Annotated in this window: 47 protein-coding genes (2 of these 47 only partly in view); 19 read left to right on the forward strand and 28 right to left on the reverse strand. The window is 65.6% G+C overall.

Features of this window, described 5'->3' with window-relative positions:
• Nucleotides 1-397, forward strand: the final stretch of a protein-coding gene (locus U1737_RS06145; RefSeq protein WP_332795986.1) for a 2-hydroxyacid dehydrogenase. 512 nt of this gene lie to the left of the window's left edge; only the last 397 of its 909 coding nucleotides appear in the window; its start codon lies off the left edge, out of view; its stop codon occupies nt 395-397.
• A 180-nt stretch (nt 398-577) separates the two neighbouring features.
• Here the strand turns inward: U1737_RS06145 and ruvA are convergent, their stop codons facing one another.
• A complete protein-coding gene (ruvA, locus tag U1737_RS06150; protein ID WP_332795987.1) occupies nt 578-1177 on the reverse strand; it encodes a Holliday junction branch migration protein RuvA in 600 nt (199 codons plus the stop codon).
• A gap of 82 nt (nt 1178-1259) precedes the next feature.
• Here ruvA and U1737_RS06155 point away from each other — a divergent pair, with 82 nt between their 5' ends.
• A complete protein-coding gene (locus U1737_RS06155; RefSeq protein ID WP_332795988.1) occupies nt 1260-1640 on the forward strand; it encodes a hypothetical protein in 381 nt (126 codons plus the stop codon).
• Nucleotides 1641-1698: 58 nt separating this feature from the next.
• Here U1737_RS06155 and U1737_RS06160 read toward each other — a convergent pair whose 3' ends face one another.
• From U1737_RS06160 to U1737_RS06195, 8 genes are all read right to left on the reverse strand, one after another.
• The gene (locus tag U1737_RS06160) at nt 1699-2862 is read right to left on the reverse strand and encodes a polysaccharide pyruvyl transferase family protein (protein WP_332795989.1); all 1164 of its coding nucleotides are present in this window, start codon (nt 2860-2862) and stop codon (nt 1699-1701) included.
• A gap of 102 nt (nt 2863-2964) precedes the next feature.
• Entirely contained in the window at nt 2965-4458 is a 1494-nt protein-coding gene (locus U1737_RS06165) for a BNR repeat-containing protein (protein ID WP_332795990.1), read from the reverse strand.
• 37 nt (nt 4459-4495) lie between these two features.
• Entirely contained in the window at nt 4496-5848 is a 1353-nt protein-coding gene (locus U1737_RS06170) for a hypothetical protein (protein ID WP_332795991.1), read from the reverse strand.
• A gap of 35 nt (nt 5849-5883) precedes the next feature.
• A complete protein-coding gene (locus U1737_RS06175; protein WP_332795992.1) occupies nt 5884-6534 on the reverse strand; it encodes a class I SAM-dependent methyltransferase in 651 nt (216 codons plus the stop codon).
• Nucleotides 6535-6547: 13 nt separating this feature from the next.
• On the reverse strand, nt 6548-10366 hold the full coding sequence (locus tag U1737_RS06180) for a glycosyltransferase (protein ID WP_332795993.1): 3819 nt from the start codon (nt 10364-10366) through the stop codon (nt 6548-6550).
• 392 nt (nt 10367-10758) lie between these two features.
• A complete protein-coding gene (ruvC, locus tag U1737_RS06185; RefSeq protein ID WP_248524442.1) occupies nt 10759-11265 on the reverse strand; it encodes a crossover junction endodeoxyribonuclease RuvC in 507 nt (168 codons plus the stop codon).
• Nucleotides 11266-11481: 216 nt separating this feature from the next.
• Nucleotides 11482-12225 carry a YebC/PmpR family DNA-binding transcriptional regulator gene (locus U1737_RS06190; protein WP_107951882.1) on the reverse strand — a complete coding sequence of 248 codons (744 nt, stop codon included), beginning with the start codon at nt 12223-12225 and terminating at the stop codon, nt 11482-11484.
• Between the two features lie 30 nt (nt 12226-12255).
• On the reverse strand, nt 12256-12798 hold the full coding sequence (locus tag U1737_RS06195; RefSeq protein WP_248524441.1) for a DUF1003 domain-containing protein: 543 nt from the start codon (nt 12796-12798) through the stop codon (nt 12256-12258).
• Between the two features lie 263 nt (nt 12799-13061).
• On the opposite strand from U1737_RS06195, the gene U1737_RS06200 reads away from it, so the two are divergent.
• Together U1737_RS06200 and U1737_RS06205 are read left to right on the forward strand one after the other, a co-directional pair.
• Nucleotides 13062-14525: a helicase HerA domain-containing protein gene (locus tag U1737_RS06200; protein ID WP_056061281.1), complete on the forward strand. Its 1464-nt coding sequence runs from the start codon at nt 13062-13064 to the stop codon at nt 14523-14525.
• Nucleotides 14526-14694: 169 nt separating this feature from the next.
• Nucleotides 14695-14985, forward strand: coding sequence for a GIY-YIG nuclease family protein (locus U1737_RS06205; protein ID WP_332795994.1), 291 nt, complete (start codon nt 14695-14697; stop codon nt 14983-14985).
• A gap of 172 nt (nt 14986-15157) precedes the next feature.
• Here U1737_RS06205 and U1737_RS06210 read toward each other — a convergent pair whose 3' ends face one another.
• On the reverse strand, nt 15158-15400 hold the full coding sequence (locus U1737_RS06210) for a DUF2312 domain-containing protein (RefSeq protein WP_197942503.1): 243 nt from the start codon (nt 15398-15400) through the stop codon (nt 15158-15160).
• A gap of 168 nt (nt 15401-15568) precedes the next feature.
• Complete coding sequence (locus U1737_RS06215; RefSeq protein ID WP_248524438.1) at nt 15569-15883, reverse strand: DUF1244 domain-containing protein; 315 nt, start codon at nt 15881-15883, stop codon at nt 15569-15571.
• Nucleotides 15884-15962: 79 nt separating this feature from the next.
• Here U1737_RS06215 and pyk point away from each other — a divergent pair, with 79 nt between their 5' ends.
• The 4 genes from pyk (at nt 15963) to U1737_RS06235 (ending at nt 20664) form a co-directional block, all read left to right on the forward strand.
• Nucleotides 15963-17426 (forward strand): pyruvate kinase, encoded by a 1464-nt coding sequence (gene pyk, locus U1737_RS06220; RefSeq protein WP_332795995.1) that lies wholly within the window; start codon nt 15963-15965, stop codon nt 17424-17426.
• A 480-nt stretch (nt 17427-17906) separates the two neighbouring features.
• A complete protein-coding gene (locus U1737_RS06225) occupies nt 17907-19961 on the forward strand; it encodes a carbon starvation CstA family protein (protein ID WP_332795996.1) in 2055 nt (684 codons plus the stop codon).
• Nucleotides 19958-20146, forward strand: coding sequence for a YbdD/YjiX family protein (locus tag U1737_RS06230; protein WP_056061299.1), 189 nt, complete (start codon nt 19958-19960; stop codon nt 20144-20146). Before U1737_RS06225 ends, U1737_RS06230 begins: the two co-directional genes overlap by 4 nt.
• Nucleotides 20143-20664 (forward strand): biliverdin-producing heme oxygenase, encoded by a 522-nt coding sequence (locus U1737_RS06235; RefSeq protein WP_332795997.1) that lies wholly within the window; start codon nt 20143-20145, stop codon nt 20662-20664. The genes U1737_RS06230 and U1737_RS06235 overlap by 4 nt, the downstream gene beginning before the upstream one ends.
• Nucleotides 20665-20719: 55 nt before the next feature.
• On the opposite strand, the gene U1737_RS06240 is transcribed toward U1737_RS06235, so the two are convergent.
• Nucleotides 20720-21022 (reverse strand): polyhydroxyalkanoic acid system family protein, encoded by a 303-nt coding sequence (locus U1737_RS06240; protein ID WP_056411856.1) that lies wholly within the window; start codon nt 21020-21022, stop codon nt 20720-20722.
• 9 nt (nt 21023-21031) lie between these two features.
• The gene (locus tag U1737_RS06245) at nt 21032-21451 is read right to left on the reverse strand and encodes a VOC family protein (RefSeq protein ID WP_332795998.1); all 420 of its coding nucleotides are present in this window, start codon (nt 21449-21451) and stop codon (nt 21032-21034) included.
• Nucleotides 21452-21821: 370 nt separating this feature from the next.
• Here U1737_RS06245 and lnt point away from each other — a divergent pair, with 370 nt between their 5' ends.
• Nucleotides 21822-23354: an apolipoprotein N-acyltransferase gene (gene lnt, locus U1737_RS06250; protein ID WP_332795999.1), complete on the forward strand. Its 1533-nt coding sequence runs from the start codon at nt 21822-21824 to the stop codon at nt 23352-23354.
• 71 nt (nt 23355-23425) lie between these two features.
• Nucleotides 23426-24643 carry a methionine adenosyltransferase gene (metK, locus tag U1737_RS06255; RefSeq protein ID WP_332796000.1) on the forward strand — a complete coding sequence of 406 codons (1218 nt, stop codon included), beginning with the start codon at nt 23426-23428 and terminating at the stop codon, nt 24641-24643.
• A 94-nt stretch (nt 24644-24737) separates the two neighbouring features.
• Here metK and U1737_RS06260 read toward each other — a convergent pair whose 3' ends face one another.
• Genes U1737_RS06260 through U1737_RS06275 form a run of 4 tightly spaced genes read right to left on the reverse strand, consistent with a single transcriptional unit; the run spans nt 24738 to nt 32611 of the window.
• On the reverse strand, nt 24738-25355 hold the full coding sequence (locus U1737_RS06260) for a phosphatase PAP2 family protein (RefSeq protein ID WP_332796001.1): 618 nt from the start codon (nt 25353-25355) through the stop codon (nt 24738-24740).
• Nucleotides 25355-26176 carry a formate/nitrite transporter family protein gene (locus U1737_RS06265; RefSeq protein ID WP_332796002.1) on the reverse strand — a complete coding sequence of 274 codons (822 nt, stop codon included), beginning with the start codon at nt 26174-26176 and terminating at the stop codon, nt 25355-25357. Before U1737_RS06265 ends, U1737_RS06260 begins: the two co-directional genes overlap by 1 nt.
• A gap of 46 nt (nt 26177-26222) precedes the next feature.
• Nucleotides 26223-28352, reverse strand: a complete 2130-nt coding sequence (locus U1737_RS06270; RefSeq protein WP_332796003.1) for a glycosyltransferase — start codon at nt 28350-28352, stop codon at nt 26223-26225.
• Nucleotides 28353-28384: 32 nt separating this feature from the next.
• Entirely contained in the window at nt 28385-32611 is a 4227-nt protein-coding gene (locus tag U1737_RS06275; RefSeq protein WP_332796004.1) for a glycosyltransferase, read from the reverse strand.
• Nucleotides 32612-32759: 148 nt separating this feature from the next.
• On the opposite strand from U1737_RS06275, the gene U1737_RS06280 reads away from it, so the two are divergent.
• A complete protein-coding gene (locus U1737_RS06280; RefSeq protein ID WP_332796005.1) occupies nt 32760-34100 on the forward strand; it encodes a class I SAM-dependent methyltransferase in 1341 nt (446 codons plus the stop codon).
• Between the two features lie 29 nt (nt 34101-34129).
• Here U1737_RS06280 and U1737_RS06285 read toward each other — a convergent pair whose 3' ends face one another.
• The 7 genes from U1737_RS06285 to U1737_RS06315 are packed head-to-tail and all read right to left on the reverse strand — an operon-like array spanning nt 34130 to nt 43111.
• The gene (locus U1737_RS06285; protein WP_332796050.1) at nt 34130-35404 is read right to left on the reverse strand and encodes a glycosyltransferase family 4 protein; all 1275 of its coding nucleotides are present in this window, start codon (nt 35402-35404) and stop codon (nt 34130-34132) included.
• A gap of 23 nt (nt 35405-35427) precedes the next feature.
• Nucleotides 35428-36753, reverse strand: a complete 1326-nt coding sequence (locus tag U1737_RS06290; RefSeq protein WP_332796006.1) for a capsule polysaccharide biogenesis protein — start codon at nt 36751-36753, stop codon at nt 35428-35430.
• Complete coding sequence (locus tag U1737_RS06295) at nt 36750-38372, reverse strand: capsular polysaccharide export protein, LipB/KpsS family (RefSeq protein WP_332796007.1); 1623 nt, start codon at nt 38370-38372, stop codon at nt 36750-36752. Before U1737_RS06295 ends, U1737_RS06290 begins: the two co-directional genes overlap by 4 nt.
• Nucleotides 38362-39528, reverse strand: a complete 1167-nt coding sequence (locus tag U1737_RS06300; RefSeq protein ID WP_332796008.1) for a KpsE/RkpR family capsule polysaccharide export protein — start codon at nt 39526-39528, stop codon at nt 38362-38364. Before U1737_RS06300 ends, U1737_RS06295 begins: the two co-directional genes overlap by 11 nt.
• A gap of 57 nt (nt 39529-39585) precedes the next feature.
• Nucleotides 39586-40329: an ABC transporter permease gene (locus U1737_RS06305; RefSeq protein ID WP_332796009.1), complete on the reverse strand. Its 744-nt coding sequence runs from the start codon at nt 40327-40329 to the stop codon at nt 39586-39588.
• Nucleotides 40330-40389: 60 nt separating this feature from the next.
• Entirely contained in the window at nt 40390-41736 is a 1347-nt protein-coding gene (locus U1737_RS06310) for a glycosyltransferase family 4 protein (RefSeq protein ID WP_332796010.1), read from the reverse strand.
• Nucleotides 41726-43111, reverse strand: a complete 1386-nt coding sequence (locus U1737_RS06315; RefSeq protein WP_332796011.1) for a glycosyltransferase family 4 protein — start codon at nt 43109-43111, stop codon at nt 41726-41728. The genes U1737_RS06310 and U1737_RS06315 overlap by 11 nt, the downstream gene beginning before the upstream one ends.
• 68 nt (nt 43112-43179) lie before the next feature.
• On the opposite strand from U1737_RS06315, the gene U1737_RS06320 reads away from it, so the two are divergent.
• The 4 genes from U1737_RS06320 (at nt 43180) to U1737_RS06335 (ending at nt 49471) form a co-directional block, all read left to right on the forward strand.
• Nucleotides 43180-43851: an ABC transporter ATP-binding protein gene (locus tag U1737_RS06320; protein WP_248524419.1), complete on the forward strand. Its 672-nt coding sequence runs from the start codon at nt 43180-43182 to the stop codon at nt 43849-43851.
• Between the two features lie 180 nt (nt 43852-44031).
• Entirely contained in the window at nt 44032-45105 is a 1074-nt protein-coding gene (locus tag U1737_RS06325) for a polysaccharide biosynthesis/export family protein (RefSeq protein ID WP_332796012.1), read from the forward strand.
• 106 nt (nt 45106-45211) lie between these two features.
• On the forward strand, nt 45212-48244 hold the full coding sequence (locus tag U1737_RS06330) for a glycosyltransferase (RefSeq protein WP_332796013.1): 3033 nt from the start codon (nt 45212-45214) through the stop codon (nt 48242-48244).
• 510 nt (nt 48245-48754) lie between these two features.
• The gene (locus U1737_RS06335) at nt 48755-49471 is read left to right on the forward strand and encodes a glycosyltransferase family 61 protein (protein WP_332796014.1); all 717 of its coding nucleotides are present in this window, start codon (nt 48755-48757) and stop codon (nt 49469-49471) included.
• A gap of 24 nt (nt 49472-49495) precedes the next feature.
• On the opposite strand, the gene U1737_RS06340 is transcribed toward U1737_RS06335, so the two are convergent.
• Nucleotides 49496-50812: a glycoside hydrolase family 130 protein gene (locus U1737_RS06340; protein WP_332796051.1), complete on the reverse strand. Its 1317-nt coding sequence runs from the start codon at nt 50810-50812 to the stop codon at nt 49496-49498.
• Between the two features lie 236 nt (nt 50813-51048).
• Between U1737_RS06340 and U1737_RS06345 the strand changes: the two genes are divergently transcribed.
• The 4 genes from U1737_RS06345 to U1737_RS06360 all read left to right on the forward strand — a co-directional run bounded on the left by U1737_RS06345 (nt 51049) and on the right by U1737_RS06360 (nt 54357).
• Nucleotides 51049-51321, forward strand: coding sequence for a hypothetical protein (locus U1737_RS06345; protein ID WP_248524415.1), 273 nt, complete (start codon nt 51049-51051; stop codon nt 51319-51321).
• A gap of 252 nt (nt 51322-51573) precedes the next feature.
• Nucleotides 51574-52800 (forward strand): multidrug effflux MFS transporter, encoded by a 1227-nt coding sequence (locus U1737_RS06350; RefSeq protein WP_332796015.1) that lies wholly within the window; start codon nt 51574-51576, stop codon nt 52798-52800.
• A gap of 107 nt (nt 52801-52907) precedes the next feature.
• Nucleotides 52908-53192 (forward strand): hypothetical protein, encoded by a 285-nt coding sequence (locus U1737_RS06355; protein ID WP_248524413.1) that lies wholly within the window; start codon nt 52908-52910, stop codon nt 53190-53192.
• A 112-nt stretch (nt 53193-53304) separates the two neighbouring features.
• Entirely contained in the window at nt 53305-54357 is a 1053-nt protein-coding gene (locus tag U1737_RS06360) for an AI-2E family transporter (protein ID WP_332796016.1), read from the forward strand.
• Between the two features lie 467 nt (nt 54358-54824).
• Here U1737_RS06360 and U1737_RS06365 read toward each other — a convergent pair whose 3' ends face one another.
• The 3 genes from U1737_RS06365 to U1737_RS06375 all read right to left on the reverse strand — a co-directional run.
• The gene (locus U1737_RS06365) at nt 54825-55388 is read right to left on the reverse strand and encodes a cytochrome b (RefSeq protein ID WP_248524411.1); all 564 of its coding nucleotides are present in this window, start codon (nt 55386-55388) and stop codon (nt 54825-54827) included.
• A 34-nt stretch (nt 55389-55422) separates the two neighbouring features.
• The gene (locus tag U1737_RS06370) at nt 55423-56208 is read right to left on the reverse strand and encodes a SapC family protein (RefSeq protein WP_248524410.1); all 786 of its coding nucleotides are present in this window, start codon (nt 56206-56208) and stop codon (nt 55423-55425) included.
• Nucleotides 56209-56273: 65 nt separating this feature from the next.
• Nucleotides 56274-57671: the 3' portion of an FAD-binding oxidoreductase gene (locus tag U1737_RS06375; RefSeq protein WP_332796052.1), read on the reverse strand. The gene runs 30 nt beyond the window's last position; only the last 1398 of its 1428 coding nucleotides appear in the window; its start codon lies off the right edge, out of view — the gene reads right to left on this strand; the stop codon is at nt 56274-56276.

Genomic DNA, 57671 nt, shown 5'->3' on the forward strand with positions numbered 1-57671 from the left:
CGCAGGCGTGTTCCACGCCGACATCGCCTCGCTCGCGGCGGCGTGCGACGTGCTGATCATCGCCGCACCGGGTGGCGATGCGACGTCGCATATCGTGGACGCCGGTGTCCTCGCGGCGCTGGGGGAAGACGGGATTTTCGTGAACATCGCGCGCGGCAGTCTGGTCGACCAACCTGCATTGGTAGCGGCGCTCGAAAACGGAACGATCGCCGGCGCGGGGCTCGACGTGTTCGCCCACGAACCTGCTGTTCCCGATGCGCTCAAGACGATGAGTCAGGTCGTCCTGTCACCTCACCAAGGAAGCGCGACCGTCGACGGGCGGGCTGCAATGGCCGCGTTGGTAGTTGCCAACCTCGACGCGCATTTTGCGGGGAAAGCGCTGCTCACGCCGCTTTAATCCGACCGGGTTATCCAACTTCCAATCCTCCCCCGCCAGGGGGAGGTGGCGCCGAAGGCGACGGAGGGGGAGGACACGGGACAGAGGTTGCCCTTTCCTCCCCCTCCGTCTGGCATCCGCCAGCCACCTCCCCCTTGCGGGGGAGGATCGTCAGCTTAGCCAACTGCAATCAGGGTGAAGCTACGCCTTCGACGCTTTCCGCAATGCCAGCCGCACCAGCGCATCGAGCGAAGCCCCCGGCCCCAGCTCCTCGTCCGCGGCCGCCACCGCGACGCTCGCTTCGTTCGGCCGAAAGCCGAGGTTGAGCAGCGCCGATACCGCATCCGCAGACGTCCCCGGCGCAGCATTGACCACCACCGGTCCAAGCCCGAGCGCGATGCCGCCGACCTTGTCCTTCAATTCCATGACGATCCGCTGCGCGAGCTTCGGTCCGACGCCGTTCGCCCGCGCGACCATCGCCTTGTCACCACTGGCGATCGCGCGTGAGAGATCGACCGGCTCCAGCGCCGACAGGATCGCGAGCGCGACGCGTGCACCGACCCCCTGCACGCCGGTCAGCAACCGGAACCAGTCGCGCTCGTCCGCGCTCGAGAATCCGACCAGCCGCTGGAAATCCTCGCCGACCAACAATTCGGTGAACACCGTGCACGCCTCGCCGATCGGGCCGAGCGCCGACAAGGTGCGCGCCGACGCGCCGACCAGATAGCCGACGCCGCCGACGTCGATCACGGCGTGGTCGATGCCGGTCGAGTCCAGCCGTCCTTTGAGATGCACGATCATTGCCGCGATCGGTAGAACATGGCGTGCGTCCCGTCATCCTCTCAAAATTCGCGGTCGCCTACGGGAGCCGATCGAACCCCGCATGCGCCTTCAGGTCCGCGGCACTCGCGCCGGCCATGCTCATGCTGCTGAGCAAGTTCGCCAGGTTCGGCATCGCGCCGAGATCCTACCCGCCATTGCCTTCCAGTCCGAGATCGACGTTGAAGTGTTTCTCGATCCGGATCAACAGCGTTGCGTGCGCCAGCGAATGCCAGCCAGCGACATCGTCGGCGGTGGTCGCCACGTCGACAACCGCCGCATCGAAGATCGCGGCGCCGATCGTATCGGTGGCCAGAATCCCCCGCCGATGTGCCGGAACAACCGGGTATGGCTATCCCAGAACCGCATCGGATCCTGCTTGGTCGCGGGCAAGGGCATCATCGCCGGAACGCAGCCCGCCAGGATCGCACCGACGAACGCATAGAGCAGGTCGGGCGACGATCGGCGCGCGATCAGCCCGATGGGTTGGGTGGGCCGCCGCGTCATCCGCAAAGAGTCGACAGCCGCGCGCTGACGGCGATGTCATGCGCCTGCAACGCGGTGCGGAACGTCTTCGCGAGCGCGGCGCGGCGCGTGTCGAACGCTGCCCCGGCTTCGGCGGTCCAGGCGGTCGCGACGACCTCGCGCAGGTCGGATACCGGATCGGCATCAAAGGGCCGCGAAGGTATCGCCATCGTCTCGGCCATTTCGCGCGTGCGACTGTCGACATGCAGGACGACTCCCGGTCGCTCGGCCTGGATGGCAAGTGCCACACCGTGAAACCGCGGTCCGATCGCATAATCATAGCGCCGCAGAAAGCTCATCCAGGTCTGGCTGTCGGTAAAGACGAAGGCCCGCCGACGCCCCCACTCCAGGACCTGCGCGCCGTCGAGGCCGGGCAGCAACCGCTGTGCGAGCAGCGCAAAATCGGCGCTTTGGGTATCGGCAAGATCCGATCGGGCCAGCGCGATCATCGTCTCGGGATGCTGGACGATATAGCAACCGTCGTGACGATCGGCCGCGGCGATCAGGCGGTGTTCGGGCGCCATGTCGGCATGGTGATGATGCCCGGCCGCGATCGCCGGTCGCGTCCCGAGCCCGGCGGCGACCCGCGCCGCGATCCGCCCGCCCAGGTCTCTCGTCGGCGACAGGAACAGCGACGGACAGCCGATAATGGTCGAGGCATAGCCGTTGCGCGCCAGGATCTCGGCCGTATACGCGCCGCGGACGAGCATGGCGGGCGCCGCGCCAGCGGCGGCCGCGACGACGTCCAACGCAGCGCGGGTGCCGTCCTTCAACGCGAGAGCCGCGCCAATACCCGGCGCCTGCGCACCAAGACCAACCAGCAGGACGGGCAAGCCGAACGCCGCGAGACGTGCTGCCCAGCCCGACAGGTCGACATGATCGCCAAGCTGGTTGGCACACGCGACGACGAGAATATCGGCATTAGCGCGGACGATTTCGGGGGGCGTACTCCACGTAATCATGTGCGAGGCGGCCAACGACGCGACCAGCCCGTCGACATAGGCGACATTACCCGAATTGCCGCCAAGCGCCTCGGTTAGCGTCGCGGCGTCGGCGATCGGGATACGGCCCGCGTCGCCCAGTTGCCGGATCGACAGGTTCGGCAAAATCGCGACACGGCGACGAATCTTCGAGACGGTCATGGTAATCTTTCACAGCGAAGTCGAAGCGTGCGGTCACGCGTACATGCGCACGCGCCAGCGCCGGATACGCGACATTGGCGCCAGCGGTCTGCCGCCTGAACTTTACGGGGTCTTCCCGGCGCTCCACAGCAAGGGGGCGGCGGGTGGGTCGAAGGCGAGGGGTGCGGTGCTCGAACAGGATCGAGGCTTGTCGCCATGCGCGACCTGGGCAAACCATCTGAGCGTGCCGACCTTCCGGCCATCGACGCCGTTTTCGAGGACGATGGCCTGGCGCGTCGATACATCCTCCATCCCTTTGGGAAACGCGGGAGAGACCACTGCGTTCGGCCTCGCACTGCCGGCGTCTCTTGCATCGGGTACCGTCGCGAGCGTCTGCAGGTCGAGCTGAGCACGTCGTCGATCCCGACCGGGAAACGCAATGCGGACCCGCGCGGAATTCGGCTGCTGGTCGAGAATCCATACCGCCGGCAGATTGGGCAACGCGCCCTTCCCCGCGACGATCGACGGGGATCGCGACATCGCGATCTCGCGGATGCGCCACCCGCCCCGGCCCGGACGTGCCGCCACGATCGCGAGGCCGTTCGCGGCGCCATAGCGGACCTTGCCCGTCGTCGCGGCATAGCGCGGATACAGGATCACCGGCGCGCCATCGGCTGCAAGCGCGAGGTCGAGCCGGTTGACGAGCCCGGAATCCTCACCGACGTTCTCGACCAAATCCATCGTATCGGGGCTCAGCGGTGCGGCAATCGGGCGGCCGTTCGCCGTGAACCATGTTTGGAAATTTTTGGTTCGTGCATAGGATACCGCAAAATTCGACGCGACGTCGGGCGTTCGCCGCCACACGACCGCGACATGGACATAGCCGTCCGCGCCTGTCCTGAAAGTGCTCGGATACGCACTGACCGGGCCCTTTCGGTCGCGGTCCGCAAAGATCGACCCGATCCGCTGCCATCGCCCGTTCTGCCACCTGTTGAGCAACCAGCTGCCGTTTCCCGAGCCGCCCGTGCGGTACATGAAGACGAGGTTGCCGTTGCCGTCATGCAGGAACCGCGGATAGGTCGCGCGCAGTTCGTCGCGGCCGATCATCGATACCGGGCGGATGCTGCCGACATCGCGAACGGTGCCGCGCGCATAGAACAACGGCGACGCATGCATGTTGCCCACGACGTGCACCGTATCGTCGGGGGCGATCGCGACCGCGAGGCTGTTGTGCGCGTCCCACCCGGAGAACCGGGACGGCAGGCGTATCGAACAGGATACGCGCCGCAAGGGATCGAAGCGCGTGACGGTGACCCAGCGGTCGGCGTCGAAATAGGCCGCGAAAATCTGCCCACGCGCGGTGGCTGCCGCACCGATCGCGGTCCCCACCCCGGTCCATACCCGGTCGAGTTCGATCGCCCCGCCACCGCGCAGCGCGGCGGCACCGACCTGCGAACAGCGCGGTATGCCCGCTGCTGCGGGTTGCGCAGCGACGTCGGGTGCCTGGCACCCCGCCAGCACGGCGATCGTGGACCATCGGCCAAGGCCTATACGGCCACGCCCGATCGCGGATGATCGTGCCGGACATCTGAGCCACGCCGCTGCGAAGCGGTTCATCCGACGGCGGCATCGCGCGCGCGGACCGGCGCCGGCCTCAGGCAAAGACATAGTCCGCCATCATCTCCCCGTTGAAACTCACATTGGGGAAATCCTTCTGCATGCTGTGCGTGTAGATGCTCGACACCTTGCCGTAGCTGTTGTCGTGCAGTTGCGTCGTGGTTCCCGACAGCGCGGAGGCCACGCCGACATGCAGCCTGTTGGTGGTGATCTCGGACGCGAGACGGGTGAATTCGAGCAGCATCCACGCCCCCCGATTGGCTTCGCGCGGTTTCACCCCGATCTGGAACACGATCGAGATATCGAAATTGGGCGCGCGCGGGATAAACGTCTTCTCGACGCCGTGCCGCATGCACGACATCTTCTTGCCCTCGATCGCCTCGGGCGTCAGCTTCGCGCGTTCGAGCAGCATCTCGCGGAACAGGTCATGGATCTCCGCGTCGCTCTCCATGTCGTCGTAAAGCTTGTCGGTATCGAGGAACAGCGCCAGATCGTGCGACAATTCCGCCTCGATCGCGATGCCGCCTCGTCGCTTGATCATCGTGCAATACGCCTTCGACAAAATGCCGGCCGCGACGATGTACACGGCACCTTCGAACGGTGGCCTGAGTTGATCCAGGATTTTCGGATACGCATCCGGATAGTGCCGGATATCCTTATGGACCTTGGCGATCGACGCCTGCATCGGTACCAGAATCGTCTCGGTCCGCGTTACTTCGGCTTTTTCCCGAAACACGCGTTCAAGCTCCGGGTAACAGGTGACGAAACCCAGATAGGGCTGCTTATGCAGCAGGCCGAAATAATGCGGCAGCAACGACCGGCTGAACCAGGTGCTTGCCCATATCTTGCCGGACAGCTTGGTCAGATCGGTGGCCTCCGCGAGATAATTATACACGCCGCGCATGCCGCACATGCCGCGAACGTCGAGATCTGCGAGATCCGTAGAAAAGCTTTTGTCGATCGTACCACGCTCGGGTCCACCGATGAGATCGGCGTCCTTGATCCCCTCCATCACCGTGTCGATGAAGAACTGCTTATGCTCGACCATCAAGGTGTTCGAGCCAAAGTAAATTCGCGATATCTTCGTGAGATTATACTCGGTCAGATGCGGGTAGATATCCAGCCCTGCGAACAGCACGTTCCCATCTGCGTCGCCGAGCCGAATCAACGACGCCGGTGTCTTCGCCGCGATCACCTTGCGTAGGAAGGCCGCAATCGGACCGCCCGCGTCGTTACCGACATAATTCGCGGCTGCGCTGCCGACGACCTCGTCATAGTGGCGAAGACAGCGATCGCGGTCGAACGCGGACGCATAGCGCATATACTCGTCGGCCGCGTCCTGGCCTGGTGGCCACCAAGTATTGCCGGCTAGATTGTAGGAATTCATCAAGGGTGCTGTCCTTATGCACGGTGCCGAGGCGTCGTTCAGTCGAGGATTCTCGCATCGACCTCCGCATCGAATGCCCTACGCATCCAGAACGGGCTCTTGGTCAGCAGGTACAGCCAATCGGGATCGCCGGTGACCGGGTCCGCTTCCTCGATCCGCAGGACGATCGCCCCCGGAACGAGCGACGCGAACGCCGCTTCGAAATCGCGTCCCAATATTCGGTGCCCGCCGCCCCGTGTCGGGTCGGCCCGTCCCCAGTCTTCGGTCGTCTCGCGCGTCGTCGGGTTCGGATAGGATAGCAGCATCAGGCCGTCGGCGGTCATCACGCGGACCAGTTGGGCCAATGTCGCGCGGTGATCGGGGACACGGTGCAGCACATTGGCCGCCACGACGAACCCCACGCTATCGTCCGGGCGGGCGCCAAGCCCCGCATCGCCATGCTCGATCCCGAACACCTCGACCGATTTGAACCAGGGCTTGGGGATGCCGCTCTGCTCACCCCACACCAGCAACGGGTAATGCGCGAACGTCTCGCGGAGGTGAAGCTTGTCGATGACCGCACGCGCGATCCGATGCCGTTCGAGCGACCGGCACGTGCCGCATTGCGGCGGCTTGCGGGACCGGCTCAGCCGATTGTTCTGCGCCGGGACGAACGTCGTCCCGTTGCAGATATTGCAGGTCGCGGTCATGATCGCCCCCCCATCACGTCGGCCGCTGAACGAGACCCAGCACGTCGAGAACGTCGTCGACCCGCGATGTCCAGGAAACCGAACTCAGCACCTTCTTGCGCTGCACCGTCGTCGGCGCCTTCTGTTTGCCCGCCACCACGCGCGTGATCGCGGCGAGGAACGAGTCGTGATCCGCGGCAATCGTCGCATAGGGGCCGATGTCGCCGATATTGGCGACGTCGGTCGTCACGATCGGGACGTTCAGCGCGAAATAGACGTAGAGCTTGAGCGGGTTCATGCTCTCGCTGAGTTCGTTGCGCAGGTGCGGCACCATCGCGACGTCGAACGCGCGGATATACCGCGTCGCATCCTCATAGGGTTTCACCCCGAGGATATGGATGTTCGGACGCGCGCCGAGCGCCAGCACGTCGGGCCGATCATGCGCCGATCCGATCAGGACCACGCTGCCGTCCGGAAACGCATCGGCAACCTTGCCGATCAGATCCAGATCGACCCGGTCGCGCAGATTGCCGACATAGCCCAGGATCGGCCGGGGCAGATGCGCGATATCTTCCGGCACCGCCCAGCTGTGCGAGAGATCGAACATTTCCGCGCCGTTGGGGATGACGCGGATGTCGTCGCGAAGCGCCGCAAATCCCTCGCGCACCGGTTCGCAATTGGCGAGCACGAGGTCGGCATCACGCAGGATCTCGTCATACGCGGCGTGAACGCGCGTTCGATGCAGGTCGCTATTGGGAAACCGGCGCTGGTCGTCGATCACGTCGGCCACGATGCAGCCTGGATTGACGGCCGATTTGACCATCGCATAGTCGAACACCACCGGGCAGACCCACAGCACGGGCGAAGCGCCGATATTCGCCGCCCGCAATTCCGACCGGATGAAATCCTCATAACCGTCACGCGGCGGCAGGTCGGTGCCGAGATAGCGCTGGGACGACGTGCCAGCGCGGAACAGGAACGTCCGTCGCAGCAGATTGGTGGTATCGGCCTGACGCAGCACGCGCCGGATCGTGTTGACATATACCAGGTTTCCCTGATGCGCGGTGGCGTCCGCGCCGTGCTTTGCCTGCTTGTCGAGCTCGGTCGCGCTAATCGGCGCATCGAAGTGCAGGACCTGGTTCACCGCCCCCGATTTCAGCAGATACCGCGCCATCATGTCCGACCGGCGACCATAGATATCCGAGTCGTTCTGCTTCCACAGGAAGACGATATCGGGCTTGCGATTCTGCCAGATCGCCGGGCCTGCCCAGCCCTTGGCAAAGCGTGGCAGCGGCTCGCCGGAAATCCGCTCGATCGCCGCGAACAGCGCGTCGAACGCGGGTATCACCGGCCTGGATACGGTCCGCGCCGTCTCGAACGCCAGGTCCAGCCTCGCCGCATTCACGCTGTAGCTGAGTTCGGTCAGATAATGGTCGCGCACGCGCCTCTTGGTCGCCGGCGCGATCCCCTCGGCGCTGATCTTGCGCAGTTCGTCCCTCAGTTGCGCGGCATCGTGCACCGCCGTGATCGCCCCCGCCGCAATCAGATCGCGCAGGGGCGGCACCGGCGTCGCGTACACCGGCACGCCGAGCGCCATCGCATCGGTCAGCTTGGCCGGAATCTGGTAGCCGGAAATCGGCGATGTCGGATCCTGCAACAGGAACACCGCATCGGCGATCGACACCAGTTCGGCGAGCCGGGCCCAGGGCTGATCGCCGTGCAACCCGATCCGCGCCTTCTTGTACTTCGCGAACCGGCTCGACGTGCGCTTGTCGGTGACCGTTCCGATCACGCACAGCGCGAGCCTGTCGTCGGCAAGCTCTTCGAGGGCGTCGGCGATCTCGAACACGCCCTTGTGCGGTCGCGGCGTCCCGAGGAACAGGATCACGCGATCCGCGTCGGTATAGCCGAATTCAGCGCGGACCTTCTGCCGGTCGTACAAGGCCGGATCGAAGACCCGCTCGTCACGACCGTGACGGACGACGATTCCGCCGAACCGCGCCTGCAACGCATAGTTCGAGACGGTCACGCCGTCGCATTCGGCGATCAGCCCTTCGGCAAATCGCGTGAAGATCTCGCCATAAGGCTTGTCGAGGATCCGCGGATCCTCGGTAATCGCGGCGATCAGATCGTCGAGGCTGGCGGGGTCGCGATTGGGGAAGAAACCGAGTTCGTGATCGTCGACGTCGACGATCATCGGACACGCATTGGCCTGCTTGATCATCGCACCGATGAACAGGCTCGAGAAACGCGCCTTGCCGACATGGACGACATCGCATTTGACGCGTGCGGCGATCGCGCGCGCACCGGCGACGAATTCGGCGAAGCTGCCCGCGGGATAGGCGTGCATCGTCATCGGCGCGGCGGCGATCGGCGGCCAGATCGTCGCGCCGTACATCGGGAACATCGGCCCGACGAGTTCGACGACGCTGTTGCGCGATGCCATGTCCGCCAGCAGGAACGCCCGACCGACCGGGTTATGCGCCATGTCCCACGACACGACCGCGATGCGCCGCGTACGCGTAGCCGGGGTCTCGGCCCTGGCAGGATCATCGCCCGCCAAGGCTATGTCGCCCGGCACCGTGATCGGGAGGTGCGTCATCGGTTTCGATTTCGCGACGATCTCCGGCTTCTCGGGCGTCGCCGCGGCCAAGCCCGTCGGCAGCGCGGGATCAGCAGCCGTCGCGCGCGTGGCGGCGAGCATCATGCGCTTGGTTCCTGCGCCCAATCGCTCGCCGGTGGCCGCCCGCAGGCTCACCTGGTGATCCGCCCCGTCGAGCAGCAGCGTCGGCAGCGCCACGGCAAAACCGTGCGTGGCGACCTGGGCGACGTCGTCGGCCAGCGCCTCGACGGAGGCCGCGGGGATCGCCGACCCGATCAGCCGGCCATCGACGAACAGCAGCACTTCGGCATCGACGTCCGGCAACTCCGCCCAGCCGACCAGGCGATCGCCGCGTAACGCGACAACCTCGCCCGAGGACCGTTTCGCGCGACCCTGCACGCCGGTCGCCCTGGCCGGATCGGCCGCCGCCGCCACCGCCACTGCGCCCGCGCGCACCGGGACGGACCGGCCTGCCGTCGCATCGGCGCGGTTGGCTCTGCCGGGTGATGCGGGAACGGGCGTTGCGGCCGCTGCACCCGCCACGTCCAGCGCCGATATCTCGGGCGGGACGGGCTCTAGCGGAACGGGCTCTAGCGGAACGGGCTGGGCCGGAACGAGCTGGGCCGGAACGAGCTGGGCCGGAACGAGCTGGGCCGGAACGAGCTGGGGCGGCGCGATCGGTGCCAACGCAGATTGCAGCGCAGGGGATCGCCTTCCCGCCACGATCGACGCATGGCTGGTGAAATCGACCGACTCCAGTTCCACGGTTCCGGGACCGCTCGAAAACTGCATGGCGAAGAAATACGGCGTGCCCGATGCGAGATCGCTCAACGGCATCTCCAGCTCATAATCCCGGGGGGCGCCGTGGATCGAACGGTGATGAGTCGAAAGCTTCTTGGCGAATATCCGTTTGCCTTGCGCGTTGGCCTTGAGCAGCGCGATCCACTCGAGATCGAGCCCGGTGGCCACATCGGCCCCGGCACTCGCGCGGAGCCGCACCACGGCGCGGCGACCCGCTTCGACCCCGGTCAGCTCGATGGGCTGCCACAGGCGAACCCAACTCGATGGCGAGCGAATATGCAGCCTCACCCCCCGAGGCTCTGGCGAGGCCTGGACCGGCCCCGCATCGCCGGAGGCGGCGGCGCCGTATTCGACGAACCAATTCTGGCAAAACTGCCCCATGTTCCGCCGAGCGGACACTGCCGGATCATGATCCGTAAACGTCGGATTTCGCAAAAGATTATACGTCATGAAATAACGGCGCTCTTTCGCAATGAGTCTTTACGTGATGTCGGATTATTTCTGCGCGACTCAGTAGTCGCTTAAATCTTTTAAGATTGTTTCTATCTGGTCACGGCTGCGAAGACTTGGCAACACAAACAAACTAAGACCAACGAATCTGATAGGATCATATTTTTACAATCAAGCTTTGACTGTTTTTAAGTCGCATGATCTCATTGCTTAAACTGCCGGGTATCGCGGAATGATCGTCGCGACAGGAAACAACGATTAGCGCCCGGTAGCGCCAACCGTCCTCGAAATATTAAAGACCTGCCGCGGCAAAAGCGACGCATGCCACATCGGACGCGCGGCATCGAGATACCGCTCGCCTCGACAGACCCCGATAACGATCCCAGATGGGTTCAGGCACTCACGCCGGTGCGACGCGACAGCGCGGCCGCGCTCGCGACGTGATGGGCGTGGGTGATCGCCACCGCGAGCGCATCGGCGGCGTCGGGGCCGGCGAGCTTCGCGCCGGGCAGCAGCACTGCCATCATCGCCTGGATCTGCTTCTTGTCCGCGCCGCCGGTGCCGACGACGCCCTTCTTGACGGTCGACGGGTGGTATTCGCCGATATGCAGCCCCGCCCCCGCCGCGGCGAGCAGCACGACGCCGCGCGCCTGCCCCAGCTTCAGCGTCGATTGCGCGTTGGTGTTGCCGAGCACTTCCTCGACCGCGGCACCATCGGGCCGCTCGGTACGGATGACGTCGATCAGCGCGTTGTAGAGCGCGGTCAGGCGGCGGGGCAGCGCCATCGACGGGTCGGTCTTGATCTGGCCGTTGGCGATATGGCTCAGGCGGTTGCCGTCGGCGCGAATAACGCCCCAACCGGTGGTGCCGAGACCGGGGTCCAGTCCTAGAATGATCATGCGTAGGAAAAAGCAGAAGGTTGGTTCGCGCGGAGACGCGGAGACGCGGAGGGGGTGCGTTCCTGGCGATCGTCTCGCGTTAGCGGGACTTTCGATTCTCCGGGCTGGCCGATAGATTTTAGTCCGTTGGCGCGGAGGACGGATCCACACGGTACAACTCTCCGCGTCTCCGCGTCTCCGCGTGAACCCACCTTCTTCATCTCAACCCCAAGCCATTCAACCCAGCGACTCCATGATCTCGTCGGAGATCTCGTAATTGCCCCAAACGGTCTGCACGTCGTCGTCCTCGTCGAGCGCATCGATCAGCTTGAACAAGGTTGCCGCATCGTCCGCCTCAACCGCGACCATGACCTGCGGACGCCAGGCGAGCTTGGCGCCTTCGGCCTCGCCGAGCTTGGCTTCCAACGCCTTGGCCACCTCGTGCAGGTCGCCCTGCGCGGTCCAGACCTCATGGCCGTCCTCGCTCGACGTGACGTCCTCGGCACCCGCTTCGAGCGCCGCCTCGAACACCGTGTCGGCATCGCCCGCGCTCGCCGGATACGAGATCAGCCCGACGCGGTCGAACGCGTGGCTGACCGAACCGCCCGCGCCCAAGTTGCCGCCGTTCTTGCCGACCGCGACGCGCACGTTGGTCGCGGTGCGGTTGCGGTTGTCGGTCAGCGCCTCAATGATCAGCGACACGCCGCCGGGACCGAAACCCTCGTAGCGGATCTCTTCGTAATTCTCGGCATCGCCGCGGCTCGCCTTGTCGATCGAGCGCTGGATGTTCTCCTTCGGCAGCGACGCCGCCTTGGCCGCGTTCACCGCGGCGCGCAGGCGCGGGTTCATGTCGACGTCGGGCAGCCCCATCTTGGCCGCGACCGTGATTTCCCGGCTGAGCTTGCTGAACGCCGACGAGCGCTTCTTGTCCTGCGCGCCCTTGCGGTACATGATATTCTTGTATTTGGAATGGCCTGCCATCGGTGCCTCTAATAGCCTGAAGCGCCGCTCTTAGGCTCCGGGGGCGCTTTTCGCCAGACCGTCTATCTTCTGCTCGATCGCGTCGAGCCGGGCCAGCACGAGATGGTCGATCTTGTGATGGATGCGCAGGATGTCGAGCTCCGCGCGCAAATTGGTCTCGTAATCGAGGCTGGCAGCGAGGCGATCCTTCGCCGATTGCCGGTTCTGGCTCATCATGATCACCGGCGCCTGGATCGCCGCGACGGTCGACAGCAGCAAGTTGAGGAAGATGTAGGGATACGGATCGAACGCCCGGCCGAAATGCGCCAGGATGTCCGAGTTCAGCAGCATCCAGCCGATCAGCACCAGCGTGAAGGCGATGATGAACGCCCACGACCCGCCGATCTTCGCGACGCGGTCGGACAGCCGCTCACCGAAAGTCGCCTGTTCGTCCGAGACGTCGGCGGCGTCGCGACTGACGGTCGTACCCGATTCTATCCCGGCGAGGACACGGCGCTCCTCCTCGTCGAGATCGTCCGGCGCCTTGCCGAGCAGGCGTTGCGAGAGATCGGCGAGCGGGGAATGTGTGGCCATGCCCCAAGGCCTAGCCGGGATTGCGGATTATTCCAGCGCGCAAAGCCCTGGGTGCGACGGAGCCTTGCTCATCCTCCCCCGCCAGAGGGAGGTGGCGCGAAGCGTCGGAGGGGGAGGACACGGAAAAGGCGTTGCCCTTTCCTCCCCCTCCGTCTGGCAAGCGCCAGCCACCTCCCCCTGGCGGGGGAGGATCGCGACGCTGAATAGCTGCACCCCACAAAGACTCCTTGCTCCGACACGCCCGCACCTGCCAAACGCGCGGCATGACGGTTAGCGTGAATATGGGCACCGACGGCAATGGTACTGCCGTCGGCGTCGACCTGGAGGAACTACTCGCCACCCGCCTGTTGGTGCAGGGCAATTCGGGCTCGGGGAAATCGCATCTGCTGCGCCGGCTGCTCGAGCGATCGGCGGGGCACGTCCAGCAGATCGTGATCGATCCGGAAGGCGATTTCGTGACGCTCGCCGGTCCTCATGGTCATGTCGTGATCGAGGCGGGCGACTATAGCGAACGCGAGATCGCGCGGATCGCCACGCGGTTGCGCGAACACCGGACGTCGGCGGTGCTGAGCCTGGAGGGGCTTGAGGTCGAGGGCCAGATGCGCTGCGCCGCATCGTTCCTGTCCGCGCTGTTCGATGCGCCGCGCGAGCATTGGTATCCGGTACTGGTGGTCGTCGACGAGGCGCAGATGTTCGCGCCGGTGACGGGGGGCGAAGTGTCGGAAGAGGTGCGTCGGGCGTCGCTCGCGGCGATGACCAACCTGATGTGCCGTGGCCGTAAACGCGGGCTCGCCGGCGTGATCGCGACGCAGCGCCTCGCGAAACTGGCGAAGAACGTCGCGGCGGAAGCGTCGAACTTCCTAATGGGCCGCACCTTCCTCGACATCGACATGGCACGTGCCGCCGATCTGCTCGGCATGGAGCGGCGTCAGGCCGAAGCGATTCGCGATCTCCAGCGCGGGACGTTCATGGCACTCGGGCCGGCGGTGTCGCGCCGGCCGATCACGGTGAAGATCGGCGACGTCGCAACGTCGGCGCGGAGCGGCAGCCCGAAGCTCACCCCCCTCCCCAGCGCCGCGCCGATGGACCTGCAGGACCTGCTGTCCGAGCCGGTCGTCGACGCCCCCGAGCTAGGCCTGATGTTCGATTCGCGCCCGCGTCGCGTGCCGGCGGAGGAACTGCTCGACGGCATCGCCCGCCCGCCCGAGCCCCGCACCGCCGCGCCACCGCCGCCGGAAAAGACCGACGACGAGGTCGAAGCGGTGTATGCCGACGTCTTCCGCGCGATCGTCGAGGATCCGGAGTCGACGTTGCGGCCGCCATCGGTGCTGTTCCAGGATTTCCAGGTGCGCTGTCGGATGGGGGGGCTCGCCAAGCCGCCGCTCGACCTGCCCGGCTTCGTGCGGCGTCTCAGTTGTGCCCGCGCGGGGATCTTCGACATGACCGACGAGGCCTGGACCGCCGCACTGGACGTCGCGAGCGGGTTGCCCGACGACATGCTCGGAGCGTTCCTGCTGGTCGCGCGCGCGGCGCGCGAAGGCGAGCCGTGTCCCTCGGATGCGCGCATTGCAGCAACCTACGGCACGAGTTCGCTCGGCCGCGTGAAGCGGCTGATCGGCTATATCGAAAGCCGGGAGTTGATCGTCTGTCGCACCGATCTGGCGGGCAAGCGCTCGATCACGATCCCGGGGCTGGGCTGGACGACGCTGCCGGCTGAGGCTGCGTAAAATTTGACTCCCCCGTCATCCCAGCGAAAGCTGGGATATTCCGCGGCTAGGAGCGCCCCCGTCCCACTTGGTACGGGATATTGGACGGGGCGCGTTCCTCCTCGCCGCAGGAGATCCCAGCTTTCGCTGGGATGACGATTGAATCTGGGATGATGGATGGGGGGCGGGCATGGCGCAGGGCGGCTGGGTCTACATGATGGCGAACAAGCCATTCGGCATGTTGTACATCGGTGTCACCGCGTACTTGGCGTCCCGCGTCCACCAACACCGGAGCGATACCGGCTCCGCTTATTGCCGGCGGTACGGACTCAAGATCCTCGTATTCGCCGAGCAGCATGAGACGATCCAGGATGCGATCGCTCGCGAGAAGATGCTCAAGGCGTGGAAACGGTCGTGGAAGGATGAGCTGATCGCCACGATCAATCCGGAGTGGCTGGATCTCTACGACCAGTTGCACTGAACGGCCTTCTCGGCGCGGCCGAAATTATAACCGTCATCCCAGCGAACGCTGGGATCTCCCGCGGCGAGGAGGAACGCGGCCGGTCACACAACCGGCGCTGCGTAATTTGGACACGCTCCTCGCCGCGGAATATCCCAGCTTTCGCTGGGATGACGGCTCAATCGGACGATGCTCAGATCATCCCCAAAGCCTGGAGATACACCTCGAGGATTGCCTCCTCCTCCTGATATTCTTCCTTCTTCTTCTTCCGGATCGACAGGATCTTGCGGATAGCCTTGGGGTCGTAGCCACGGCCCTTGGCTTCGGCCATCACGTCCTTGATGTCGTCCGAGATACCCTTCTTCTCTTCCTCGAGACGCTCGGCGCGCTCGATCAGCAGGCGCAGTTCGTCCGCTGCGACCGCGCCGCCGCCCATGCCGTGTTGCCGTTCGTCAGACATCGAAAATTCCCCACTCGCCAGCGCCACGCGCCGGCCCAAAAGCCAATCGAGATACAAGCCCGCACCGGTGACCGCCGTCTCACGACGTCGTGAATCATGCCGCTGCTGGTGCGGGACGGCGTCTAGGCGTTTACCGTGCTTGGCTCAATCGCCTGAATCGAACGGCGCGTTCTTCGCGACGCTCGCCTTCATCCGTTCGAGCTGCTCGGGGCTCGCGTCGCCCTGATGGTGCGCCTTCCACTCCGCGTACGGCATTCCGTACACCGTCTCCCTCGCGTCATCCTTCGACAGGCCGCCTGCTTCCTCGACCCAGTCCGACAGGCAATTGCGACAAAACCCGGCCAGCCCCATCAGGTCGACATTCTGCGCGTCGTCGCGGTGGCGGAGATGGCGAACGAGGCGACGGAACGCTTGCGCCGCTACGGCATCGTCCAATGTATCGAGGCGATCGGGGGTCATTTATACGCTCCGTGGTTGATCCAGCGCAGATAGGGGCTAAGGCCCGTCGCGGCAAAGACCTTCCCCAGGAAACGCAAGCATGACCATGGCCATCGCACCCCGTTCGCGGAAAGTCCGCATCCTCGCGACGCTCGGGCCCGCCAGCAGCACGCCCGAGATGATCGCAACGCTGTTCCGCACCGGCGCCGACGCGTTCCGCATCAACATGAGCCACGGCGACCAGCAGTCGAAGATCGCCGTGATCCAGGCGATTCGCGCGCTGGAGAAGGAATATGGTCGCCCTTCGACGATCCTCGCCGATCTCCAGGGGCCAAAGCTGCGCGTCGGCAAGTTCGACGGCGGACGGACCGTGCTCGAAACCGGCGCGACCTTCGTGCTCGACCGCGATCCCACGCCGGGCGACGCGACGCGCGTCGAACTGCCGCATGACGAGATCTTCGCGGCGATCGAGCCGGGCGCGCGCCTGTTGCTCGACGACGGCAAGCTGGTGCTGCGCGTCGTGTCGCATAGCCCACGCCAGATCACGACGCGCGTCGAAGTCGGCGGTGCGCTGTCGAACAGCAAGGGGCTGAACGTTCCCGACGTCGTGCTGCCGATGGCCGCGCTAACCGAGAAGGATCGCAGCGATCTCGATTTCGCGGTCGACCAAGGCGTCGACTGGATCGCGCTCTCGTTCGTCCAGCGCCCGGAAGATCTCTGGGAAGCGCGGAAACTGATCGGCGGCAAAGCGGCGCTGATGGCGAAAATCGAGAAGCCGGCCGCGATCGAGCGGCTCGAGGAGATCGTCGAGGCCTGCGACGGCGTGATGGTCGCGCGCGGCGATCTCGGCGTCGAACTGCCGCCGCAGCAGGTGCCGCCGCTGCAGAAGCGCATCGTCGAGGTCTCGCGTCGAATGGGCCGCCCGGTGGTCGTGGCGACGCAGATGCTCGAATCGATGATCACCTCGCCGTCGCCGACCCGCGCCGAAGTGTCCGACGTGGCTACCGCGGTGTATGACGGTGCGGATGCGATCATGCTGTCGGCGGAGAGCGCGGCAGGCGCGTGGCCGGTCGAATCGGTGGCGATGATGGATGCGATCGGCGTGTCGGTCGAGGCCGATCCCGAGCACGGCGACCGCATGCACTTCACGGTGATGAAGCCCGATCCGACGACCGCGGACGCACTGGCCGAGGCGGCGAAGAACATTGCGGCGACGGTGTCGGCGGTGGCAATCATCTGTTTCACAACGTCGGGCTCGACCGCCCGCCGGATCGCGCGCGAGCGGCCTTCGGTGCCGCTGCTGGTGCTGACGCCGAGCCAGGAGACCGCGCGCCGGCTCGGGCTGCTGTGGGGGACGCATGCGGTGCACACGCGCGACGTCGAGTCGTTCGAGGACATGGTCGCGAAGTCGAAACGGATGGCGTTGCGACACGGTATGGCCAAGGCCGGCGACCGGGTGATCGTGCTCGCGGGCGTACCGTTCCGGACGCCTGGGTCGACCAACGTGCTCCATGTGGTTCGGATCGTCGGGGACGAGCTGAAGGGGCATCACTCGCAGGTTTGAGTTTGGGGGCTGATGCTGGCTGATGCTGGCTGATGGGCTGAAATGCCCTCTCCCCCCCTCCTGGAAGGGGGGCGGGGGTGGGTCGGCTTCCAAGGCCCGACGGTCGTGGCTTAAGCCGACCAACCCACCCCCAGCCCCTCCCTTCAAGGGAGGGGAGGGAAGTGTGTGCGGACCGTCCAAGCAGGAACCCGTCATGCGAGCGCGCCCTGCCCCGTCATGCGGGGCTCGTTCCGGCATCCACCGTTCCGCATACTCGCGGTCCGTGGAGTATGTGGAACGGTGGGCCCCGGCCTCCGCCGGGGTGACGGAAGAGGGGGTGGCAATGACGACTCCCCCGCTCCGTTACGGCCACCTTGCCAATTGGGCCCCGGCCTCCGCCGAGGTGGGGCTGTGCGGCGGGTGCCTGAGCTAATCTAGGCTAGCGCTCGCCTCCCGAATACGCGATGTCGCGCAGGACGGACCGCACGGGAGGGCGCACGCATGACATTACGCGAGAAGATCGGTTGGGGCGCGCTTGCCCTGCTCGGGGCCTGCGCGCTTGCGGTCGTCGCGTTCGAGCGGGGCGAGCATGTCAACGCGCTGTGGATCGTCACCGCCGCCGTCTCGGTCCAGCTGATCGCGTACCGGTTCTACGCGCGCTACATCGCGCGGCACGTCATGCAGCTCGATCCGTCGCGGCAAACCCCGGCGCTGCGCCGCGCCGACGGACTCGATTACGTCGCGACCGACCGCAACGTGCTGTTCGGGCATCACTTCGCCGCCATCGCCGGTGCCGGCCCACTCGTCGGCCCGGTGCTCGCCGCGCAGATGGGCTACCTCCCCGGCACGCTCTGGATCCTCGCCGGCGTCGTGCTGGCGGGTGCGGTCCAGGATTTCATGATCCTGTTCATCTCGATGCGCCGCGACGGGCGGTCGCTCGGCGAACTGATCCGGATGGAGATGGGCGCGATCCCCGGCGTGATCGCGCTGATCGGTGCGTTCGCGATCATGGTCATCATCCTCGCCGTGCTCGCGCTGATCGTAGTCCGCGCGCTGGCCGGCAGTCCGTGGGGGCTGTTCACCGTCGCCGCCACGATCCCGCTCGCGTTCCTGATGGGCATCTACACGCGCTGGATCCGCCCCGGAAAGGTCGGCGAAGTCTCCGTTCTCGGCGTCATCGGGCTGCTCGCCGCGATCGTCTATGGCGGCACGGTCGCCGCCTCGCCGACGCTCGCGCCGCTGTTCACGCTCACCCCGGTGCAGCTCTGCGTGCTGATGGTCGGCTATGGCGCAGTCGCCTCCGTCCTCCCCGTGTGGCTGCTGCTAGCCCCCCGCGACTACCTCTCGACCTTCCTCAAGATCGGCGCGATCGTCGCGCTGGCGATCGGCATCGCGGTCGTCGCGCCGCCGCTGCGGATGCCTGCGCTCACGCCGTTCATCGACGGCAGCGGCCCGGTCTGGTCGGGCGGGCTCTTCCCGTTCCTGTTCATCACGATCGCGTGCGGCGCGGTGTCGGGCTTCCATGCGCTGATCGCCAGCGGCACCACCCCCAAGCTGATCGCCAGCGAAGGCGACGCGCAGTTCATCGGCTATGGCGCGATGCTGATGGAGAGCTTCGTCGCGATCATGGCGCTGGTCGGCGCGTCGATCCTCGATCCCGGCGTGTATTTCGCGATGAACAGCCCCGCGGCGGTGGTCGGCACCGACTTCGCCTCCGCCGCCACGGCCGTCACCGCGATGGGCTTCCCGATCACCCCCGAACTGCTGGCGCAGACCGCGAAGGACGTCGGCGAGACCACGATCGTGTCGCGGACGGGCGGCGCGCCGACGCTGGCGGTGGCGATGGCGGAAATCTTCAGCAACCTGATCGGCGGGCAGGCGATGAAGGCGTTCTGGTATCACTTCGCGATTCTGTTCGAGGCGCTGTTCATCCTCACCGCGGTCGATGCGGGCACCCGCGCCGGGCGGTTCATGCTGCAGGATTTGATCGGGCTCGCGGTACCGTCGTTCCGCAATGCCTCCGCAATCGTGCCGGGCCTGATCGCGACCGCGCTCTGCGTGACCGCCTGGGGTTTCTTCCTGTATCAGGGCGTCACCGATCCGCTCGGCGGCGTGAACACGCTGTGGCCGCTGTTCGGTATTTCGAACCAGATGCTCGCCGCGGTCGCGCTCGTGCTGGCCACGGTCGTGCTGTTCCGCATGAAGCGCCAGCGTTACGCTTGGGTGACGATCCTGCCCGCCGCGTGGCTGTGCCTGTGCACGATCACCGCCGGGCTGATGAAGCTGTTCGCGAGCGATCCGAAGGTCGGCTTCCTCGCGCATGCGTCGAAGTTCGCGGACGCGGCGGCGCGGGGTGAGTTGCTCGCGCCGGCCAAGACGATGGCGGAGATGCAGCGGATCGTGCTCAACGACCGGATCGACGCCGGGCTGTGCGCGCTGTTCCTCGCCGTGGTGCTGTCGATCGTGTTCTTCGGCATCCGTACATGCCTCGCGGCGCTGAAGATCGACAGGCCGACCGTCACCGAAGTCCCGCCCCAGCTGGTGGCCGCGGAATGATTCGCGCGCTCTACGCAAAGGCGCGCGAGACCGCGCTGCTGATGGTCGGCGTGCCGTCCTACGCCGCCTATCGCCAGCATATGGCCGAGCGGCATCCGGACCACGCACCGATGGACGAACGCGCGTTCTTCCGCGATCGGCAGGAGGCGCGGTACGGCAGCAAGGGCGGCGGGCGCTGCTGTTGACCGAGGCGTTATCGACCGTCGCGCGACTCAGGGCGGCGACGGCGAGCGATCACGACGCGGTCGATGCCGGGTTCGGACGCTATGACCTGCGCGATGCGGACGATTACCGCGCGTTCCTGCTCGCGCATGCCAGGGCGTTGCCGGCCGTGGAGGCTTGGCTGGACGGCATTCCGGGTCTTGCCGCGGTCCGATCTCGGAGTGAGGCGCTTGCCGCCGATCTCGCCGCGCTGGGCGAGGAGATGCCGACGCCGATGGCCTTCGATCTGGCGCCGAGCGAAGCGGCCGGCTGGGGTGCGATGTACGTGGTCGAGGGCTCGCGGCTCGGCGGCATCATGTTGTCGCGATCGGTGCCCGACGACATGCCGTCGGCGTATCTCGGCGCCAAACACCTGTCCGGCGAATGGCGCGCGTTGCTGGCCGCGATCGACCGGCAGCCCGCCGACGAGGCCTGGGTCGCGGACGCGGTCGCCGGCGCCAAGGCTGCGTTCGCGCTGTATCGGCACGCGCCGGAGGCCTGATCCGCCTCCGGCGCCCTGTCTGTGTAGGCTAGTAGTCGGTGTTGGCTAGTCGGGGTCAGCGCAGGAGCTTCGGTGCTTCCTTGCGGATCATGTCCTGGATCTTGCTCGCGAACAGCCCGAGGATGCCGGGCAGGTCGACGACCGCGTGGACGTTGGTCTCGAACACCGTGACCGCGCTGGCGATCGTCTGGCCCATCGCCTGGATGGTGAAGTGCAGCGTGTCGCCGTCCCAGCGATGGTCGGTCACCGACCCGCCGGGGATGCTGGCGCTGATCTTGTCGATGCCGCCGTCGAGCCGCGCGCGGACTGCCGCCTTGCCGAGCTGATGGGGAACGTCGACGGTAATGGGGTTGGCCATGAATAGTCCTTAAGTCGCGAAAAGCATGTCGTCGTTGGCGAACGCCTTGAACTCGAGAGCGTTGCCGCTGGGATCGCAAAAGAACATCGTCGCCTGCTCGCCGGGCTCGCCCTTGAAGCGCACATAGGGCGCGATCCCGAACTTTACGCCGGCCGCGGTGACGCGTTCCGACAGCGTGGTCCAGTCGTCCATCGTCAGGACGACGCCGAAATGCGGCACGGGGACGGCGTGGCCATCGACCGCATTGGCGACCGCGACGGGTTTGGCCGAGGGGTCGAGATGCGCGACGATCTGGTGGCCGAACAGGTCGAAGTCGATCCACTGGTCGCTGGAACGACCTTCGCGACAGCCGAGCGTGGCGCCGTAGAAGCTGCGCGCGGCGGCGAGGTCGTGGACCGGGAAGGCGAGGTGGAAGGGGCGTAGGGTCATGCGGCGGAGGATAGGTTGGGATGGCGGGTTCGTCGACCCGGGGGATTGCGGGGGGCGATCACCGATACGAGCGTGCCGCGTAAAACCTTGTTCTCCCGCGAAGGCGGGAGCCCAGTCTGGGTCCCCGCCTTCGCGGGGAAACAGGGTTGGTGCGGCACATACCGCCCCACACGCCACCACCCCGGCGGAGGCCGGGGCCCAATTGGGCGACGTTGCTAACGAAGGGCAGCGCGTCGTTACTGCGACCTTTCCAATTGGGCCCCGGCCTTCGCCGGGGTGGCACTAGGAGGCGGGAGGCCCCCACCCCCATCCCCATCCCCATCCCACCGAAAACATTGCCCCCCTCTCCCCGCCACGCCATAGCGCCAGCGTGACCCGTTTCCCTGCCCTCGCCAGCCTCATCCTCGGCGCGATCGCCGCCACCGGCTTCGCCCCGCTCGATCTCTGGCCGCTGACGCTGATCGCGTTCGCGGTGTGGATGAAGCTCGTCCACGACGCTCCGACCCTGCGCAACACCCTTTGCCGCGGGTGGATGTTCGGGCTTGGGCATTTCACCGTGAACAACAACTGGTTCCAGCACGCGTTCGACTTCCAGGACGCGATGCCGCCGGTGCTGGGCTATTTCGCAGCGGTGGGGCTGGCGCTGTATCTGGCGCTGTTCCCGATGCTGGCGGGCGGACTCGCGTGGCGGATCGCACGGCGACCCGGCACCCCCGATGCGACGTTCGTGCTGGTCTTCGGCGCCGCCTGGATCGCGACCGAGTGGCTGCGCGCGACGCTGTTCACGGGCTATGCCTGGGATCCGCTGAGCATCGTCTGGCTGCCCGCGATCGGCGTCGCGCGGCTATCGGCTTGGATCGGCACCTACGCCTTGTCGGGAGTCACGATACTCGCCGCGGGTGCGTTGCTGATGCTCGCCGTGCGCCGTTGGACCATGCCCGCGATTACCATTCCCGCGCTGAGCCTCGCCGCACTTTCCGCGCTCTGGACGAACGCGCCGCCCCCCGCCCCCAACGCGCCGCTGGTCCGCGTAGTCCAGCCCGATATCGGTCAGGAAGACCGCAGCGAAACCGATGGCGAACGCGTACTTTCCGCGTTGGAAAAGCTAAGCGGCCAGGGCGGCGCCAAGCCCCGCCTCGTCGTCTGGCCCGAAGGCGTGGTGCGCGATTACGTCGAGGACGGCTATCCGTTCTACGCCTATGGCTGGTCGAGCCCGCTCTACCTCCGCCGTCGCATGGCGCGGCTGCTGGGGCCCGAGGACATCCTGCTGATCGGCGGCACCGCGCTCGAGTTCAACGCCAAGGATCAGATCTCCGGCGCGGCCAATTCGGTGTTCGCGCTCGACGCACAGGCGCGGCTCCGGGGGCGGTACGACAAGGCGCACCTCGTGCCCTTTGGCGAGTATCTGCCGATACCGTGGCTGCTGAAGCCGCTCGGGCTCGCGCGCCTCGTGCCCGGCGATATCGACTTCACCTCGGGCGAGAGCCCGGCGAACCTGACGCTGCCCGGCTTCGGCTCGATCGGGATGCAGATCTGCTACGAGATCATCTTCTCAGGCGAGATCGTCGATCGCGCGCACCGGCCTCGCATCCTGTTCAACCCCTCGAACGACGCGTGGTTCGGCAAATGGGGCCCGCCGCAGCACCTAGCCCAGGCGCGGATGCGCGCGATCGAGGAAGGGCTGCCGATCATGCGCGCGACGCCGACCGGCATCTCCGCGATCATCGCCGCCGATGGCCGGCTGGTCGCCACCGTACCGCATGAGACCGCGGGCGCGATCGAGCGACCGATGCCGTCCGCGCTGCCGCCCACGCTGTTCTCGCGCGTCGGCAACGCGATGGCGGCGATCGTCGCTGCGTTGATGCTTGCAAGCGCGGTTGCCCTGCGCCGTCGCCAACGCTAGAAGGACATATAAAGCTTTCCTTATATGTCGCTCCCCGGACTTTCCTGGGCGAGCCTTTGCGAAGAGGTTTCATGCGCAAGTCCTTTCTCTTCACCTCCGAATCGGTCTCCGAAGGCCATCCCGACAAGGTCGCCGACCAGATCAGCGACACGATCGTCGACCTGTTCCTCGCCAAGGATCCGCAGGCACGGATCGCCTGCGAGACGCTGACGACCACGCAGCTTGTCGTCCTCGCCGGTGAAATCCGCGGCAAGGGCATCTACGAGAACGACCAGTGGGCCGACGGCGTGCTCGAAGAGATCGAGGCTGCGGTCCGCAACACCGTCAAGGAAATCGGCTATGCGCAGTCCGGCTTCCACTGGCAAACCTTCCGCTTCGAGAACAACCTCCACGGTCAGTCCGCGCACATCGCGATGGGCGTCGACGAGAGCGGCAACAAGGACGAGGGCGCCGGCGATCAGGGCATCATGTTCGGCTACGCGACCGACGAGACCCCCGGCCTGATGCCCGCGACGCTGTATTACAGCCACAAGATCCTCGCCAAGATGGCCGAAGACCGTCACTCGGGCGCGGCGCCGTTCCTGGAGCCCGACGCCAAGAGCCAGGTCACGCTGTCGTACGAGAACGAAGTGCCGGTCGGCGCGACCGCCCTCGTCGTCTCGACGCAGCACGCGCCGGGCTATTGCGAGAAGGGCGATAACGCCGATCCCGCCAAGTATGCGGTGCTGCGCGACTATGTCATGGGCGTGTTCAAGGACGTGCTGCCCGACGGCTTCATCACCGACGAGACCGCGATCTACATCAACCCGACCGGCCAGTTCGAGATCGGTGGCCCTGACGGCGACGCCGGCGTCACCGGCCGCAAGATCATCGTCGACACCTACGGCGGCGCGGCCCCGCATGGCGGCGGCGCATTCTCGGGCAAGGATCCCACGAAGGTCGATCGCTCGGCTGCGTATGTCGCCCGCTATCTCGCGAAGAACGTCGTCGCTGCGCGCCTCGCCCGTCGCTGCACGATCCAGTTGAGCTACGCGATCGGCATCGCCGAGCCGCTGTCGGTGTATGTCGACACGCATGGCACCGGCACCGTCGAGGAAGCCAAGCTCGAGGCGGTCCTGCCGAAGCTCGTTCGCCTGACGCCGAAGGGCATCCGCGAGCACCTCAAGCTCAACGCGCCGATCTACAAGAAGACGGCCGCGTACGGGCATTTCGGTCGCGAGCCACAGGGTGACACGTTCACCTGGGAGAAGACCGACCTGGTCGATGCGCTTAAGGCCGCTGTCGCCTGATCGCTTTCGACCTTACCGGTTGAAAAGAGCCTCGCCCGATCAGTCGGGCGGGGCTTTTTTTTCGCTCGCCGATCGCAAGCGTCGGCTTAAGATATTATGCCTTGGCAGGGTCCGTGGCCGCGGCGATCTGGCCTTCGATCACCGGCGCGATCCGGTCGAACACCGCGCTGACCAACGCCTCCGCGACCCAGCCGACGGCTGCGCCGACGACGAGGTCGGAGAGATAATGCTTGCCGTTGACCGGCTGAGCAGCCGCGACTGCGCTGGAGATCAGCGCAGCCGGTGCCCCGGCCCCATCGACGTCCCGCGACATCGCACGCGCCACCGCCACGGCTCCAGCGGTATGGCCGGATGGGAACGAGGTCTGCTCGTGCGCGTCGCTTTTGCCCGGCTCGAAGCGCGCCTTGCCGTCCTCGATCGCCGTTGCCGGACGGGTGCGATCGATCGAACTCTTGATCGCGGACTTCACGAACGTTGCCGCGGCGTGTGCGGCGAGCATGCGGACCCCGCCGCGGATCACATCGGGCCGCCGTGAGATCAGGCCGATCACGACCGTGCCGATCGACGTGACGACCAGCTGCGGCTGATCCCCGATCTCCGCCAGAAATCCGGTTGCCTTTACGACCGGTTTATCCCGATGCTCGGCCGCCTTGTGGGTAACGTCGCGATCCGCTTTGGCGACGGCCTTGGCGGCCTGCTTGATTTCACCCATCAACTTTCATCCCGCCCGTTCATTTCACCGCGTACCTGCGCATGCGCCAACAGCGCGAACAACCCCGCACCGCCCAACAGGTTGCCAAGGATCGCCGGCAGTATCAGCCCGATGGTCTGCCCGATCTCGGTCCGGCCGGAGAACAGCAGCAACCACGCTTCGACCGAGCCGACGACGGAATGGCTGAACCCGCCGATCGCGACGACATAGGTAATCGCGCCGATCACGAGGAATGCCTGTTCGCGCGCATTGGGCAGCGACCATGCGAGGATCGCAATCATGAACCCGGCCGGCACGGCGTTGACGAACGTCGCCCAGGCCGAAAGTTCGGTAATCGCAAGCGACACCTCGATCATCGCGGTGCACAGTTCGGCCCCGCCGAGCAGACCTGTCGCGATCGCCAGACCGGCGATCGCGGTACCCAGCAGATTTGCCCCCAGCACGACGATCCATAGCCGCATCGTGCGCCGCAATGCCCAGCCCGATGGCCTGGTGACCAAGGGCAGCATCGCCGTGATCGTGCTCTCGGTGAACAACTGCATACGCCCGAGGATCACGACGAGAAATCCGATCGGATATCCGAGCGACACGATGATCGACCGCCACGGCGTATCGGGCAACGCGGCGTGCAGCGCGCCCTCGGCGATCAGGGAGCTTGCGATCGCCATGCCCGCAGCAAGCGCCGAGAAGAACAACGAGGAAACCGGGCGATCGAGTTCCTCCTCCCCTTCCTCGCGAACCGCGCGGTGCAGGTCCTGCGCATCGGCGGCCTTTAGGTCGTCGACGTCGGGTTCGGGTACGGATGAATCGGATGATGCCATTACGCCCGTGTAACGGCTCGCTGGCCGCTTTGGGTCCGCGCGGCCACTAGAGCGATGCTGGCGTCACGCGCCACGGATCGACGCGTCCGGACCGGTCGATAAACGCTAGGATCTCACTCGGGCCGGGCTCTCGCAAACCATCGAACGGCGCGCCGCCCAGCGCCCATTGCGGATTAAGCCCCGGGTCGATCGTCAACGCCTCGCCCCAGCGCGCATAGATATCCGCAAGTTCGGCATCGTCCCATGCCATTTCGTCTGCGGTGCGGCTCCGGCCCCGGGTTTTCGACTCGTCGTGGATCAACTCGATCTGCGGGCAATACCGCACCCGGTATCCCGCCGCGCGCGCGCGCAGACAGACGTCGATATCGTTATAGGCGATCGGTAGCCGCACACACTCGAACCCGCCGATCTGCGCCAGCACGTCGCGCCGCATGGCAAGGAATGCGCCCGTCACCGCGGCGGCGTCATGCTGGGTCACATACCGTGCGCCCGGCCCCGGGTCGTCGAACGCGGCATGGCGCCCCTCGTGCAGCGGCAACCCCTCGCCGGCGCCCATCACGATGCCGGCATGCTGGACGGTCATGTCCGGGTAGAGCAACCGTGCCCCGACGATCCCGACCTGCGGATCGTGCAACTGCTGCTCGAGTGCGCGGTCCCAGCCTTGCGTCAGCATCACGACGTCGTTGTTCGCAAACACCAGCAGATCGCAGTCCGCCGCGAGCGGATCCGCGATACCCAGCATGTTCGCCCGCGACCAGTTGAAGGGTTCGTCCATCGTCACGACGGCATGGTCGGATCGCGCGGCGCGTGCTCGAAGGACGGCGTGCGTCGCGGGCTCCTGGCTCCGGTTGTCGACGATGATCACGATAATCCGATCGGGCAGGTCAGCCATCGCGAGGAGACTGTCGACCGCCCCGACCAGCATCGCCGCTTCGTCCCGCGTGGGCATGACGATGGCGATGCGCGAACGTCGCGCTGCAAGCGGACCTGGGGGGCCGGGGCTGGCACTGCGGCTGGCACTGGGGCTGGCGGGCGGCCCAGCGCGCGAACCCGGTACGATCGGCCTTTCCACGCCATCGTCGAGCATCGACGCAAGGATACGCGGAACATGCACCACCGGCGATCGCACCGTCCGCGCGGCGTCGGTCATGCCGGTACGCAAACAGGCGCCCGAAATACCCGCGCAGTCGCCCAGTCGCGGCACCGCGTCTCCCCGCATCGCCACGAGCGGAGGCGGTACGGCGGCACGCAAGAACGCATCGTCGACCCCGTAGAGAACCGGTTCGGCATGACGCTGACCGCGCGCCCAATGGCGTCTTGCGCGGTCATGATCGCACGTTACCGCGGCCGCGCCCGACCGAGCCGCTGCATAGCGCAACCAGGCCAGGGCATGCGGGTGGAGGATGACGCCCGCGTCGATGCTGATCAACAGTCCCGGTCGCTGCGCGTATGTCCCCGCGTCTTCGAACCCGATCCGCATGTCGGTTACGAGCATGCTCGCCACGGGATGGCTGGCGATCCCCGACGCCTCGACCAACCGCGCTTCCCAGCAACGATCCGATTGGTCGAGCAACGCCGTCAATGTGGCCCGCACGGCGGTCGCGGTCGCTGTCCGGCAATCGATCGCCAGCATCATCGGCGCTGTCGGATCGTCGAGCGACGTGGCAAGCGGCGGCGGCGGCCGGACCGCGATATCCGAGCGAAATCTGTCATACGCCGCCATCGGATACGCCGATGTTCCGATCCAGGCGCGCAGAACGTCGTTTGCTTCCGCCAACGCCTCCGCCACCCGGTCGAGCCTGCGCCACATCGCCTGACGATCGATCACAGCCGCTGGAATATGATCGCGAGCGCCGAGGTGGACGAGTTCGCCAAGCGCGGAATCGAGCATCGGATCGAGCCGCAGTGCCTGCGCATATGCGGCGACCGCCCCGCCACGGTCGTCTTGCATCTTGAGCAGATGACCATGCTGCAGATGCGTATCGGCGTTGAACCGATCGATCGACAGCGCACGCCGATACGCATCGCCTGCCGCCTGCAGGCCACCCGATTCCTTCAGCGCGTGACCCAGCTGCACCCACCACCCGGCGTTGCGCGGCTGGATGCGCACCACCGCCCGATACCCGTCTGCCGCCGCCAGCCAGTCGCGGCGATCCCGCGCGGCATCGGCGGACACCGCCAGCGCCGCGACAGCGTCATCGGATGCGATTACGAAGCTCCGACGGCGACAGGAGCGATCCGGTCCGCCAGCCGCTCGGTGAACGCCGTCATCGTGAACATCGCCTCGTAGACCGCCCGTGCCGGCCCCCGCACCGATTCCCGCAAGGCGCGATCCTCGATCAGCCAGGTCAGCAGCGCGGCAAGATCGGCCGCCCGCGCGGTCGGATAAACGAAGCCCGACACTCCGTGCTCGATATACTCGGACGTCCCGGTGCTGTCGCTGCACACGATCGTCTTGCCCAGCGCCAGCGCGTCGGACGCCACCAGCGGCAGCGGATCGTCGCGCGACGGGACCAGCACGATGTCCATATCGGCCAAGCAATACCAATAGTCCGGATGCGCCTTTTCACCGTGAAAATGGAGGCCGTCCTGTCGTTGCCACGTGCGCCGGACCTTCTGCTGAAACTCGGGATCGTGATCGCGGCCGAAGAAATCGAGCGTGGCATTCGCGCGTATCCCGGGCTCGATCATCGCAAAGGCCTGCGCGGCGATATCCTGGCCCTTGCGGGGCTCGAACGACCCGAACACGCCGATCCGGACGACGTCCGACCGCGCGGCCACCGGATACAGGCCCCTCGGATCGGCGATTCCGGTCTCCAGCAGACGCGACGCCGCGCCGTGCCTGCGTAACGCCGCTGCGGTCCGCGTGCTGACCGCGAGGATGTTGCGCGCCGATTTCAGGACTGCGTGAAACCCCTCGGTGTCGCGGACCATCTCGTCGATCAGTCCGGCTTCGTGGATGTACCAGCGTAGCTCCGTTTCGGCATCGAGCTGTTGTACGGCGCGCCAGCCGATGACCGTATTGACGATCACAGTATCGAAATTGCAGGCAAAATCACGGAAGCTCGCAGTGCCGGTCAGTGCAAGCGCATCGATGATGACGGGGATATTGGCCTCGGCAAGGCGGGTGCGCATCGGGCCATCGGTCGGGCACGTCACGACGACGAACGCGCCCGACTGTTTCAGCGCGATAGCCATGTCCACAGCGACACGCGGAGCACCGCTGTTGGTCAGGTCGTGCGACAGGATCAGGATGTCGGGTCCATTGCCCGCGTAGCGCGTCCTGCCGGGATGAATGCGATAGGGCTCGGGGGAATCCACATAGCTGATCCCGCTCATCGTCGGCGGAAAATACGGATCGTCGGCGATCAGCGCCGGAAAGCGCTTGAGCAGGAAGATGTCGGCCTTGCTTTTTTTCCAGCGCGATCCCGGCGGCAGGTCGGGATCGCCCCCGATCGCGGCGCCGATCGACGCGTGGCCGATATGGATCAGCTCGGCATGCGGCGTGTAGACCAGCCGGTATCCTGCCTCGCGCATCCGCAGGCTGAGATCGACGTCGGAATGGGCGATGCCGACGTTGTTCGCATCCCATCCGCCAAGCTCCCGAAACAGGCTGGCCGGCATCGCGCAACACGCGCCGCACAACAGGCCGACGTCGCGGGTCGATTGCGCCAGGTTGAAATGGGTCGCGGTATTGCGGGGAAAGGCGTGGAATGTCGTTCCCGTCAGTCGCCGCAAGCCAACCGCCATGCCGGCATATTGGATACGCCCGTTCTCGTAGAGCAGCTTGGGGCTGACGCCACCGACCCCGGGCCGGACGAGTTGCTCCAGCAGCACTTCGATCCAGTCGTGCGTCACGACCAGCACGTCGTCGTTGTGGAACACGAGATAGTCGCCCTGCGCGATCGCAGCGCCGGCGTTGCATTTCGCCGAGAAATTATACGGCGCATCGAAGATCGCGAAGCGGATGCGCGGTCCGTCCAGCCACTCGCGACACTGCGCGGCCGTCCGGGAATTGGTGACGATCACGATCTCGTATCGGGAATAGGCGGTCCAGGCGACGATCGACATCACCGTCCGGACGATGTGCGCGGAATCGTCGGACGGAATGATGATCGAGACGTGCTGATCGAACGTCGCATAGTCGGCCTGCGAACGGTTCGAGGACGGCAACGCAATCGCGCGACCGGCCCAGCCACGGCGATCCATCGCCGCCTGGACCGCAGCGATGTTAGTCCGCCGTGCCTCGGGCTTGCCCCCGCTTGCGGCAGATCCCTCGATCATCCGCCAGCCGTACAGGATTTCGCGGATGTGATGGACGATCGGCGCGGCCTCCGAAATGCGCAGCGCGAGATCGTAATCCTGCGAGAAATCATACGCGCTGCGAAAACCACCGACCGACCGGACGAGCGAGGTTCGATATACCGACAGGTGGCCGGTATACATCACCGACATCAGCAGCGCCGGACTCCAGTCGGGCTTGGTCAGCAGTTCGTCGGGCTGGTCGTCGGTCCCGATCTTGCACTCGTCGCTGTAGAGCCAGTCGGTGTCGGGCACCGCGTCGATCCGCGCCGCGACGATTTCGAGCGCGTCGACCGTCAGCATGTCGTCGTGATCGAACAACGCGACATACTCGCTGGTGGCCAGGTCGAGCGCGCGGTTGGTGGCATCCGCAATCCCGCCGTTGCGCCGGGAGCCAACGAACTTGATACGCGTATCGCCCGCGCAGAACCGCTCGACGATGTCCGTCAACGCGGTTTCCCGCGAACAGTCGTCGACGATGCACAATTCCCAATTGGCATAGGTCTGCGCGAGCACCGACAGGATCGCCCGCTCGAGGTAGAGGATTGGCGAACGGTAGATCGGCAGCAGGATGGAAATCCTTACCCCCTCGGTCACCGTGCCGACGCGGTCGTGATCGAGGCGGAACCGGCTGGCGAGATCACGCTGGCTCGCCCGATAGCGCCCTGGCACCCCGGCCGGCGGGACATCCGCATCGCCGCCGTTCGGCGCAATGTCGTGCAGCGGCAGCACGCCGAACAACGTCACCACCTCGGTTGCCGTGGCGGCGGTGGCGGCGTGGAGGTCTCGGACCGCGGCATCGAGCAGGGCGGGATCGCGACGCAGCAATTCGAGCTTCGCCATAGCGTACCGGTCGGGGAACAGGCCCGCGTCGCCGCCGGGGGGATTGCCGATCAGCCGCTGGACCACCTCGGTCGCAGCGGTGATCCGCTCGTCGACGGATCGCTCGGCTTCCAGGCGCAGCGGTGGTGGCCGGACGCCGAACTCGGACGGCCGGAGTTCGTCGAACTTCGCACCGGCCAGCGCCTGCTCACGGCCGATGAAATGCACGTATAGTTCAAGCGCGCTTTCGCCTCCGATCGGCGAACCCCCAAAGGTTTCGAGAACCCGACCGGGCTGGAACCCGGCGATCGGGGTGACGCCCGCGGCATCGCCATAGTCCAGATAATGAATGAGCGCGCCGTCCGTCGGATCCATGTCGGACATCGACCCCCGGTAGCATGCCGCATCGAACAGCGGCGTCGGGCTGACGGCGCGATCCGGCGCTGTCGTCAGATAGTGAAGGACCGCCACGATGCCGTCGCGGGCCGCGTCGGGATGCTGTTCGCGGTACCAGGCGCCGGCGAACAGCGGATGCGGATCGAGCCCGTTCGGCCCACCGACTTTCAGGAAATGATCGAGCAGGTTGGCGCCCGGCGACAGGTCTCCCGTGACTTGCGAGCGATAGAAGCGGCTGTCGAACAGACGATGCGGTTCATGGCCCTCGGCGGCGCCGACGGTCGCATAATGCTGGGCAGCGTCCATGTCGGCGCCGACGTCGTACCGCTGTCGATACCAGCGTTCGTCGAACAAGGGCGACGAGCCGATCGTGTCGCCATGGACCAGGTTCGGGTCTGGCGACGCTGCCGCTGCGGGCGGCGGTAGATCGGCGGCAAGGACAACCGGATCGCGGGTCGGATCGGCGAAGAAGGCGTTGCGCGCGACCGCGATGTCTGCGGCGAGTTGCGGATCGCCGAGTTCGGTCGCCGCATCGACATTGGCATCCAGCGCATAGCCCGCGACATACGCAAAGCATGCCGCCGCCTGCTGCCCACGCATCTTGTGCAGATGGCCGATGTTGACGAGCAGATCCGAGTCGCGGGCATCGATCCTGTAGGCGGCATGATAGGCCTCCATCGACGCGACGAAATCGCGGGTCTCCTTCAGCGCGTGCCCCAATTGCACCTGGATCGCGAAATCGCCGGGAAAGGTTTCAAGGTGCCGGCGATAGGCATCGATCGCGCCCGCCCAGTCTCGAATGTCGCGCGAGGCATCGCCTGCGATCCGCTCGGCCGATCGCGCCGCGGATCCGAGCCCGACCCTGCCTGATTTGCCCATCAAACGCTCGAAACCCGCCTGAAATAAGTTGCTCATCGGTCTCTCTTATTCCGGGCCTGCGCTGCCGCCACTATAAGATAAAGCCCCACGAAGGATATATGCGATCAAAGTATAGTCGTACAATTTCGGGACTTGGCCGCGCAAAACGAGTGACGATTACATTCTTCACCGCTACGACTCCAACATGCAAAGTCCGCCTTCTCCGTCGGCAATCGCCGCAACATTTGATATAGATGCGGGTCCATTCGATTTCTGGCCGACTCGATCGAGCCGAATTCAAGGACTTGGCGGCTCCGAATCCTCCGAAGACCCGGCCTATGTCTTCCATACCCGCTATGTTTCGCTGGAGAGCAGCACGGTCCGCTGCTCGCTCGTCTTTACCGGGCTGACCGCGACGCTTGGCTCGATGATCGTTCGGGTCAACGCGTTGCCGCTGGACGGATCGCGCCCGGCCGAGACGATCAAGACCTGGCCGATCGCCGTGAAGGAGATCGTCGCGGCCGGCGGGACCATGCGGCTGACCTTCGATGCGGTCGACGGCATGCAATATGCGGTCCTCGGGCATCTCTATACCGAGACCGACGCCATCGCGCAGTCGTTCACGATCCTGCTCGACGCCGCCGTCCGCCAACCGCATTTCGAGCAACAGGTCGAGGCGGCCCGCAAGTCGATCTTCGGCCAACGCGTCTTCCGTCGCGCCTCGCGGTTGCTGGCACACGGCAAGGCGACGCTGGCCGATCCGGTATCGCAGACCTGCACCGCATCGCAGTTCAACGAGCCGGCCTATGACCAGTGGCTCGAACGCCTCAAGCTGGCGAAGCACCGCCATCGAAAGCAATGGGAATTCGTCTACATCCTTCAGACGCTCGAGCGTTACGGGATGCTCAAGGCGGGGGCGCGCGGTTTGGGCTTCGGCGTGGGCATCGAACCCCTGCCCGCAGCGATGGCGGCGATCGGCTGCTCGATCGTGGCGACCGATCTAGCCGCCGACGACGTCCGCAGCCGCGACTGGACCCTGACCAACCAGCATAGCGAAGGCCTCGACCAGCTTCGCTATCCCGAGATCTGTCCAAACGACGTCTTCGATCGCAACGTCGCGTTCCGCGTGGCCGACATGAACGCGATTCCCGCCGACCTGCGCGGGTTCGACTTCACCTGGTCGTCGTGCGCGTACGAGCATCTCGGATCGATCGAGGCCGGTCTCGATTTCGTCCGCAACGCGGTCCAGTGCCTCAATCCAGGCGGGCTCGCGGTACACACCACCGAACTCAATCTCACCTCGAACGACGCGACGATCGATAGCGGCGGCACCGTCCTGTTCCGGCGTCGCGATTTCGAACGGCTCGCGGTCGATCTCGTCTCGCGCGGGCATTTCGTCGCGCAGATCAAATATGATCTCGGCGACACGCAACAGGACGCCTATGTCGACGTGCCCCCCTATTCGGCGGACAACCATCTGAAGCTCGCGCTCGGTCAGTATGTCACGACCTCGTTCGGGATCGTCGTCCGCCGCGGCGATCGGTAACGTAGACCCCGGCGATGTGCGGCGCGTCGCTATCGCCCGATAGCGCCGACCGCATCGATCGTCGCCTCGACCACGTCGAGATGCTCCGCCCAGCTCACCGGCCGCCATCGCTCCATGCGTTCACGTTGCGCGGCACGGCGCGGCGATGCCGGTGCCGAATACGCCATGATCGCCTCGAGCCATCCCACGCCGTCGAGCGGATCGAGATAGTCGGGTGCCGCGCCGCCAACCTCGCGTAGCGCGGCGATGTCGCTGCAAATCACCGGAAGCCCGGCCGCGAGCGCTTCGCTGACCGGCATCCCGAAACCCTCGGCAAACGAGGGCAACAGCAACGCCTGCGCGCCGCCGAGCACCGCATGCATCTCGCGATCCGACATGTTCGACGCCTCGATCACGTAACCGGACAAGGCGGTACAGCGCTCGATCATGTCGATGGCGTTTTCATTTTCCCACCCGCGCCTGCCGATCAGCACGAGCCGCGGTGCCGCGCTGCCAAGCGTTTCCACCAGTCTGCGCCATATGTTGAGCAGCAGCAGATGGTTCTTGCGGGGCTCGATCGTCGCGACGCACACGAAATAGGGGCCGGCTGGAACCGTCGAAAGACTTGCCGGCCGGCTCACCGATGGCAGTTCGACGGGGTCGGTCCCGAGATGCGCGACCCGGATGACGCGGTCGCTGCGCATGTCCGTCAGATGTTCGCGGACGGCCTCTACCGTCGCCGCGGAATTGCCGATGATGCCACTGGCATGGCGGTCGATCGTTCGCATGGCCCTGAGATGCCGCGCCCTGCCGTCGATCCGGGCAAACTCCGGGTGCGTCAGCGGAATGACGTCGTGGATCAGCGATATCAGCCGCGCGGTCTCACGTTTCAGGATCGCCGCCACCAGGTCGATATCTTCCAGATGGTGATGCGACGCCTGAAGATAGATTCGCTGCCGCGCCGCGGTCGGCACTGGGCGCGGCCGAAGTGCCAGCAAGTGCCGATTGGCGGCGACCCGCACCGCTTGGGGGTCGAGCACGTCCGGGTTTCGCCACCGCGCATCGGTGAAGCTGAGAAACTGCCGCACCGCCCCGACCGGCAGTCGGCCGTAATAGCCCCCCGCGGGATGCACCGCGGCGAACGCCAGCCGGTCCGGAATACGGTGCAGCAATTCGCGCGCATAGACGAACTCGACCCGGTCGATCCCGGTCGGCGTCACATGATAGGACCGGCTCAGCAGGCGCGACAGGTCGAGTACGACCTCCGCGTCGACGCTGGCACGGCCGCCAAGCCACCGCGGCACGAGCGTCCGGCTGAGCAGCATCGGGGCGAATGCACGAAACGGCTTCAAACGCCGTCTTCATCATGTGCCCCGGGCTCACCGTCGGCGTCGCGGTCGTCGCTACCAGTGCCTGCCGCAGTATCCGCCGCAGTATCCGCCGGCTCAGGGGTTTGTGCGACCACGGGCTCGCCGGTCAGGCGCCGTTCGGCGTGCCGGACGAGCATCGCGATCCCTTCGTCGCTGAGATAGCCGCCGGGAATCAGGCATCGGTCGATCAGCACGCGCTTGAACGCGTCGTAAAGCGCGATGTCGACCGCCGGCGGATCAGCCCAGAACATATCGAGGGGTTCACGTCGGACGATCCCCTCAATGTCGTAGATCGCCTCGCCGAGCACGGCCACCGGCACGCCCGAGTTCAACGCCAGGGTGCCGACCGTGCTGTTGACGGTCACGACCGCGCGCGCCTTGGCAACCAGATCCGAGATGTCGCCATCGCCGATATAGAAGACCCGGTCGGCGATGCCGTAACGGTGCGCTTCGCGGCGTACGAACCGTCGCCAACTCGACAGGCTGCCATCGAGGGGATGCCGCTTGACGATCAAATTGACCCCGGGCGGCGCCGATCGCGCAAAACTCTTGATGATGAACCGGAGCGCCGCACGCATGTCACGAAACGGCGAATGGACGCGGATCTGATAGTCCGAATTCAATTGCAGCGGCAGCGCGAAATACGGCGTGTCGCCGATCGCCGCCATCGTCGCGGCGGACCGCCTGCGCTCGCGGCGCCTGGTCATGAAGTGCACGGCCCAGCCAAGCGCTTCGCTGAGCATCGCGGTAGAGCGGTGCGAGCGATAAAAGGGATATAATGGCCGGGTAAGCGCGCTGAGGATCGTATAGCGGCTGGTCTCGCGCAGGCGTCGTGCGAAGCTCGACGGGACCGGCGCCACCGGCGGGATCCCCGACAAGCGGCTGGCCTGGTCGCGGTACCAGTCGCCATCGCGCGGCAAGGTCGAGTTTCCATTCACGCCGTCTTCCTGCAACGTCATGAAATCCGGGCGGATATAACCTTCCTCGAACACATGGACGCGGATACCGCGCAGCTTGGCCATGCCATGCGCGGAGGCATGATGCGGCCTGCAGTCACCGAACAGGATGACGTCGGTAACGTGATGATCGACGACGAAATCGTCGAAGAACAAGGGCCAGCCCTTCAGCGAACTTCGGTAGTTCGTCGAAAACCCGCTCCAATCGGCGCGATCGCCGCCATTGAGGTTGATCCGGCGTATCGCATGGCCTTGCATGGCCAGCGCGGAGGCCAGTTGATCGAAAAAGGCACCATGCGGCCCCTGCAGGAACAGGAACGTATGCTTGCCACGGGTCGCCGGCGTCATCGGACACCCGCCGCAATCAGGACGCCCTGCCGCCGGAGTCGGCCAAGCGCCTGTCGGATCAGCGTAAACGCGGTGTCGGACCCGCCCTGCCCCGCCGCGATCCGGGCGATGAGCGTTTCGACTTCGCAGAACACGCCCGTCACCGGATCGATGTACCGTGGATACAGGATGAGCGTTACGGCAACGAGTTGATCGATCGTCAGCGTCCGGCGACGCCGCGCAGGTTGCTCGACACGGTCTTCGGTCAGTCCCCAGCCGGCGAAAAAAGGGCGACCGTGTACGGTGACCGGGCGTCCACGCATCAACGCCTCGAACCCGGTCAACGAGGTCAGGACGTGAACCGCATCGACCCGGCCGACCAGCGATAGCAACGCGCTATCCTGGTCGATACGGTCTACCCATTCTGCGCCCGCCGATGACGATACGTGCCCCTTGCGATGGCCGGCGACGACGTCGGGGTGCGGTCGATAGACGATGAACGCTTCGGGCTCGCAAGCCCGCACGCGCGCGAGAAATTGCAGGTTCGAGGCCACGCCTGCGCCGCCACACAGCACCGAGCGATCGTCCTCGACCTGACCGATGGCGAGGACGCAACGACGATCGGGCAACGGCCTGACCGTGCCGGCGGCGACACCGTATTTCCCGATATCATGATCGCAGATCAGGGTGCGCAGACGGCGCGCCCGTTCGATCAGATCGTCGGAAAAAACCTGTGTCTGGAGCAATGTTTCGAGATCGCTCGGCCGGGCCGGGTCGTAATAGATACCCCGCGTGTCGATCGTGATCGAACTCGGCACACGGCCATCGGCGCCGAGGCCACTGGACCGGATGAAGCCATCCTCGACGATCTGAAGCTCGAGCCCTGCCGCTTGCGCGTCGCGGGCATAGTCGGCCGGTATCCGCGATGCCCAGCCCGCAATCGCTCGTCCCGACCGGCGGGCGGTGACGAGTGCCTTGTTTGCAGACGCTGCAACCGGACTTTGCCGTCCGTCCCACAGGAAGTTGCCGATCGCGGCTCGTTTCCAGAGCGCCATGCCGGTCATCACGCCGATCCCGCGATTGGCGTCGAGCGTTCGGCGCCAGTTTGCCAGTCGGAGGACGGTATCAGCCAATGTCGCGGGTCGATCCTCGAACGGGTCATGGCAGGCAAATGCGGTCAGCCGGTCGAGGCATGCGCGTTCGACCCGGGCCGGGTCGACGATCGTACCCGCCATGTCATGCACCGCAACGCCCGACAGCCAGGCGACGATCGCCAAATCGTCGTCGACATTGGCCTGCACGGCGGCACCCTGCGCGACCTGCGTCCAGGGATCGCGCTTGCCGTCCCAGAACGCGCCGCCGACGCGCGCCGCACGCAAGGCGTCCAGCACATCACGCGCCTCTGCAAGACTTGGGGGCGTGCCGCCCGTCACGGTGATCGCCACCGGCGCCGCCCAGGGAAAGGGGGGCGCGCGCAGCAGCGGCAGGACGCTGGTCCCGTGCCGCAGCAGCGGCACGATGCTGGTCCCGTGCCGCAGCAGCGGCACGATGCTGGTCCCGTGCCGCAGCAGCGGCACGATGCTGGTCCCGTGCCCGCTCGTCATGCCGTGCGACGACGCGCGGCCGCGCTCAGCTCGCATGTTCCCGAACACCGGCGGCGACCAGCCAGCCAAGGCCGTACAGCACCATCAACGCGATGAAGAGCGTGAGCAGCGACAGCGCACGCTTGGGATATTCGGAGCGGACCGGCATGTTCGCATCGACGATCCGGACGATGTAGAGTTGCTGCCGAACCGCCTGCTGGCGCGCCGCTTCGAAGGCGGCGGACGCGGCGTCGGAGCGCTTCGACAGGAATTCCTGCTGCATGCGGAGACGCTCGTAATCGCCGAGCCCTGCTGCGATCGCATTGCCGCCGCCCGCAAGCTTTGCGGATTGCGCGGTGACCTGGGTCTGCAACGACCGCACCTGCTGCGACAGCGCGGCATATTGCGGATTGCGCGTGCCGATCAGGCTTACCGTCGTCGACAGCTGCGATCGTGCCGCGGACAACTCGGATTCCAGTTTCGATACCAGGCCGATCTGCGCTGCGATGGTACCTTGCGGGTTCACGTCCCTGCTGTCCTGTCGAAAATCGGTCGTTCGCGCCTGGACCTCGGTCAGGGCTGCTTCCGATTCGGCGAGTTGCGGGCGCGACAGTTTGACCGCATCGTCATAGGACCGGACGTTCATCGTATTGACCTGACCTTCGCCCAGCCTGAGCAGCCGGCGGGCGATGACATAGGCATCGGTCGGTCGGAACGCGCGGACCTTCAGGGTCGTGATGCCGGTGTCGGTGTCGTAGTGCACGTCGACCTGTTTGCGATAATATTTGAGCAGCGCTTCGGGGGTCGGTTCGGCGGAGGCCAGTCGGCTCAACCGATCGGCTTCGGGGCGCCGGAACCGCTCGACCAAACCGCTCTGCTTGCCGAGCGCGTCGACCGCGTCGTGCGACAGCAGAAAGTCCGCGACGCTGTTGGCCTCGCCCTGACCACCGCCGCCGCCGCCGCTCGCCCCGAGCAGCTTTTCGATGCTCGATCCGCTCGATGCCGGCGCCCCTTGCGCGCGCACCAGATAATGCGCTTCGGATTCATACTGATCCGCGGCGAACGCGTAGAGATAGAGCGCGGCGGCAAGGCACGGCAGCGCGACGACGAAGAAGAACCAGCCATAATGCGTCCGGGCATAACGCCATCGCTCGCCGAGGCTCGGCGACGCCTCCGGCTCGACCGTCGCCGGGGACATGAAACCGTGCACCATGATGTTCTCCGAGGGTCGGCCTCAACTGAAGGCCGAGTATAGCGCCGTCACGAATCGTCACGGCATATGTATCTTGCGCTTCACGGCAGCAATTGCCAGCAGACCGACCAAGGTCGATCCAAATATCCAGCCTGCAAGATACCAGGCATCGATAAAGTACGGGACCGCACTGACGAACCAACCGTATCGCAACATTTCGAAAATATGCGACATCGGAATTACCGAAAATAGCGGCCTGAATTTCGCCGGCACCCATTGCATCATCACAAATACACCGGACAGCGGCAGCATGATGTAGGCGATCGGATGGACCAACCTTCCCATCGCTCTGTTTTCGAACGTGAAAGCACAGACGACGAGCGAAAGACCAAAGGCCAGGAAGAACATGCACGCCACGCCCAGGCATACGTAAAGCGGTCGTGCCGGAAGATCTGCGAGACCCATCGCCACCGCCAGGCTCATCAGGATCATGAACGACAGGATACAGCCAGCCGCTTCGAGCAGGGCACGGGCGAGTAGGATGTCGAAGATCGTGACGGTCTTGTGGTACAACAGCGGCAGATTGGCTTCCAATGCCCCTTCCGCCCGCCCGAAGATGCTGCGGAACATGATGAAGATGCAATAGCCGATCAGCGCGAACGGCACCGGTTTGACGTCGTTGCCGAAATGCCCGCCGGTCTGCTGGTGCAGCAAGGCGATCATCGTCGCCAGCATCATCGGCTCCAGGATGAGCCAGACATAGCCGATATTGTCGCGACCATAGCGCGTGTGCAGTTCGCGCATGATCAGCGCGCCGATCACGTTGCCCTGGACCTTGAGCCCCCGGCGCAGCGAGCCGCGCGGCGCGATACGCGTTGCCATCTATTCCCACCCCCTGGGCATATTGCGTCGGGTCCGTAGCCCCCCGGCCAGGATCGTGTCGTACATCGCGCCGAGCCGCGCGCGGTAGCGATCCTGCGTGAACACTTGCGCCTGCTCGGTGCCGGCCGCCACGAGCCGATCCGCCAGCGCGTCGTCGGTATCGAGCGCGAGGATGGCGACGGTCAGCGCGCCGACGTCGTATGGGTCCACCATCAACGCCGCCTGCCCCGCGACCTCCGGCAACGAACTCCGGTCGGACGTTATGACCGGCGTGCCAAGCTGCATCGCTTCGAGGACGGGAAGCCCGAACCCCTCGTACAAGGACGGGAAGATCACCCCCTTGGCGTTCGCGATCAGCTGCAGCAACAGCGCGCGCGGCAGATATTGCAGCCGGATGACCTGGCTCGCCACGCGCCTGCCAAAGGCATTGTGCGATCCTGCCGCTCCGGTCGCGAGCAGGCGAAGCTCCTCGTCGGCCTGCCATGCGCCAGCGCCGACCAGGACGAGCGGCGTCTTCACCTGGCTGCCGAGATAGGCCTCGATCAACCGACCGACATTCTTCTTGGGCTCGATCGCGCCGTAATACAGGAAATAGCCGCGCGGCTTCAGCCCGAACAACGCGGTGACGTCGCCGACATGGTCCTGCCGCGTCTGCGCGGTCGAGACGCATTGATAGGTGTTGGTGATGCGGTCCCCGGCGATACCGAACTGCGCGATCACATCGTCACGACTCGACTCCGACACGGTGCAGACATGGTCCGCCGCGCGCACGATCGTCTCGATCATCCGGTAATAGAGCCGCTTTCGGTCGAGCGTCGCATAGGGGAGCTTGAGCGGCACCAGATCATGCAGCGTGTAGACATTGCTCGTCCCCTGCATCCGGATCGGCACGGGGTAGGTCCAGTGCATGATGTGCGGCGGATCGGAGACCCGGATCGGCAGGAACCGTCCGGTCCGCGCAAAATATCGGTCGGCACGCTCGAACAGCCGGGCGGAACTCATGATCCGCTCGAATCGCGGCAGTCGCCGTGCGATCGCGCCCTGCACGATCAATCCCCGCATCGGAACGTCGAACATCTGCGTCCGCCGATACTGGCCGAACCACTCCCGCACCGCCCGCACCGCCGCGAGCCCGGGGCCTTGCGGAATTCCCCGCCCGAGCGCCTCGTAAAACAGGATTTCACGCAGCTCCGGGTGGATCCCGACCGGTATCCCGAATACGCCGTCCAGACGCACGCCCAACGACGTGATCGCGTCGCCAAGAGCCTGGCCATAGGTCGCGACCCCGGTGCCGTGCGGCAAAGAGAGGTTGAACCCGTCGATCGCGATCCGCACGTCAGCGTTCACCCGCGGTCTCCAATTCGGGCCACACGCCGTCGGCGATCCGCGCGTCGATCAAGCGGTCGTACAGCATGGTCAGCCGCCGGCCGAATGCCACCGGCCGGAACGCCTCCGCCCGGTGCAGCCCACGCCTGACCAACGCCCCGCGCAGGACGTCGTCGGCAACGATCCGTCGGAGCGCTTCGGCGATCGCCGGCGCATCGGTCGGATCGACCAACAGGCCCGCGCCGCCCGCAATCTCCTGCAATGCGCCACGATCCGACGTCAGAACCGGCGTTCCCAACGCCATCGCCTCCGCCACGGGCAACCCGAACCCTTCTTCCAGCGACAGCAGGACCAGCGCCCGTGCGTTGCGGATCAGGTCGATCAGTACCGGCCTGTCCTGATACGGCAGCACGAGCGCACCGGCGCGTTCGAGCTCGCGGCGCAGCGCACCGCCGTGGGCGCCATCGGGCCCCGCCACCACCAGCGGCATGCCGCAGCCGCTGACCCTCCACGCGCCCGCAAGCCGAGCGAGGTTCTTGCGGGGTTCGATCACGCCGCAGAAAAAGAGATAACCGTCCGGGCGCAGGTCATAGGGCAAGATCCCATCACCGCGTTCCTCCGGATGAGAATCAGCCCTGCCACTCTCACCGGTACCGGGGAGGTATGCCGTGCCCACGCCACGTGTACCGACAAGCTCGGCCAGGCCGCTGCCGCAATCGGTGACCAGGTCCGCCGGGACCACCAGCGCATCGAGGATCGTCCGGCGCGCCCAGGCGGATACCGTCACGATCCGATCGGTGCGCGCGGCGATTGCGAGCAGGCATGCCTGCAGCCGATCCGCCTCAATCGGCGACAGATCGGGTCGACGCAACGGGATCACATCGTGCACGGTGTGGACGTTGATCCATCCGTCGACGATCGCGGGAATCGGATACGTCCAGTGCATCACGCCGACCGGCTGCGGCGGGGTCAGCCGCAACAGCGTGCCGTGCCGTCTGAAATGGATATGCGCGAGCCTGAAGACGTCTTGTCGCCACAGGGACGGCGGATCGCAGGCCAGCACGTGCAACGCCGGCGTACCGCGTACCGGTACAGGCGATGTCGGGGCGTCGCGTCTCGACACCTCACCCATCGGTGCACTGCAAGTCTGCGCATGGCCGCCATCGCCGCCATATGATTTCAACAATAACCGGCGCGGCCGCGACGACCATGCCGACAGCCACCGCGATGCCGCCTCGCGCCGCGTGCTCGGCACGCCGAAACGACCGACTGAACCATCGTGCAAGGCCATCGTAGTGCGGCCCGCGATAGCGAGTGCGGCCAGTACCGCCCGACGATAGCTCGCGACCCCGGTGGCGGCAGTTCCTGCCAATCGGGCATCGACGGCAATCTTCACCTTCTTATGAGTGGCGCGGTCGAGTACAGCCCGAGTTGTCATCCCTTCCATGCGGAGCATTCGACGCGATGATCGCCTTCGAGAATGTCTACAAGAAATATCACGGGCGTGGTTTTGATAATGCCGTACTCAATGATGTGAATATGGTCATTAAACGCGGTGACAGTATTGGTGTTTGCGGCGCCAATGGTGTCGGCAAATCGACCTTGATGCGGATGATTTCGGGTGTGGAGCGGCCGACGTCGGGCGTAATCAAGCGCACCATGACGACGTCTTGGCCGATCGGCTATGCCAGCGCGTTCCAGGCGGGCCTCACCGGTGCCGACAACGCCCGATTCATCGCCCGCATCTATGGCCGGGATCCGCAAGAACTGCTCGACTATGTTCAGGATTTTGCGCAACTTGGCTCCTATATCCATGAACCTGTCAACACCTACTCGGCAGGCATGTCCGCACGTCTGGCGTTCGGTGTATCACTCGCCATAGACTTTGATTGCTACATCGTCGACGAAATTACGGGCGCGGGGGACGAACGTTTCAGAATCAAGTCTGAAGAGGCACTTACCGCGCGTAGAGACCGTGGAACTCTAGTCATGGTCTCGCATGATACGCACGCATTATTTCGATATTGTGAGCGTGGTGCGGTCGTATTCGGTGGAGTTGTAACGTTATATGACACGATTCAAGAAGCAGCCGATGTTCATCACAGGCTACAAAGCTTTCCGCCGCCGCCACGTTGATTCGATTGTTTTCAGCAACGTGCTGATTTAATGGAGGACCGGGGAAAGCCGATCGATTCATTTTTCCTTTCTGCCGTTTTATTGGAAGACTGATCGATGACAGTGTCTGAAAATTACAATTCACGGCGCCGATACGGAAAACCTCTGGCGAGGGTCATCCTGTCATGTGTCGGACTTGGCGTGATCGGGGGGTGCGCGACCCTGCCGGCCGCCGGCCCGACCGCGGCACAGATCCGGCGTGCGGAGATCAAGGACAACGGCACGGGGTTCCGGATCGTCGACATCGACCCGGCAACGACGGCGCGTCTTGCCATCGATGGTGCCGCCGCCGCACCGCTAGCGGCGCTGGACGAAGTCGGTCGCACCGACACGCTGGGGCCCGGCGACACGCTGTCGATCCACATTTTCGAGGTCGGCGTGACGCTGTTTACGCGCGGCAACGGCGCCACCGCCCAAAGCAGCTTCACGCCCTCGGCATCGGGCACCGACCTGACCGTTCGCGTGGACTCCGCCGGCGATGTGCAATTGCCCTATGTCGGCCGCATCCCGGTTGCCGGCAAGACACCCGGCGACGTCGAACGGACGATCGAACACGGTATGATCGGTTTGTCGCAACGACCTCAGGTCGTCGTGACGGTCAAGGCGAACGCGTTCAACGTCTTCTATGTTTCCGGCGATATCCGGAGCCCGGGCCGGTTCGAACTGGGCCTGCCGCGTGAACGGTTGCTCGATGCGATCGCGCGCGCCGGGGGCACCACCAACCAGCCCAACGACATGATCGTGCGCCTCACCCGCAGCGCGCGGTCTGCCGAAACGCGGCTCAGCGAAATCGATGCGTCGGGCGACCAGAACATCGCGCTGCTGCCGGGCGATCGGGTCGAATTGTTCAACCGGCCGCGGACGTTCCTGGTTTTCGGTGCAACCGAGAAGGTCTCGCAGGTCGCATTCGGGGCAAGCTCCCTGTCGTTGGCCGAGGCGATGGCGCGGATCGGAGGCCCCAGCGAGCGTACCGCCGACCCGGCCGCGGTCTATCTCTTTCGATACGACACGTCGCTCGGTGCCGAACCCAAGCCGGTCGTCTACCGCCTGAACATGGTTCGCGCCGACAGCTATTTCCTGTCGCAACGCGTCGAGATGCAGGACAAGGACGTCATCTACGTCTCCAGCGCCGCCGCCAATGCGCCGGCCAAGATGACGCAGATCATCGGCCAGCTCTTCACCCCGCTGGCGCTCGGGCGCAGCCTGGCGCGGTAACCGTCGGCACAGGCGACTCTGACTGGACCGGAAACGATCGGCGACGGGGACGACCTTCCCCGGCCGGCTCCGGATATTAAACGGGCGAACGGAGCAGCGAAGACTTATGACCGCAGGCTATATCGAAGCGCTGGAATGCCTGACGGATCGTACGGTCGTGCAGGGCTGGGCCAACGACGACGCGTTACGGTCCGGCGCCTTGACGCTCTCGTTCGACGGTATCGCGCAGACCGTGGTGCAGATCATCGATACCACCTACCGCGAAGACCTCGCCGCGGTCGATGCGCGCGCGTTTCGCGTCTGCCTGCCGGTACCGATCGGGCCGGGCACGAAGGTCACCGCCGCGATTATCGGCGCATCGCTCCAGATCGCCGCGGATGCGATCCGCCCCATGGCACCGCTCGGCCATATCGAGGTGGCCGGCAGCGACGATATCGGGGGATGGATCGTCGCGGCAGGTCTGCCGGTCACGCTCCAGTTCGACGGCACGCTGACGGCCACGATCGACGCGGCGATCGACCGGCCCGATCTCGCGCAGATCGTGCCGGGCGACGCCCCGACCTATGGCTTTCGCGTATCGCTACAGGCGTTGCGCGCGCGCTCAAGGCCGTCGTCCGATACCGCCTTGGGACCGGACAGGGTCCTGTTGCGGGCCGGAACGCACATCGTCGGCGATGCGGCGATCGTCCGGACGCCGCTCGTCCACGGCAAGCTCGAGCGCGTCACGCCGGCCGAAGCACGAGGCTGGGCCGCCGACGCCAACCGACCGGACGGAATGCTCCAGGTCGAGATGCGGATCGACGGCATCCGCTATGCAACCGGCCTCGCCGATCGGAACCGCGCCGATCTCGTCGCCAAGGGCATCGTCACGGCCGGTGGCGGATTTCGCTTCGAGATGCCCTCGATCAGCATGACCGGTGGATCGACTGCCCATGTCGCGGTCCATGCGCGGGATGATGCCATGGCGATTCGCGGCGGGACCGACATGGCGGTGCCCGAGCGGCGCTCGCTGCTGCCGTCGGTGATACTCGACATTCTTCCCGACGTTGACGAACGCGGCGTGACGATCATCGTCCCGATCTACAATGCCGCGAGCGATACCGCCGCGTGCATCGCCGCGCTCCGCCGCACCACCGACATACCCTGCCGGCTGATCCTGATCGACGATTGCAGCACCGATCCGGCGATCGCCGGCATTCTCGAAACCGCGGCGGCGCTTCGCAACGTCGAGGTTCACCGCAACACGGAGAATTTGGGGTTCACGCGGACTGTCAACCGGGCGATCGCGCTCGCCGGTAGCGACGACGTGGTCCTGCTCAATTCGGATACGCAGGTCACCACGGGATGGCTCCAGGGCCTGCGTCTTGCGGCCTATAGCGGCCGGTCGGTCGCGACCGCCACCGCGGTGTCGGACAATGCGGGCGCTTTCTCGGTACCTGAAACCGGCATGGCCAACCCGGTTCCTGCCTTGCTGTCGTTCGACGACATGGCGCGGCTGGTCCGGCAGTCGGCGATGACGCTGCGGCCGGAGGTGCCGACCGGGCACGGGTTCTGCCTGTATATCCGCCGCGATGCGCTCGACCGGATCGGCCTGCTCGATGCCACCGCCTTTCCGCGTGGGTATGGCGAGGAGAACGATTTCTCGATGCGCGCCGATCATGCCGGGCTGCGCAACGTCGTCGACGACCGTACCTTCGTCCATCACGAGGGGTCGGCGAGCTTCGGCACGGCCAAGGCGGCGCTGTATGCGGCGGGGCGGCTGGTGGTCGACGCGCGCTATCCCGAATACAAGGCGCGGATCGGCGTGTTCGCGCGTGGTCGCGACATGCTGGCGATGCGGTGGCGCATCCGTCGCGCGGTTGCACAGGCCGTCGCGCCGCCGCGACCCCGCATCCTGTACGTGATCGCGACGCAATCGGGTGGCACGCCGCAGACCAACCAGGACCTGATGACCGCGATCGACGACCGGTTCGAGCCGTGGCTGCTACGCTGCGATACGGTCCAGCTCGAATTGTCGCGGCTGCACGATGGCGCGCTCGTCCCGGTCGAAACCGCGGACCTTCACCGCGGCATCGATCCGTTGGTCCACCGGTCGAGCGAATACGACATGATCGTCGCCGATATGCTCACCCGGCACGCGATCGAACTTGTCCATATTCGACACATGGCGTGGCACAGCACCACCCTCCCCCAAACATGCCGCCGGCTCGGAATCGCGGTGATCTTCTCGTTCCATGATTTCTACATGCTATGCCCGACGGTCAAACTGCTCGACCAGGACATGGTGTTCTGCGGTGGTCGCTGCACGCCGGGCGTGGGGCGCTGTCGCCCGGAACTCTGGCCGGTCGATGCGTTTCCCAACCTGAAGCACCAGTTCATCTATCGCTGGCGCGCGATGATGAGCGACGCGCTTCGTCACTGCGACGCTTATGTCACGACAAGCCTTACGGCTCGGGCAATCATTGTCGATGCGTTGCCCGACCTCGTCGGCAGGCGGTTCGAAGTCATTCCGCATGGACGCACCTTTACAGGGTTTACCACGACGGTTCCGCGACACCCCGGCGCGCCGCTTAGAGTGCTCGTGCCCGGCAACCTTTCTGCCGCAAAAGGGGCCATTCTCGTCGAGGCGGTGGCGGACATCGACAGGGGGCGCACGTTCGAGTTCCACGTCCTCGGCGACTCGGGTCACATGGTGGCACGGCCTGGACTGGTCCTGCACGGACGCTACCAACGCGATGCGTTCGCGGCCCGCGTGGCCGAGATCGCACCACATGTCGGGGCAATATTCTCGATCTGGGCGGAAACCTATTGTCATACGTTGACCGAACTCTGGGCGGCGGGCCTTCCCGTAATCGGCTTCGACATCGGCGCGGTGGGGGACCGGATCAAGGAATCTGGCGCCGGATGGCTGCACCATGTCGGCATTCCAGCCGCGGACCTCGCCCAGTGGCTTACCCATCTGGCGGCCCTTCCGGATGCAATCCAGGCCGCCAGCATCGCGACCGTCCGCTGGCAGGACACCGTCGGTCGTAGCTACGACACTTCGGCGATGGCGGACCGCTATTGCGATTTGTACGCGCAAGTGGCGCAGGACCGACGCGTATTCACGACGGTCCGAGCCGACGGTGGCACCACATGATCGCGCCGATCGTCGGTTGCCATTGGACGGCACTATGAGACGCAGGTACGCCATAACGTTTGCTGCAAGGAACCGACGATCGCCGATCCCCAGTTCGTACCTGATACGCTGTACCGCCTGTTCCACCGCGATAGCATTCCGACGACGGATGATCTGTCGACCGCCACGGGTCATGCAACGCAGGTCATCCTGCCGGGCAGCGCTCCGGTATTACGGCAGCGTCCCGTATTCTTCGCGATCGACCCACGCGTCGCCGACGTAGCGCGCGAACACCAACTGCGCGCAGAAGCGGTCGCTTCCACGCGACTGGCACCCTCTTTCGTCGTCGCGCTACCGCACGGCGCGATTCTCACCGACGGTTTCCTGGTTGCTGATGAGGCTCATCGAATCCTCAGCGACAGCTTTCGTGCATTCGGGTCGCTTGCACGCTACGGCTTTCACGAGCATCCGGATCGCGTTTTCTCGATCGATCTGGTCGGCGGCCCCGAACTACCGGGGACCCATCTGGTCGTGGGAATACAGACCAATCTGAACTATTTTCACTGGCTGCTCGAAGCCATGCCGCGACTTTGGCTGGCGCAGCGTGAAGGGTTGGCAGCGGACGCAACGGTTTGGCTGCCACCACTGCGGCCATGGATGGCCGATATGATCGATGCGTTGCAACCTATCGACAGGCGGGCGACGCAAGGGGACGGCATCACGCGGTGCGCCCGGTTGCTGATGCCCGCGCGCGGCCTGAGCAACATACACACGTTCGGCGCCCATGCATTTGCCATGGCGGACGAAATCCGCGAGCGTTTCGCGCCAGCCGCGCCATCGGGACGCAGGTTTTTTGTCACGCGCGCCGGTGCCGGATCGCGCAAATTGATCAATGAAGATGAGATCATCGCGATTGCCGCGCAGCATGGGTTCGAGACCATCGAGCCGCAACATCTGGCATTTCGCGAGCAGGTCGAACTCTTTTCCGGCGCGGACGCCATTGCCGGGCCGCTGGGCGCCGGGCTTGCCAATGCGGTGTTCATGCGCCCCGGCAGCGCTTTGATCGAGATAGCTCCGGAAGGGCGCGAGGGCGATGCCACGCTGTTCGCCAATCTCGCGCACCACCGACAGCTCGATTATCTGGCTGCCGTTGGCCCTACCGTGTCCACCGACACCCGCGCGGTGGATCGGCGGGATTTTTCGGTTGATACGGGAATTATACACAAGATGTTCGCGGCGCTTGGCTGACGCACGCCGCGGTTGGCCATGGTCTCAGGCGGGGACCATGGCGGCCAGGAGGTCGTCCACGGCGGCAACCGCGAAGGCGCTGTATTCGTCGCCGATCGCGTACGGCAGCAGGATCCGGCGATCGTGGAGCAGGCCGCCGCAGCTGTAGGTGACGTTGGGGACGTAGCCGCCGCGCTGTTCCGCGGACGGGAACAGCAACGGCGACGGCGTCCGCGCGAGCACCTTGGACGGGTCCGCCTTGTCGAGCAGGCACGCGCCGATGCAATAGCCGCGGACCATGCCGACGCCGTGCGTGAAGACCAGCCAGCCCTCGTCGATCTCGATCGGCGACCCGCAATTGCCGAGCTGGACGAATTCCCACGGATATTTCGGCGCCATGATCGGCGTGCCGCTATCCCAGGTGTAAAGATCGTCCGACCGCAGCAGCCAGATATTCTCGCTGTCCTGCCGCCCGAGCATCACGAACTGCCCGTCGATCCGCCGCGGGAACAACGCCATCCCCTTGTAGCCGGTCATCGACCCCGCCAGCGGCCGCATCTCGAACGTCCTGATATCGATCCCGCGCAACATCTCCTGCCGCGCGACCTTGCCATCGAACGCGGTGTAGGTGCCGATGACGCTCTGCACGTCGTCATGATCGGTAAAGGTGACCATGCGGAGATCCTCGATCCCCTGATGCTGGCTGGGCAGGACCGGGAAGATCACCGTTTCCGAGACGTCCCGGCTGTCCTCGCACAGCAGCCGCACCCAATCCGAGTCGGTCCGCTCGATCTGCGGCGGCACGCCGTTCGCGCTCGGTGGATCGACCACCAGCCGATCGCCCGGCCCCCATTCGCCGGTCCGGAACGTCACCGACGAGATGTGCCCCTCGCCGATCCCGCGCAGCGACAGCAGAAACCGCACCGCACCCGGTTCGGTTGGTCGCCCGTCGAGCGCATCGTCGGGCAACCGGACCATGCTCGGGTTGAACAGCGCGGCGGCCTCGAACGCGTATTCCTGGCTGAAATACGCCCCGATCAGCCATTGCTCGTCGTCATCGAAATCGCCCGTACCGATCTCGTCGCGGATTGCGGCGAAACGGCGCAGAAACACCTGGTCGGCGTTGCGGTGACGTTCGCGCATCGGCGCCGCAAGCAGCGCACGCATCCGTGTCCGCATCGCCGGATCGAGCGCGCGAACCCGTTCGACGACCACATGGAGCCGGGATGGCCGATCCGCCTCGAACGCCGCCGGATACGCGAAACTGAAGGGACGGATCACGGTACGCGACGGATCGGGCATGAGTTCGACGTCGAGTTTGGTGAAGACATCGGCGGCCGCCTTGAAATCAATTCCCCGCATATCGGACCCGGCCGTTTCCGGAATGCTCGTTGCAGTCAGGTCGCCCTTGAGAGGATGGGTGGGAGCAGCGTCGAATGTCGTCATGTCAGCCCTTCGAAAGGAGTCATGGAAGGAGCGCTGCACGCGCCAATTCGATCCCTGGGCGGGCAGGCAATCCTGTCGCTGTGGATGACGCCCCTAAGTAAACGGCGATTTTCGCGGATGCCTTCGTCTCGTCGAGCTTCTAGCAGGGCGCGATGGCCAAGCGTAAATTCTACCTCACGGCGGTCCTGCCCGATGGTTATGTCAAGACGATCGGCCCGACCGCGCTCGACTTGACGCATTACTGGCGCATCGTCGCGGTCTTGGCCAACGGCAAGACCGAAGTCTTCTGGGGACATAGCAAATCGCTTGCCGACGCGAAGAAGACCAAGACTCTCGCGGTCGAGGCTGCATCTACGCGGGGATGGAAAAGCCACCATGTCGATATCGTCGCGGTGGAGCGTAGCGACACGCCTGTCACCGACTAGCGGGGACTGAGGCGGGCACGAAATTAGATCATCCTCCCCAGCAAGGGGGAGGTGGCGCGCAGCGACGGAGGGGGAGGACACGGAACGGAGGTTTTCCTTTCCTCCCCCTCCGTCTGGCAAGCGCCAGCCACCTCCCCCTTGCGGGGGAGGATTGTGATAGCGCTCGGCGCCTCCCCCCTCTGCCGGGGGAGGATCGTGGGAGGGTGCGATCGAATATGGCGCGGTGCAGCATAAACCGTTAGGCGCGGTGATATGACGCAACCGCTTACCCATTTTGCCCTTGGCCGTCGCGAGTTCGTCGCGTTCATCGCCGCGATCATGGCGGTGAACGCGCTAGGCGTGGACCTGATGCTGCCCGCGCTGCCCGCGATCGGCGCCGAACTGCATGCAGCGACCGCCAATTCACGGCAATGGATCGTCACCGCCTATCTGTTCGGGTTCGGGATCGGCCAGCTGGTCTATGGTCCGCTCGCCGACCGCTATGGCCGGCGACCGATCCTGCTCGCCACGCTGATCGGCTTCGTCTTTGCGAGCATCTTCGCGGCGAGTTCGGCAACCTTCACCGCGTTGATCTGCGCGCGGATCCTGCAGGGACTGATGTCGGCATCGACGCGCGTGCTGGCCGTGGCGATCGTTCGCGACCGGTATTCGGGCCGGCAGATGGCCAAGACGCTGTCGCTGGCGCAGATGATCTTCTTCCTCGTGCCCATCCTGGCCCCCAGCATCGGCCAGGTGCTGCTGGCGTTCGGACCGTGGCGGTTCATCTTCTACGCGCTGGCCGGGTTCGCCGCGTTCATCCTCGCCTGGTCGGCGATCCGCCTGCCCGAGACGCTGGCGATCGAGCGCCGTGTGGCGATTTCGCTGACGACGTTGCGCAGCGCGTACCGTCTCACGCTGACCAACCGCTATTCGATCGGCTATGCGACCGCCGCGTCGCTGACGTTCGGGGGGATCATCGCCTTCGTATCGTCGGCCCAGCAGATCTTCGTCGACGAGTTCGGCGCCGGCGACCGGTTCACGATCCTGTTCGCGGTCTGCGCGTTCGCGATGGGCTGTGCGTCGTTCGCCAACAGCCGGCTGGTCGAGCGCCTTGGGACACGGCTCATCTCGCAGGCCGGCGTCTTCATATTGATCGCGCTGTCGCTGATCCACATCGCGGTCATCGCCGCGGGCATCGAGACGCTGTGGAGCTACATCGTGTTCCAGGCGCTGAGCATGACGTGCATCGGCTTGTGCGGATCGAACTTCGGCGCGATGGCGATGGAGCCGGTCGGGCATATCGCAGGAACGGCCTCGTCGGTGCAGGGTTTCATCACCAGCCTGGGCGCGGTGGTGGTCGGATCGTTGATCGGCCAGGCCTATGACGGCTCCACCTTCCCGCTTGCGATCGGATATCTCGGGATCGGACTGGGCGCGCTCATACTCGTGTACCTGATCGAAGGCGGCTTCTGGTTCCAGCGGAGGACGGCGGCGAACTAGGCCGCGGTGCAAAAAGATCACACTGTTTCAGAAGGATCGCGGTCGTTGGGAACCGTTACGTGACCGTGACGGTTTGCGTCGACACAACACCAACAGGATACCCTATCATGAAGAAACTGACCGTAGCGCTGATGATGGCCGCTCTCACCGTTCCGCTCGCTGCTTGCGGCGGCAAGGGCGACGACAAGCTCGGCAGCCAAGTCGAGGGCGCCGCCGACAACCGCGCCGACGCGCTGGAAGCCAAGGCCGACAATCTCGAGGATCAGGCCGAGGCCGTCCGTGAGAGCGGCGACCAGCAGGCCGATGCGATCGACGACGCCGACGTGAACGCGCAGGCGATGCCCGCCAGCGAGAAGGCGGCCCTGGTCAACGGTAGCGAGAAGCTGCGTTGACGATCATCCCCCCGGCACGACCGGGGGGATTTTTCTATAAGTGATGCGAGACGGCGGCCGGTGAGCGTCGACCGGGGCGCGTCGGCCAAGCTGGCGAAACGGGGTGGGCGACATGACGAACAGGGGCCGGATCGAGAACGGGGGATTTCTCCTCTTCTTGACCATCATCACCATAGCCTTGGGCATGGTGGTATCGACCTTCGCGGCCGCCCTGCTATGGAGCGCGCTGGCGGCTATCCTGTTCCAGCCGCTGTACCATAAGCTGCTCAAGCGCTGGCCGGAGCGGCGCAATCTTGCCGCATCGTTGGCGATGCTGATCATCTTCGTCGCGGTAATCGTCCCGACGCTGATCATCGCGAGCCTGATGATCGACCAGGCATCCTCGGTCTATACGAGCATGCAGAGCGGTCAGATCAATTTCGCCGCCTATTTTCAGCAGGTTCATGACGCGTTGCCCGAGCGGCTCCAGCAGCTGGTCGACAAGTCCGGCATCAACAGTTTCGAGCGGCTCCAATCGCGTATTTCCGGCGCGCTCGGCAACAGCGTGCGGACCATCGCCGGCCAGGCGCTGTCGATCGGCCGCAACGCGTTCGCGTTCCTGCTGGCATTCGGCATCGCGCTGTACGTGACGTTCTTCCTGCTGCGCGACGGCGACCGCGTCGGGCCGGCGCTCTGTCGCGCGCTGCCGCTGGAGCGATCCGTGACCGAGCGACTGGTGGGCAAGTTCGTCTCGGTGGTGCGCGCCACGATCAAGGGCTCGGTGATCGTCGGGCTCGTCCAGGGTGGCCTGGGCGCGCTGACCTTCTGGCTGGTCGGCGTACCGGCGGCGCTGTTGTGGGGCCTGCTGATGGCGCTCACCTCGTTGCTGCCCGCATTGGGGCCGGCGATCGTGTGGGTGCCCGTCGCGGTGTATCTGCTGGCGACCGGTGCGATCTGGCAGGGGATTGCGGTGATCGTGTCGGGGATCGTCGTGATCGGGCTTGCCGACAATATCCTCCGGCCGATCCTGGTCGGTCGCGACACGGGCATTCCGGATTACGTCGTGCTGGTCACCACGCTGGGCGGGATCGAACTGTGCGGGCTGAGCGGGATCGTCGTCGGCCCGGTGGTCGCGGCGCTGTTCATGGCCGGATGGCAGATCCTGACCGAGCAGCGGTTGGGCTAGCCGGAGCCCGACGCCTGAGCCGCTGCCGACACTACCGAGACGTTGCTTTGGCCGCGCGCCACGAATCTCAAATCCTCCCCCGCCAGGGGGAAGTGGCAGGCGCAGCCTGAAGGAGGGGGCGGTAAGCGACCACCTCTGCTGCCCATCCTCCCCCTCCGGCGCCTTCGGTGCCACCTCCCCCTGGCGGGGTAGGATCGGTTTGAAGAATGGTCGCACCCGTTGCGCTAGAATTGGTCGCGGCGCGCCGTCGCGCTTATCCGCCTACGCGGGCCAAAAAAAACCACCCCGTGCATGACGCACGGAGTGGCCTAGGTTCAGGGAGGAGGTACGCTAGAAGCGTACCGTACGGCGCCGCGAAAGGGGGGGACACGATGCCGTACAGGATCTAAATGGGTGAGCCCGGTTTTGGTTCAACCTTTGTTGCGACGCACCGCAAATAATTTTTCGAACGGTTTGGCTATGGCTGTTCAGCGCCGACGGAAAACCGGGGCCATCCGCGCCAGAACCGGATCGCGCAACACTAGGTGATGGCGCAGAGCGGCACCGATATGCAGGACGACGAGCGCGAGCATCAGCCAGCCCAGCACGCCGTGCGCTTCATGACCCAACCGCCCGGTCGCGGCCGACACCGGCAGATACGGGATGTCGAACAGACCGAACCAGTTCAGCGGCGAACGCTTTGCCGAGCCGGACACCATCAGCCACCCGGTCAGCGGCAGGGCGATCATGAACACGTAGAGCAGCGCGTGCGCGGCATGCGCGAGCGCCTTTTCCCACATCGGGGTATGGACGGGCAGCGGCGGCGGGCGATGAGCCAGCCGCCACGCGATCCGTCCGGCAGTCAGCACCAGCACGGTGATGCCGAGCGCCTTGTGCGCCCCCATCAGGTTGCGCAGCGCCGGCACCGGATCATGCAGCAGGCCGACCGCGATGTTGAAGATGACCAGCAGCGCGATCGTCCAGTGGAACCAGATCGCCACCCTCGAGTAGCGGTCCGGCCCGGGTCCGTCCGGACGATCCTGCGCTGCCATGGTCTTCCTTCGATAAAGGGCTATGCCGTCGCGATCAGACGTTGAACGGCGTCGGTGCGGCCATCTGCGGCTGCGGAGTCTGGCCAAGCTGCGCCTGGCGCGCAAAGATGTCACGCATCAACGACAACGAGAAGAGGTGTGCGTAGAGCAGCGGGAGCATGCCCGACTTGCTCATCTTGCGCAGCGCATCGCCGCGCATGTCGATCAGCTTCTCTTCGTTGATCATCTGGAAGCCGCGATAGACGAACGGCTGCTCGGCCCCATCGGGCTGGATCGTGACTTCGCCGTCCATCAGCAGCTCGAGCTCGCGCAGCTCGTTCATGAAGTTCTGCGTGCGTGCGCCGGCCTGTTCGAACGACTCGTTGAAGCCGAGGATGTTCTTGGTCAGCTCGGTCGGCTGGCCGTTCTCGAACAGCGCATCGCCGTCCTCGAACTCGCCGAGCGTCGGCGACGTCGGATCGAAGCAGAGCGACAGCTCCTGCGCGTCCGGGTGGAGGCGCGCGAGCATGTACGGGTAGCGACGGACATAGGCGGGAACGTAGAACGTGCTCTCGGTCAGCTTGCCGTCGTCGCCGACGAACACGTTGACGCCCTCGTTCAGGCCCATCAGCGCGAGCGGGATGGCGTCGTCACCGGTCGAGAAGACGATCGGCATGTGGCGCTGGACCAGCGGGAACTCGTCGACGGTGATCGGGATGGCGTGCTGGCCGACCAGGAACGGCGCGCTGTCCTGCGGGCGGACCTTGTAATTGGCGTGCGTGTCGCTCGAGAGCGGCTCGAGGCCGTTATAGAAAAGCGGAAGCTGGGCGGCGCTGGCCATGATACTCTCCGGGTCGGTCGGTCAAAACATTGCCGGCGGCTTGTGCCACCGATTGGGGCGAGGCTCTATGGTGCGGGGCGGGCTGGTGCAAGTGTGACGAGCTTGCCGGGGTTGAGGATGCCCAGCGGATCGAGCGCGGATTTGATCGCCCGAAGCGCGGTCATCCGCGCTGGCGACGACAGGCGTTCGAGTTCGTCGCGCTTCATCTGGCCGATGCCGTGCTCGGCCGAGATCGAGCCGCCCGCCGCCGTCACCAGATCGCCGACGAAGCGGGTGACGACCGGCGCATCCTCGGCATACCAGCGCGAAGGGTCGGTGCCGGGGGCGGCGCGGACGTGGAAATGGACGTTTCCGTCGCCGAGATGGCCGAATCCGCTCGCGTGCGTGCCGGGGAAGCGCGCGTCGCACGCCGCCGCCGCCTCGATCATGAAGCGCGGCATCGTCTCGACGGGGATCGAGATGTCGTGCTGCGTCGCGGGACCGAGCGCGCGTTCGGCGGCGGAGAGCGAGTCGCGGAGCAGCCAGAACGCGTCCGACTGGGCTTCGCTGGTGGCGATCGTCGCGTCTTCGATCGCGCCGTCTTCCAACGCTTGGGCGAGCAGGCGTTCGAGGAGCGCGCTGGGGGATTCGCCGTCGGTGGTGGCCGACGTCGCCTCGATCAGGAGGTGCCAGGGGTGGCGGCCCACTAGTGGCACGCGGGCGTTCGGGAGGTGCGTCACCGCCGCGTCGAGCGATTCGGCGGGGAGAATCTCGAAGCTTTCGATCGCGTCGGTCTTCGCCTGCATCGTGCGCAGGAGTTTCAGCGCGGCCTGGGGGGACGCGATGCCGACCCACGCCGTGCCGCGCGCCGCGATTGCCGGAGCGAGGCGGAGCGTGGCGGCGGTGACGATCGCCAGCGTGCCCTCCGCGCCGATGAACAGCTGGTCGAGGTCGTAGCCGCGATTGTCCTTCTTCAGCGCGGACAGGCCGTCGTGGATGCTGCCGTCGGCGAGCACCGCCTCGACGCCCGCGACGAGGCCGCGCATCGTACCGAACTTCAGGACCTGCGTGCCGCCCGCGTTGGTCGAGACGAGCCCGCCGATCGTGGCGGTGCCGCGCGCGCCGAGCGTCAGCGGGAAGCGCCACCCCTGCCCTTGGGCGGGGGAGTCGAGGTCGGCGAGGATCACGCCGGCCTCGGCGATGGCGAGCCCGGCATCGGTGTCGACGTTGCGGATTCGGTTCAGGCGGCGGAGCGACAGGATCAGCGCGCTGCCGTCCGCGGGGGCGGTCGCGCCGCCGACCATCGAGGTGTTGCCGCCCTGCGCGACCAGCGGCACGCGGTGTGCGGCCGCCGCCTTGACGATCAGCGCGACCTCCGCGGTCGAGGTCGGCGACAGCATCGCGGGTGCGGCGCCGTGGAAACGGCCGCGCCAGTCGTGCAGCCAGGGGTCGATGTCGGCGGGGTCGGTGACGATCGCCTTGGC

Origin of the sequence: Sphingomonas fucosidasi (assembly GCF_036663855.1) — a bacterium.
In the GTDB taxonomy this organism is placed as follows: Bacteria; Pseudomonadota; Alphaproteobacteria; order Sphingomonadales; family Sphingomonadaceae; genus Sphingomonas; species Sphingomonas faeni_B.

Bases quoted from the DNA above. Each gene is read 5' to 3' on its own strand.
- U1737_RS06225 (WP_332795996.1), top strand. From the start codon at position 17,907: ATGACATTACGCGAGAAGATCGGTTGGGGCGCGCTTGCCCTGCTCGGG.
- metK (WP_332796000.1), top strand. From the start codon at position 23,426: ATGCGCAAGTCCTTTCTCTTCACCTCCGAATCGGTCTCCGAAGGCCAT.
- U1737_RS06210 (WP_197942503.1), bottom strand. From the start codon at position 15,400: ATGGGCGGCGGCGCGGTCGCAGCGGACGAACTGCGCCTGCTGATCGAG.
- U1737_RS06355 (WP_248524413.1), top strand. From the start codon at position 52,908: ATGAAGAAACTGACCGTAGCGCTGATGATGGCCGCTCTCACCGTTCCG.
- U1737_RS06190 (WP_107951882.1), bottom strand. From the start codon at position 12,225: ATGGCAGGCCATTCCAAATACAAGAATATCATGTACCGCAAGGGCGCG.
- U1737_RS06295 (WP_332796007.1), bottom strand. From the start codon at position 38,372: ATGCGAGCTGAGCGCGGCCGCGCGTCGTCGCACGGCATGACGAGCGGG.
- U1737_RS06300 (WP_332796008.1), bottom strand. From the start codon at position 39,528: ATGGTGCACGGTTTCATGTCCCCGGCGACGGTCGAGCCGGAGGCGTCG.
- U1737_RS06370 (WP_248524410.1), bottom strand. From the start codon at position 56,208: ATGGCCAGCGCCGCCCAGCTTCCGCTTTTCTATAACGGCCTCGAGCCG.
- U1737_RS06180 (WP_332795993.1), bottom strand. From the start codon at position 10,366: ATGACGTATAATCTTTTGCGAAATCCGACGTTTACGGATCATGATCCG.
- U1737_RS06195 (WP_248524441.1), bottom strand. From the start codon at position 12,798: ATGGCCACACATTCCCCGCTCGCCGATCTCTCGCAACGCCTGCTCGGC.
- U1737_RS06160 (WP_332795989.1), bottom strand. From the start codon at position 2,862: ATGACCGTCTCGAAGATTCGTCGCCGTGTCGCGATTTTGCCGAACCTG.
- ruvC (WP_248524442.1), bottom strand. From the start codon at position 11,265: ATGATCATTCTAGGACTGGACCCCGGTCTCGGCACCACCGGTTGGGGC.
- U1737_RS06275 (WP_332796004.1), bottom strand. From the start codon at position 32,611: ATGAGCAACTTATTTCAGGCGGGTTTCGAGCGTTTGATGGGCAAATCA.
- U1737_RS06215 (WP_248524438.1), bottom strand. From the start codon at position 15,883: ATGACCCCCGATCGCCTCGATACATTGGACGATGCCGTAGCGGCGCAA.
- U1737_RS06165 (WP_332795990.1), bottom strand. From the start codon at position 4,458: ATGAACCGCTTCGCAGCGGCGTGGCTCAGATGTCCGGCACGATCATCC.
- U1737_RS06345 (WP_248524415.1), top strand. From the start codon at position 51,049: ATGGCCAAGCGTAAATTCTACCTCACGGCGGTCCTGCCCGATGGTTAT.
- U1737_RS06260 (WP_332796001.1), bottom strand. From the start codon at position 25,355: ATGGGTGAAATCAAGCAGGCCGCCAAGGCCGTCGCCAAAGCGGATCGC.
- U1737_RS06230 (WP_056061299.1), top strand. From the start codon at position 19,958: ATGATTCGCGCGCTCTACGCAAAGGCGCGCGAGACCGCGCTGCTGATG.
- U1737_RS06330 (WP_332796013.1), top strand. From the start codon at position 45,212: ATGACCGCAGGCTATATCGAAGCGCTGGAATGCCTGACGGATCGTACG.
- U1737_RS06360 (WP_332796016.1), top strand. From the start codon at position 53,305: ATGACGAACAGGGGCCGGATCGAGAACGGGGGATTTCTCCTCTTCTTG.
- U1737_RS06205 (WP_332795994.1), top strand. From the start codon at position 14,695: ATGGCGCAGGGCGGCTGGGTCTACATGATGGCGAACAAGCCATTCGGC.
- U1737_RS06200 (WP_056061281.1), top strand. From the start codon at position 13,062: ATGACGGTTAGCGTGAATATGGGCACCGACGGCAATGGTACTGCCGTC.
- U1737_RS06340 (WP_332796051.1), bottom strand. From the start codon at position 50,812: ATGCGGGGAATTGATTTCAAGGCGGCCGCCGATGTCTTCACCAAACTC.
- pyk (WP_332795995.1), top strand. From the start codon at position 15,963: ATGACCATGGCCATCGCACCCCGTTCGCGGAAAGTCCGCATCCTCGCG.
- U1737_RS06290 (WP_332796006.1), bottom strand. From the start codon at position 36,753: ATGACGCCGGCGACCCGTGGCAAGCATACGTTCCTGTTCCTGCAGGGG.
- U1737_RS06265 (WP_332796002.1), bottom strand. From the start codon at position 26,176: ATGGCATCATCCGATTCATCCGTACCCGAACCCGACGTCGACGACCTA.
- U1737_RS06280 (WP_332796005.1), top strand. From the start codon at position 32,760: ATGCAAAGTCCGCCTTCTCCGTCGGCAATCGCCGCAACATTTGATATA.
- U1737_RS06285 (WP_332796050.1), bottom strand. From the start codon at position 35,404: ATGCTGCTCAGCCGGACGCTCGTGCCGCGGTGGCTTGGCGGCCGTGCC.
- U1737_RS06175 (WP_332795992.1), bottom strand. From the start codon at position 6,534: ATGACCGCGACCTGCAATATCTGCAACGGGACGACGTTCGTCCCGGCG.
- U1737_RS06365 (WP_248524411.1), bottom strand. From the start codon at position 55,388: ATGGCAGCGCAGGATCGTCCGGACGGACCCGGGCCGGACCGCTACTCG.
- ruvA (WP_332795987.1), bottom strand. From the start codon at position 1,177: ATGATCGTGCATCTCAAAGGACGGCTGGACTCGACCGGCATCGACCAC.
- U1737_RS06240 (WP_056411856.1), bottom strand. From the start codon at position 21,022: ATGGCCAACCCCATTACCGTCGACGTTCCCCATCAGCTCGGCAAGGCG.
- U1737_RS06155 (WP_332795988.1), top strand. From the start codon at position 1,260: ATGCGCCTTCAGGTCCGCGGCACTCGCGCCGGCCATGCTCATGCTGCT.
- U1737_RS06350 (WP_332796015.1), top strand. From the start codon at position 51,574: ATGACGCAACCGCTTACCCATTTTGCCCTTGGCCGTCGCGAGTTCGTC.
- U1737_RS06245 (WP_332795998.1), bottom strand. From the start codon at position 21,451: ATGACCCTACGCCCCTTCCACCTCGCCTTCCCGGTCCACGACCTCGCC.
- U1737_RS06320 (WP_248524419.1), top strand. From the start codon at position 43,180: ATGATCGCCTTCGAGAATGTCTACAAGAAATATCACGGGCGTGGTTTT.